The sequence below is a fragment of the Pseudomonas sp. NPDC087697 genome (assembly GCF_044743155.1).
In the GTDB taxonomy this organism is placed as follows: Bacteria; Pseudomonadota; Gammaproteobacteria; order Pseudomonadales; family Pseudomonadaceae; genus Aquipseudomonas.
Genome location: NZ_JBIUVW010000009.1, coordinates 100202 through 155959 on the forward strand (window position 1 = coordinate 100202; position 55758 = coordinate 155959).

Annotated in this window: 52 protein-coding genes and 1 pseudogene (1 of these 53 running past the window's edge); 19 read left to right on the plus strand and 34 right to left on the minus strand. The window is 58.5% G+C overall.

The genetic code is table 11. The annotated features are described in order from the left end of the window. From ACIPIN_RS09615 to ACIPIN_RS09635, 5 genes and pseudogenes are all read right to left on the minus strand, one after another. A protein-coding gene (locus ACIPIN_RS09615) for a DUF4142 domain-containing protein (protein WP_401117824.1) crosses the window boundary here: on the minus strand, positions 1–48 show its 5' portion. It extends 477 nt beyond the left edge of the window; only the first 48 of its 525 coding nucleotides appear in the window; its start codon is at positions 46–48; the stop codon falls past the left edge of the window. A gap of 127 nt (positions 49–175) precedes the next feature. Then, positions 176–1519: a diguanylate cyclase domain-containing protein gene (locus tag ACIPIN_RS09620; protein WP_401117826.1), complete on the minus strand. Its 1344-nt coding sequence runs from the start codon at positions 1517–1519 to the stop codon at positions 176–178. Positions 1520–1625: 106 nt separating this feature from the next. After that, a pseudogene (locus ACIPIN_RS09625) lies at positions 1626–1823 on the minus strand (LysE family translocator); the annotation flags it as partial. A 138-nt stretch (positions 1824–1961) separates the two neighbouring features. Further along, on the minus strand, positions 1962–2375 hold the full coding sequence (gene fos, locus ACIPIN_RS09630) for a fosfomycin resistance glutathione transferase (protein ID WP_401117827.1): 414 nt from the start codon (positions 2373–2375) through the stop codon (positions 1962–1964). Positions 2376–2379: 4 nt separating this feature from the next. Then, positions 2380–3120, minus strand: coding sequence for a hypothetical protein (locus ACIPIN_RS09635; protein ID WP_401117829.1), 741 nt, complete (start codon positions 3118–3120; stop codon positions 2380–2382). Positions 3121–3472: 352 nt separating this feature from the next. Here ACIPIN_RS09635 and ACIPIN_RS09640 point away from each other — a divergent pair, with 352 nt between their 5' ends. After that, on the plus strand, positions 3473–4654 hold the full coding sequence (locus ACIPIN_RS09640; RefSeq protein WP_401117831.1) for a multidrug effflux MFS transporter: 1182 nt from the start codon (positions 3473–3475) through the stop codon (positions 4652–4654). Between the two features lie 9 nt (positions 4655–4663). Here the strand turns inward: ACIPIN_RS09640 and yiaY are convergent, their stop codons facing one another. Then, positions 4664–5812 carry an L-threonine dehydrogenase gene (gene yiaY, locus ACIPIN_RS09645; RefSeq protein WP_401117833.1) on the minus strand — a complete coding sequence of 383 codons (1149 nt, stop codon included), beginning with the start codon at positions 5810–5812 and terminating at the stop codon, positions 4664–4666. Between the two features lie 155 nt (positions 5813–5967). On the opposite strand from yiaY, the gene ACIPIN_RS09650 reads away from it, so the two are divergent. Beyond that, positions 5968–6987, plus strand: coding sequence for a DUF4917 family protein (locus ACIPIN_RS09650; protein ID WP_401117835.1), 1020 nt, complete (start codon positions 5968–5970; stop codon positions 6985–6987). Between the two features lie 110 nt (positions 6988–7097). Here ACIPIN_RS09650 and ACIPIN_RS09655 read toward each other — a convergent pair whose 3' ends face one another. Then, positions 7098–7640, minus strand: coding sequence for a helix-turn-helix domain-containing protein (locus ACIPIN_RS09655; protein WP_401117837.1), 543 nt, complete (start codon positions 7638–7640; stop codon positions 7098–7100). A gap of 159 nt (positions 7641–7799) precedes the next feature. Between ACIPIN_RS09655 and ACIPIN_RS09660 the strand changes: the two genes are divergently transcribed. Both ACIPIN_RS09660 and ACIPIN_RS09665 read left to right on the plus strand, forming a co-directional pair. Continuing rightward, positions 7800–8582, plus strand: a complete 783-nt coding sequence (locus ACIPIN_RS09660; protein ID WP_401117839.1) for an aldolase — start codon at positions 7800–7802, stop codon at positions 8580–8582. A 32-nt stretch (positions 8583–8614) separates the two neighbouring features. Further along, complete coding sequence (locus tag ACIPIN_RS09665; RefSeq protein ID WP_401117841.1) at positions 8615–9502, plus strand: dihydrodipicolinate synthase family protein; 888 nt, start codon at positions 8615–8617, stop codon at positions 9500–9502. 130 nt (positions 9503–9632) lie between these two features. Here ACIPIN_RS09665 and ACIPIN_RS09670 read toward each other — a convergent pair whose 3' ends face one another. The 3 genes from ACIPIN_RS09670 to ACIPIN_RS09680 are packed head-to-tail and all read right to left on the minus strand — an operon-like array spanning position 9633 to position 10936. Then, complete coding sequence (locus tag ACIPIN_RS09670) at positions 9633–9977, minus strand: YegP family protein (protein ID WP_401117843.1); 345 nt, start codon at positions 9975–9977, stop codon at positions 9633–9635. A 57-nt stretch (positions 9978–10034) separates the two neighbouring features. Further along, complete coding sequence (locus ACIPIN_RS09675; RefSeq protein ID WP_401117845.1) at positions 10035–10340, minus strand: ribbon-helix-helix domain-containing protein; 306 nt, start codon at positions 10338–10340, stop codon at positions 10035–10037. Between the two features lie 14 nt (positions 10341–10354). After that, positions 10355–10936: a DJ-1/PfpI family protein gene (locus ACIPIN_RS09680; protein WP_123428182.1), complete on the minus strand. Its 582-nt coding sequence runs from the start codon at positions 10934–10936 to the stop codon at positions 10355–10357. 331 nt (positions 10937–11267) lie between these two features. Between ACIPIN_RS09680 and ACIPIN_RS09685 the strand changes: the two genes are divergently transcribed. Beyond that, complete coding sequence (locus ACIPIN_RS09685) at positions 11268–12158, plus strand: DMT family transporter (protein ID WP_401117847.1); 891 nt, start codon at positions 11268–11270, stop codon at positions 12156–12158. 73 nt (positions 12159–12231) lie between these two features. Here ACIPIN_RS09685 and ACIPIN_RS09690 read toward each other — a convergent pair whose 3' ends face one another. Then, positions 12232–13446 carry a class I SAM-dependent methyltransferase gene (locus ACIPIN_RS09690; RefSeq protein WP_401117849.1) on the minus strand — a complete coding sequence of 405 codons (1215 nt, stop codon included), beginning with the start codon at positions 13444–13446 and terminating at the stop codon, positions 12232–12234. Positions 13447–13554: 108 nt separating this feature from the next. Further along, the gene (locus ACIPIN_RS09695) at positions 13555–14172 is read right to left on the minus strand and encodes a TPM domain-containing protein (protein ID WP_401117851.1); all 618 of its coding nucleotides are present in this window, start codon (positions 14170–14172) and stop codon (positions 13555–13557) included. A gap of 234 nt (positions 14173–14406) precedes the next feature. On the opposite strand from ACIPIN_RS09695, the gene bglX reads away from it, so the two are divergent. After that, positions 14407–16698, plus strand: a complete 2292-nt coding sequence (gene bglX, locus ACIPIN_RS09700; protein ID WP_401117853.1) for a beta-glucosidase BglX — start codon at positions 14407–14409, stop codon at positions 16696–16698. A 143-nt stretch (positions 16699–16841) separates the two neighbouring features. On the opposite strand, the gene ACIPIN_RS09705 is transcribed toward bglX, so the two are convergent. The 5 genes from ACIPIN_RS09705 to ACIPIN_RS09725 all read right to left on the minus strand — a co-directional run bounded on the left by ACIPIN_RS09705 (position 16842) and on the right by ACIPIN_RS09725 (position 21154). Beyond that, the gene (locus ACIPIN_RS09705; RefSeq protein WP_401117855.1) at positions 16842–17999 is read right to left on the minus strand and encodes a phosphatidylserine/phosphatidylglycerophosphate/cardiolipin synthase family protein; all 1158 of its coding nucleotides are present in this window, start codon (positions 17997–17999) and stop codon (positions 16842–16844) included. A 1-nt stretch (position 18000) separates the two neighbouring features. Then, complete coding sequence (locus tag ACIPIN_RS09710; RefSeq protein ID WP_401117857.1) at positions 18001–18591, minus strand: YceI family protein; 591 nt, start codon at positions 18589–18591, stop codon at positions 18001–18003. An 84-nt stretch (positions 18592–18675) separates the two neighbouring features. After that, positions 18676–19002, minus strand: coding sequence for an amidase (locus tag ACIPIN_RS09715; RefSeq protein ID WP_401117859.1), 327 nt, complete (start codon positions 19000–19002; stop codon positions 18676–18678). After that, positions 18999–20093 carry a serine hydrolase domain-containing protein gene (locus ACIPIN_RS09720; protein ID WP_401117861.1) on the minus strand — a complete coding sequence of 365 codons (1095 nt, stop codon included), beginning with the start codon at positions 20091–20093 and terminating at the stop codon, positions 18999–19001. Before ACIPIN_RS09720 ends, ACIPIN_RS09715 begins: the two co-directional genes overlap by 4 nt. Positions 20094–20275: 182 nt before the next feature. Beyond that, complete coding sequence (locus tag ACIPIN_RS09725) at positions 20276–21154, minus strand: acyl-CoA dehydrogenase (RefSeq protein WP_401117863.1); 879 nt, start codon at positions 21152–21154, stop codon at positions 20276–20278. Positions 21155–21294: 140 nt separating this feature from the next. Between ACIPIN_RS09725 and olsB the strand changes: the two genes are divergently transcribed. Both olsB and ACIPIN_RS09735 read left to right on the plus strand, forming a co-directional pair. Next, positions 21295–22050 carry an L-ornithine N(alpha)-acyltransferase gene (gene olsB / locus ACIPIN_RS09730; RefSeq protein ID WP_123428195.1) on the plus strand — a complete coding sequence of 252 codons (756 nt, stop codon included), beginning with the start codon at positions 21295–21297 and terminating at the stop codon, positions 22048–22050. After that, the gene (locus tag ACIPIN_RS09735; protein WP_401117865.1) at positions 22050–22841 is read left to right on the plus strand and encodes a lysophospholipid acyltransferase family protein; all 792 of its coding nucleotides are present in this window, start codon (positions 22050–22052) and stop codon (positions 22839–22841) included. The genes olsB and ACIPIN_RS09735 overlap by 1 nt, the downstream gene beginning before the upstream one ends. A gap of 120 nt (positions 22842–22961) precedes the next feature. On the opposite strand, the gene ACIPIN_RS09740 is transcribed toward ACIPIN_RS09735, so the two are convergent. After that, entirely contained in the window at positions 22962–23546 is a 585-nt protein-coding gene (locus ACIPIN_RS09740) for an ACP phosphodiesterase (protein WP_401117867.1), read from the minus strand. A 154-nt stretch (positions 23547–23700) separates the two neighbouring features. On the opposite strand from ACIPIN_RS09740, the gene ACIPIN_RS09745 reads away from it, so the two are divergent. From ACIPIN_RS09745 to ACIPIN_RS09760, 4 genes are all read left to right on the plus strand, one after another. Continuing rightward, positions 23701–24006: an ArsR/SmtB family transcription factor gene (locus ACIPIN_RS09745; RefSeq protein ID WP_401117869.1), complete on the plus strand. Its 306-nt coding sequence runs from the start codon at positions 23701–23703 to the stop codon at positions 24004–24006. 34 nt (positions 24007–24040) lie between these two features. Beyond that, complete coding sequence (locus ACIPIN_RS09750) at positions 24041–25207, plus strand: MFS transporter (protein WP_401117871.1); 1167 nt, start codon at positions 24041–24043, stop codon at positions 25205–25207. Between the two features lie 22 nt (positions 25208–25229). Then, positions 25230–26279, plus strand: a complete 1050-nt coding sequence (locus tag ACIPIN_RS09755; protein WP_401117872.1) for an alkene reductase — start codon at positions 25230–25232, stop codon at positions 26277–26279. Positions 26280–26564: 285 nt separating this feature from the next. Beyond that, the gene (locus tag ACIPIN_RS09760; protein ID WP_401117874.1) at positions 26565–27665 is read left to right on the plus strand and encodes a hypothetical protein; all 1101 of its coding nucleotides are present in this window, start codon (positions 26565–26567) and stop codon (positions 27663–27665) included. Positions 27666–27955: 290 nt separating this feature from the next. Here ACIPIN_RS09760 and emhR read toward each other — a convergent pair whose 3' ends face one another. After that, positions 27956–28594 carry an efflux system transcriptional repressor EmhR gene (gene emhR, locus ACIPIN_RS09765; RefSeq protein WP_401117876.1) on the minus strand — a complete coding sequence of 213 codons (639 nt, stop codon included), beginning with the start codon at positions 28592–28594 and terminating at the stop codon, positions 27956–27958. Positions 28595–28860: 266 nt separating this feature from the next. Between emhR and emhA the strand changes: the two genes are divergently transcribed. Genes emhA through adeC form a run of 3 tightly spaced genes read left to right on the plus strand, consistent with a single transcriptional unit; the run spans position 28861 to position 34643 of the window. Continuing rightward, entirely contained in the window at positions 28861–30018 is a 1158-nt protein-coding gene (gene emhA, locus ACIPIN_RS09770; protein ID WP_401117878.1) for an efflux RND transporter periplasmic adaptor subunit EmhA, read from the plus strand. A 3-nt stretch (positions 30019–30021) separates the two neighbouring features. Continuing rightward, a complete protein-coding gene (gene emhB / locus ACIPIN_RS09775) occupies positions 30022–33186 on the plus strand; it encodes an efflux RND transporter permease subunit EmhB (protein WP_401117879.1) in 3165 nt (1054 codons plus the stop codon). After that, positions 33183–34643, plus strand: a complete 1461-nt coding sequence (gene adeC / locus ACIPIN_RS09780) for an AdeC/AdeK/OprM family multidrug efflux complex outer membrane factor (protein ID WP_401117881.1) — start codon at positions 33183–33185, stop codon at positions 34641–34643. Before emhB ends, adeC begins: the two co-directional genes overlap by 4 nt. Positions 34644–34729: 86 nt before the next feature. Here the strand turns inward: adeC and ACIPIN_RS09785 are convergent, their stop codons facing one another. From ACIPIN_RS09785 to ACIPIN_RS09800, 4 genes are all read right to left on the minus strand, one after another. Continuing rightward, a complete protein-coding gene (locus tag ACIPIN_RS09785) occupies positions 34730–36703 on the minus strand; it encodes a DUF692 family multinuclear iron-containing protein (protein WP_401117883.1) in 1974 nt (657 codons plus the stop codon). A gap of 16 nt (positions 36704–36719) precedes the next feature. Then, positions 36720–37880, minus strand: coding sequence for an aKG-HExxH-type peptide beta-hydroxylase (locus ACIPIN_RS09790; RefSeq protein ID WP_401117885.1), 1161 nt, complete (start codon positions 37878–37880; stop codon positions 36720–36722). A 14-nt stretch (positions 37881–37894) separates the two neighbouring features. Next, entirely contained in the window at positions 37895–38371 is a 477-nt protein-coding gene (locus ACIPIN_RS09795; RefSeq protein ID WP_401117886.1) for a GNAT family N-acetyltransferase, read from the minus strand. Positions 38372–38484: 113 nt separating this feature from the next. After that, positions 38485–38742 carry an Os1348 family RiPP precursor gene (locus tag ACIPIN_RS09800; RefSeq protein WP_401117888.1) on the minus strand — a complete coding sequence of 86 codons (258 nt, stop codon included), beginning with the start codon at positions 38740–38742 and terminating at the stop codon, positions 38485–38487. 626 nt (positions 38743–39368) lie between these two features. On the opposite strand from ACIPIN_RS09800, the gene ACIPIN_RS09805 reads away from it, so the two are divergent. Both ACIPIN_RS09805 and ACIPIN_RS09810 read left to right on the plus strand, forming a co-directional pair. Beyond that, on the plus strand, positions 39369–40619 hold the full coding sequence (locus tag ACIPIN_RS09805; protein WP_401117890.1) for an OprD family porin: 1251 nt from the start codon (positions 39369–39371) through the stop codon (positions 40617–40619). Between the two features lie 150 nt (positions 40620–40769). Next, complete coding sequence (locus ACIPIN_RS09810) at positions 40770–41669, plus strand: polysaccharide deacetylase family protein (RefSeq protein WP_401117892.1); 900 nt, start codon at positions 40770–40772, stop codon at positions 41667–41669. 73 nt (positions 41670–41742) lie between these two features. Here the strand turns inward: ACIPIN_RS09810 and pcaC are convergent, their stop codons facing one another. The 11 genes from pcaC to pcaR all read right to left on the minus strand — a co-directional run bounded on the left by pcaC (position 41743) and on the right by pcaR (position 52804). Beyond that, the gene (gene pcaC / locus ACIPIN_RS09815) at positions 41743–42135 is read right to left on the minus strand and encodes a 4-carboxymuconolactone decarboxylase (RefSeq protein ID WP_123428240.1); all 393 of its coding nucleotides are present in this window, start codon (positions 42133–42135) and stop codon (positions 41743–41745) included. A 10-nt stretch (positions 42136–42145) separates the two neighbouring features. Then, positions 42146–42946: a 3-oxoadipate enol-lactonase gene (pcaD, locus tag ACIPIN_RS09820; protein ID WP_401117894.1), complete on the minus strand. Its 801-nt coding sequence runs from the start codon at positions 42944–42946 to the stop codon at positions 42146–42148. Positions 42947–42958: 12 nt separating this feature from the next. Continuing rightward, positions 42959–44320 (minus strand): 3-carboxy-cis,cis-muconate cycloisomerase, encoded by a 1362-nt coding sequence (locus ACIPIN_RS09825; RefSeq protein WP_401117895.1) that lies wholly within the window; start codon positions 44318–44320, stop codon positions 42959–42961. A 49-nt stretch (positions 44321–44369) separates the two neighbouring features. Next, positions 44370–45665 (minus strand): MFS family transporter, encoded by a 1296-nt coding sequence (locus ACIPIN_RS09830; RefSeq protein WP_401117897.1) that lies wholly within the window; start codon positions 45663–45665, stop codon positions 44370–44372. A 237-nt stretch (positions 45666–45902) separates the two neighbouring features. After that, positions 45903–46469 (minus strand): protocatechuate 3,4-dioxygenase subunit alpha, encoded by a 567-nt coding sequence (gene pcaG / locus ACIPIN_RS09835; RefSeq protein ID WP_401117899.1) that lies wholly within the window; start codon positions 46467–46469, stop codon positions 45903–45905. A gap of 1 nt (position 46470) precedes the next feature. Continuing rightward, positions 46471–47175: a protocatechuate 3,4-dioxygenase subunit beta gene (gene pcaH, locus ACIPIN_RS09840; RefSeq protein ID WP_401117900.1), complete on the minus strand. Its 705-nt coding sequence runs from the start codon at positions 47173–47175 to the stop codon at positions 46471–46473. A 40-nt stretch (positions 47176–47215) separates the two neighbouring features. Further along, on the minus strand, positions 47216–48421 hold the full coding sequence (pcaF, locus tag ACIPIN_RS09845) for a 3-oxoadipyl-CoA thiolase (RefSeq protein WP_401117912.1): 1206 nt from the start codon (positions 48419–48421) through the stop codon (positions 47216–47218). Further along, positions 48418–49200, minus strand: a complete 783-nt coding sequence (locus tag ACIPIN_RS09850; RefSeq protein ID WP_401117914.1) for a CoA-transferase subunit beta — start codon at positions 49198–49200, stop codon at positions 48418–48420. The genes pcaF and ACIPIN_RS09850 overlap by 4 nt, the downstream gene beginning before the upstream one ends. Beyond that, positions 49197–50054, minus strand: coding sequence for a CoA transferase subunit A (locus tag ACIPIN_RS09855; protein WP_401117902.1), 858 nt, complete (start codon positions 50052–50054; stop codon positions 49197–49199). Before ACIPIN_RS09855 ends, ACIPIN_RS09850 begins: the two co-directional genes overlap by 4 nt. A gap of 271 nt (positions 50055–50325) precedes the next feature. Further along, on the minus strand, positions 50326–51672 hold the full coding sequence (locus tag ACIPIN_RS09860) for an MFS transporter (RefSeq protein WP_401117904.1): 1347 nt from the start codon (positions 51670–51672) through the stop codon (positions 50326–50328). Between the two features lie 289 nt (positions 51673–51961). Then, complete coding sequence (gene pcaR, locus ACIPIN_RS09865; RefSeq protein WP_054596029.1) at positions 51962–52804, minus strand: pca regulon transcriptional regulator PcaR; 843 nt, start codon at positions 52802–52804, stop codon at positions 51962–51964. 723 nt (positions 52805–53527) lie between these two features. On the opposite strand from pcaR, the gene ACIPIN_RS09870 reads away from it, so the two are divergent. Beyond that, positions 53528–53728 carry a hypothetical protein gene (locus ACIPIN_RS09870; RefSeq protein ID WP_071551521.1) on the plus strand — a complete coding sequence of 67 codons (201 nt, stop codon included), beginning with the start codon at positions 53528–53530 and terminating at the stop codon, positions 53726–53728. A gap of 377 nt (positions 53729–54105) precedes the next feature. Next, positions 54106–55581: an inorganic phosphate transporter gene (locus ACIPIN_RS09875; protein ID WP_401117906.1), complete on the plus strand. Its 1476-nt coding sequence runs from the start codon at positions 54106–54108 to the stop codon at positions 55579–55581. The last annotated feature ends 177 nt before the right edge of the window (positions 55582–55758 follow it).

The following is a 55758-nucleotide window of genomic DNA, read 5'->3' on the forward strand; positions in this document are numbered from 1 at the left end:
CAACACGGCAAAACTGATGGTCGGTAACCGGCTGGCCATGCGTTTCATGGTCACGCCCTCCTGAACAGGCAAATGAGTGCAGCGGGCATCCCCGCCTGACGTCTGAAGTTAAAACACCACAAAGGTTTAGAAAAGTTGAGCCTGCCGCGACGAACGGCGCCGCGCCAAAGTCGAATCAGGCGCGGTCCAGGCGCCCGCTCAAGCGCTTGGCAGCGTACATGGCCTCATCTGCGTGCTTGAACAATTGCTTTTCCTCACTGCCATGCTCGGGGTAAAGCGCGATGCCAATGCTCGGCGTGATGTTCAGGCTATGGCTGTCCAGACGCATCGGCTGGCCGAGCACCTGGCGGATTTTGATCGCCACCCGCGCCGCGTCTTCGGCCGCCTGAACACTGTCGAGCAGGACGACAAACTCATCGCCACCAATGCGCGCTACCGTGTCGGACTCACGCACGCAGCCTTGCAGTCGATTAGCCACGGCTTGCAGTAACATGTCGCCGACGCCATGGCCGTAGGTGTCGTTGACCTGTTTGAAATGGTCCAGGTCAACGTATAGCAACGCCATGCGTCCGCACTCTTTTCTGGCTTTACCAAGGGCGGCGGTCATGCGTTCACGCAACAGTTCGCGGTTAGGCAAACGGGTCAATTGATCGTGCTGTGCCATGTATTGCAACCGGGTGTGCAATTGCTTGCGCTCAATGGCCGCCGCGACCTGGGCACAGACGTATTGCAGCAGCTCCTTGTCGCGCTCGGTATAGCGTTCTCCACCGGGTACGCTTTTGACAATCAGCGCACCGATGGTGCCTTTCTGTGAGTTCAGCGGCACGCCCAGCCAGCAGGGTGAATCCTGGCCATTCATGACCTCGCAAAGTCCGGGCATCGCAGCAGGTTGGTCGGGTGTCACCAGCACCGACTGCCCCGTGCGAATGACTTCGGCGCAGAGCTGGCCAGTCACGGTAAACACCGGATCATGCTCGTGATCGTCGACGTGGTACGGGAAATTCAATTGCTTGCAGTGCTCGTCGTAGAGCGCTACCGAGAAGTTCAATGCCGGCAACCATTCGCCGATCAGTTGATGAATGCGTTTGAACAGCGCCAGCAGATCCTCAGCGGCATGGGCAGCTTCGGAGATCGCGTACAGTGCGGCCTGTCGGGACTCGGCCTGTTTGCGCTCGGTGATGTCACGGGCTACGGCGATGCGCAATTGGTCGACTTCAGACCAGCGCGCCGACCAGAGTAGATGCACCACCTGACCATCCTTGCGCAGGTAGCGGTTTTCGAAGTTCGGGTTGGGTTGGCCGCGCATGATTTCCCGGGCAGCGTCCAGGGTCCGTTGGCGATCGGCCGGGTGGACCATCTCGATCATCGGCTGGCCGATCAGCTCGTCCTGGGTGTAACCGAACACTTGCTCGCAGGCGGCGCTGACAAATACGAAGCGGCCCTGGCTATCGACCGCACACACGACGTCGAGCAAAAGATCGATGTAACTTGCCAGCGGCGCGGAATTTCTGGTGGTCATCAAAGATAGATACTGTCCAAAGGTACAGCCGTGAGTATCAATCCCTGGACCCGACCATCGCTAAAAAGGATGTCCCGATGCAGCTGTCGCAGCCTTGCGTGCAGCCTCAAACCTTGTTCGCCAACAACCCCGGCACCGCATACAGCAAGGCGTTGACGGCGAAGCCGACGAACATTACCCCGCAAATCCGGGTAATTGCCAGCTCATGACGCTGATACAGCGTGCGTACCCGACGAGTGCCCACAATGCCGATCAGAATAGCGTACGCGGCGATACCGCCAACGAAGCTCAGAAAGATCAGCCACGTTTGCCAATGCCTGTCAGTTAAGAGCAATGCACAGCACATCGACTTGAACCAGAGGCTTTCGGCGCGTGCAGGCTGCGATCTTTTGGGGGGCAGTCAACGCTTAACTGACTGGCATTAGCCACGTTGGCGCCTTTGTTACGGAGTGAAAAACTTCATCCCTGCATAAGGTTTCCGGCGACACGCATCAAGCCGCGACGTCAGATCCCCGACATGGGCTTCGAGCTTGTGCCCATCTGGATCCAGAAAATAGAACGACGCGCCTTCGCTGCGATTGTCCCGCCACTCTAGAACACCCACGGCTCGCAGTCGTTCAACGAATGCCGGGAAATCATATTCGCCCACGCTGAATGCGTAATGGGTGTAATCAGCCGCCGTTTCAGGCTCACGCATCGGGTCGAGCGACAGACACAACCACAACCCCGGCAATGACAGATAGGCACCGTTGTCCCAAGTGGCGTCGAGGCGCAGTTGCAACAGGCCATGATAGAACGCCACGCTGCGATCCAGATCGGTGACCGCCAGGGTCAGGTGGTTGAGGCCTGAGAGCATCGGTTCAGAGCCCTTTTAACTCTTTCGGAACAACATACTGCCGACCGTCATAGCGCAGCGTCGTCAGTACCGTTTTCTCCACCGTGTCTTTGGATTCGCAATCGCCATTCTTCACCGAGTCTTGCGAGCCGGTGGTCACCGATTTGACGATAAGGTCGGCGAAACCGTGGCTGCTGGTTTTGGCCATGTCCAGGGTGCGTTTGGTGTGCGAGAACTCGCCGGCGCAGTTGGTATCCCATTCACCGCTACCGGACTCGATCACCAGTTGTTCCAGCACCGGGCGCAGTGTGTTGCCTTCGCGAACATACAACGACAGCAAAGCTTGTTCGAACGGATTGGCCCGTGATGAGCCGATGAAACCTGCACGCACACCGAACGCCCGGAGGTCGGAGGTGAGCTTGTAGCGCGCGGTGTCGATGCTCAGCCCATCGAACCGGACAGCATCGGAACTGAACACCGAGGCTTTGGAGTAGCGGGCCAACGGCTTGCCGTCGACATTGGAAACCACGGCCAGTTTCAAGTCGTACATGCCCATGCCGTCAGACTCATCGCTCAAGGTGGGATCCGGCTCAATTTGCGACAGCGCGGTGATGGTCTGAGCGTCGTAGGCCGGCCACTCCTTGCACACCGAATAACCCGGCACACCCTCGGGTAACGGCGGTTTTTCGCATTCGGCATACGCCTGGGTGGCGCCCAGCGCACCACTCATTGCCACACATCCCAACCAGCTGTATTTCAAGGTCATTCCCTGTTCCTTGCGAACGTCATCAATCAATAAAAAATCAGCCGTGCACTATCGCCTGCCCGATCTGTCAATTCAACCCGTTCAATGCCTGATCGCCGCCACGACGCGAGGGCAGCGATGCCAGGTGCATTCATCGAATGACACTGAGCCTTCTGATATTCCGTACTCCTGGAAAAGCTTCAGGTTAAAATCCAGCGCTTTGACAGCCTCATACGGACCGAGCAGCACTGAAGAATTGACCTTTGGTGCGGACATGGAACCCACGCTGATCAGCCGTTTTTGCGAGCTGATCACCGACCTATTACGTGCTCACGGCCGAGACATCGGCCACTGACTCTCCAGGAAACAGTCCTTGAAAAGCAGCACAACGCTAGTCATCACTTGCTCTACGGTTTTTCTCGCGCAGTTGGGCATGAGCATTTATCTCCCGGCCCTGCCGGAGATTGCCCGATACCTGAACAGCGATGCTTCGCAGGTCTCCTGGGGGCTGGCGGTGTACCTGATCGGCATGGCGCTGCCCATGCTGTTCTGGGGCAGCCTGAGCCAGCGCATTGGCCGCAAGCCGGTACTGATCGCGGCGTTAGGCATCTATGGGCTGGGAAATCTGGCCTTGCCCATGGGGACAACCCTAGAGTCATTCCTTGCGCTACGGTTGGTTCAGGGTATTGGCGCCAGTGGGATCTCAGTCATGGCCCGAGTGCTGATTCGCGACAGCTTTCGCGGAGATCTGTTAGCCAAGGCACTCTCCTGGATTTCGATTTCCTTTGTGGTTGCGTTAGGGATCGGACAATACCTGGGTTCACTGATACAGGTTGCACTGGGCTGGTCAGCGATCTTTTATTTGCTGGGCGGCACGAGCCTGTTGATGGGGATAGTGGTGGCACGGGTCACCTTCCCGACATTGGCGGAAGCGAAAAGTCAGTCATCCAGTTGGCCAACTTACTGGCGCATTCTGCGTCATCGGAATTTTCTGCTTCCGGCACTCGCCGGTGGTCTCGGCTACGGAGTAATCGTCGCGTTCAACACCGCCGCACCAGCGATTCTGCAAGGTACGTTCAACTGGTCCGCAGTCGAGTACGGCCTCTTGGGATGGCCAATCAGTGCAGCCTATTTTTTGGGGGCACTGGTGATCAATCGCTACGTCCTGCACACCGGTCAGCGCCGGTTGATGAACGCGGGGGCAGGATTGGTGTTGGTCGGCAGCGCGGTCATGTTACTGGGCAGCCTGCAGGCAACTGCACTGGCGTTACTGCTGTGGTTGCCTTACTGCATTGCGGTGCTCGGCCAATCGTTGATTTATCCCATCAGCCTGTCCCTGGCCAACGATGGCTCGCCGGTCAGTGGTGCTTATGCAATGGCCTTGAGCGGCTTTATCCACCAACTGATGGCCGCCATTATCGGCGGCATCGCCAGCCTGCTGGTCGGTCAGCAGGCTTGGCCGTTGTCATTGTTATGCAGCCTGTTGGCCCTCGGCGCGATGCTCTGCGTAACGCTCTTGCCGCGTCCCGAAATCATCGAACAAAGCGCCCGGTAACTCCGCCATTCAAAACGCGCTACGAAAGATCTCCTCGATCTGCCGCTGATCCGCTGCCCGTGGGTTAGTCAGGCCGCAGGCGTCTTTCAAGGCGTTGGCGGCGAGGATCGGAATGTCCTGCAGCTTGGCGCCGAGGTCGCGCAAACCACCGGGGATCTGCACATCCTTGGCCAACGCGCGGATCGCCACGATGGCCGCTTGGGCACCCTCTTCCGGGCTGACGCCGCGCGTGTCGGCACCCAGAGCGTGCGCCACCACCGCCAGACGTTCGGCGCAAACGGCGGCATTGAAACTCTGCACATGCGGCAGCAGTACTGCGTTGCACACGCCGTGGGGCAAATCGTAGAAGCCACCCAACTGGTGAGCCATGGCATGCACGAAACCCAACGATGCATTGTTGAACGCCATGCCCGCGAGGAACTGCGCGTAGGCCATGTTTTCCCGAGCCATCATGTCGCTGCCGTCGTGTACGGCCAGGCGCAGGTTGCGGCTGATCAGCTCGATGGCTTTCAGCGCGCAGGCGTCGGTGATCGGGTTGGCCGCCGTGGAAACGTAGGCTTCGATGGCGTGGGTCAAAGCGTCCATGCCGGTGGCGGCGGTCAGGCCTTTGGGCATGGCGGCCATCAGCGCTGGGTCGTTGACCGACAGCAGCGGCGTGACGTTGCGGTCGACGATGGCCATTTTCACGTGACGCGATTCGTCGGTGATGATGCAGAAACGGGTCATCTCACTGGCAGTGCCTGCAGTGGTGTTGATCGCGATCAGCGGCAATTGCGGCTTTGTCGATTGATCAACGCCTTCGTAATCGGCGATCTTGCCGCCGTTGGTGGCGCACAGGGCGATGCCTTTGGCGCAGTCGTGAGGCGAGCCGCCGCCCAGGGAAATCACAAAATCACACTGGCTGCGCTGGAGCAGTTCCAGGCCGCTCTCGACGTTGGCGATAGTCGGGTTCGGTTTGGCACCGTCGAAAATTACCGAGTCGATGTCCTGCATCGCCAGTTTTTCAGCGATCAGGGCTGCCACGCCAGCCTTGGCCAATCCTGCGTCCGTCACGATCAAGGCCTTGCGAAAGCCATAGTTGCGAATGGCGTTCATGGCTTCGTCGAGGCAACCGGTGCCCATGATGTTCACGGCGGGAATGAAAAACGTGCTGGTCATGACCGATCCTCTTCGATAGTGCCGAACCGGCAACCCCGATTCAGCGGATACCCAAAGGATCGACCCATCAGTCGCCGCGCATGTTGATCTGGCTCAACACCCGGTCGTGATAAAGTCTGCGCCCTGCACTCCACCTGCTTGAGATGACCGACGCGATGACCGATTTCCAGGAATTTGATGCCCGACTAGAAGACTGGAACGCGTTGCGCGCAACCACCCCGTTCAGCAGCCTGCTGGTGGGCAACGGTGCCAGCCGCGCGGTGTGGGATGACTTCGGTTACGACTCGCTGTTCGAGAACGCCCGCGCGGTCGAAGAAAAACCGTTGAGCCAGTCCGAACTGAGCGTGTTCGAAGCGATGCAGACCCGCAGTTTCGAGCAGGTGCTGAGCGCACTGAAAACCACCAGCAGGGTCAACAAGGCCCTGGCCGTCAGCTCGGCTGCGCCGCGCAATCGTTACTACGCGATCAAGGAAGCACTGATCAACACCGTGCACGCGGTGCACATCCCGTGGCGCCTGGTGCAGGCCCCAAGCCTGGCGGCGATCAATCAGGAATTGAGCACGTATCCAACGGTATTCACCACCAACTACGACCTGCTCAACTACTGGGCGATCCAGCATAAATCCGACGCCATCAGCGACCTGTTTCACGGCACCGAGCCGAGCTTCGACCTGAGCGCCAGCACCGCCGATAAAACCCGCATGCTTTACCTGCACGGAGGCCTGCACCTGGTGCGCAATCAGGATGGCACCGCACGCAAACTGACCTCCACCGAAGGCACATTGCTGGGCAGTTTTGCGATCAACAACACGATCAAAACCCTCGACGACGTGCCGCTGTTCGTCAGCGAAGGCACCTCTGAAGACAAGCTCAAGACCATCCGCAGTTCGGATTACCTGTCGTTCTGCTATGACCAGTTGCTCAAGCAAAGCGACGCGCTGTGCATCTTCGGCCACAGCCTGGGCAAGCAGGACAATCACATCATTCATGCGCTACGCCAGGCGAAACCGAAGACCGTGGCGATCTCGATTTACCCGCGCAGCGCAGCGTTCATTCAGAGCCAGAAGCGGCATTATGCGAAGGTGTTTGAAGGGATCGAAGTGGCGTTGCGTTTTTTTGATTCCAAGACGCATGCGTTGGGTAGCCCAAAGTTATCCGTTCCAGTCGAAGTTTAGCGGCGACTGGGCTGGCGCCTTCGCGAGCAAGCCCGCTCCCACATTGGGTCCGCGGTGAAACACAAATCAAATGTGCGAGCGGGCTTGCTCGCGAAGCTTTTGCTGTCGACTCATTCTTCCGAGCTATGCACCACCACCAGCAACTGCGCCTGCACCTCGCCCACTGAGCGCAGGCGATGGGGTTTTTGCGCGTTAAAGTGCAGCGCGTCGCCACGGTTCAAAATCACCCGTTCGCTCATGAAGTCGACTTCGACCTGGCCTTCATGGACGAACAGAAACTCCTCCCCCATGTGCTCCTTGAAGGTCTTGTCGCTGAACTCTTTGGGCGGATAGAGGATGAATGGCAACAGGCTGCGCTCGCTGACCTGATGGGCCAGTACCGCGTAACCCGGAGCCTGCTCATTGGCCGCCAGTGACTGGCGTTCATCGGCGCGTACCAGGCTGTAGCTGTCGAGGCTGATGGTGTCCTCGGAGAACAATTCCTCGACCTTGACGTTCAGCGCCTTGGCCAGTTTCAGCGCCGCTGCAATTGACGGGGTGTTCAGCCCGCGCTCGACTTTCGACAGATAACTCTTGGTCATGCCGGATTTTTCGGCCAGGGCCTCCAGCGTAACGCCAAGTTTTTTTCGCAGTAATTTCAAACGGATAGACATGTGGAGCGATTAATCCATCAAGGAGGCAACGATTAGTCCTTGCTAATGACACTTTGTGTCATATAGCCTATTAAGTGTCATCCGTGTTCTCCCAACGACTTTGCGAGCAGTGGGAGAAACACATCCGACGTCCATTGAACACTGCAAAGGACACCCGATATGGCCAAGACATTAGCACTACCCAAGGAGCAACTCATCAAGCAGGCGCTTTCGCAGATGCAAAGCACGCTGGCGGATAATACGTGGACCGACCGGCAAAAGCTGGCGCTGACCTGCCGCATTCTGTTCGAGAACGGCCACGACTCCGGCCTGGCCGGACAAATCACCGCCCGTGGCCCTCAGCCCGGCACCTACTACACCCAACAATTGGGTCTGGGATTCGACGAAATCACCGCCAGCAACCTGCTGCTGGTCAACGAAGACCTGGAAGTTCTGGAAGGTCACGGCATGCCCAATCCGGCTAACCGTTTCCACAGCTGGGTGTACCGCGCCAGACCGGATGTGAACTGCATCATTCATACGCACCCGACGCATATTGCGGCGTTGTCGATGCTGGAAGTACCGCTGGAAATCTCACACATGGACCTCTGCCCGCTCTATGAAGACTGCGCCTTTCTCGAAGCCTGGCCAGGCGTACCGGTGGGCAACGAAGAAGGTGAAATCATCGCCGGCGCCTTGGGCGATAAACGGGCGATTCTGCTTTCCCACCACGGTCAGCTATCGACCGGCCGAACCATCGAGGAAGCCTGTGTCATCGCGCAATTGATCGAGCGTGCGGCCAAGCTGCAACTGCTGGCGATGTCGGCCGGTGAACTCAAGCCGATTCTGCCGGCGCTCGGCCGTGAAGCCCATGACTGGATTTCCAAACCCAAACGCCACGGCGCCGCCTTCAACTACTACGCTCGGCAGAACCTGCGTCAACACGCCGATTGCCTGAACTGAATCCATCCATTGCTTAAACGGAGAGAGAGAGCATGTCTACCCCTTCTATTCACGGCATCATCGGCTACACTATCACCCCGTTCACCGCTAACGGCGAAGGCATCGATCTCGACGCACTGGGCCGTTCCATCGACCGTTTGATCGACAGCGGCGTACACGCCATCGCCCCGCTGGGCAGCACCGGTGAAGGTGCCTACCTGAGCGATGCGGAGTGGGACCAGGTCAGCGAGTTCAGCATCAAGCATGTGGCCAAGCGTGTGCCGACCATCGTCAGCGTCTCCGACCTGACCACCGCCAAAGCCGTGCGCCGTGCGCGCTTCGCCGAGGCGCATGGCGCTGATGTAGTGATGGTGCTGCCGGCGTCCTACTGGAAACTCAGCGAAGCCGAGATCCTCGCCCACTACCGCACCATCGGCGAAAGCATCGGCGTGCCGATCATGCTCTACAACAACCCGGCCACCAGCGGCACCGACATGTCGGTGGAACTCATCCTGCGGATTTTCAATGCCGTGGAGAACGTGACCATGGTCAAGGAGAGCACCGGCGATATCCAGCGCATGCACAAGCTGCAATGGCTCGGCGAAGGTCAGGTACCGTTCTACAACGGCAGCAATACGCTGGCGCTGGAGGCCTTCGCCGCAGGCGCCGAAGGCTGGTGCACCGCAGCACCGAACCTGATTCCGCAGCTTAACGGCGCGCTGTATCAAGCCGTATTGGCCAATGATCTGGGCAAGGCTCGGGAGTTGTTCTATCGCCAGTTGCCGCTGCTGGACTTCATCCTCAAGGGCGGTTTGCCCGCGACCATCAAGGCCGGTCTGCGCATGACCGGGCTGGACGTTGGCAATCCACGGCTACCGATGTTCCCGCTGGGTGAAACCGGTCGCAGCCAGCTGCAAGGGTTGTTGAACGCGTTGCGCTGATCTTCAGGCACATACATAACCAATGTGGGAGCGGGCTTGCTCGCGAAGGCGGCTTAACGTTCGACGAAAATGCTGAATGTAAGACCGCTTTCGCGAGCAAGCCCGCTCCCACAATGGATTTTCGGTGTATTCAAAACACCGGCAAGGTTTTGTCCTTGATCACCTTGGTCGGCCCGTTGGCCTTGACGCTGGCGATGCCTTTTTCCCGTGCGGCATCGGAAGGAAAAGCCTCGCTGCTGCCGATGATTTGATGGTCGGCCGCCGTGAGGTTGAAGTAAGGATGGCCATCCTTGGTGGACTTTTTCTCGTAGCGCTCATCCAGTGGGCTATTGATCTGAACCGAGGCGATGCCGCTATCAGCGGCGCTGCGTGTGGTGTACAGCTCGCTGGTGAGAATGGTTTCGGCATTGGCCGCTTTCAGCACAAAGCGGAATTGGCCATTGATGCTTTTGCTCAATTCATACCATCCGGACATGCTCGTTCTCCTTGCCGATTAAGAGATTACGCGCTTCAGAGTAAAGACCAGGCAGCTCTACTTCACCACCGCGCGCACCACCGACAACTCCGGCGCCATCACCCGGCGCTGACTCAGGTAACGCGTGCAGCTGACCCGCAGAAACGAGGCGAAATTCACCACTTCGCCCCGGTAGTCCATCACCTCTTCATAGAGCTTGGCGATCAACTGGTTGGTGGTCATGCCATCGACTTCGGCGATCTCGCTGAGGATGTCCCAGAACTGATTCTCCAGCCGCAGCGTGGTCACCACCCCGCAGATGCGCAGCGAGCGCGAGCGTGACTCGTACAGAATCGGGTCGGCTTTGACGTATAGCTCGCACATGCGCAGGCCTCCGCTTACAAGGTGATTTTGGTGCCCAGCAGACCGAGGAAACCGGCCAGCCAGCTCGGGTGCGCCGGCCAGGCTGGGGCAGTCGCCAGATTGCCCTGAACGTGACCTTCCGTCACCGGAATATCGATAAACGTGCCACCGGCCAAACGCACTTCTGGCGCACAGGCTGGATAAGCGCTGCATTCGCGACCTTCAAGAATCCCCGCCGCCGCCAGCAATTGCGCACCATGGCAGACCGCCGCAATCGGTTTGCCGGCCTTGTCGAAGGCTTGCACCAGTTGCAGAACTTTCTCGTTCAAGCGCAGGTATTCCGGCGCCCGACCACCCGGCACCAGCAACGCGTCGTAGTCCGCCGCATCGACCTTGGCGAAGTCGAAGTTCAGTGCGAACAGGTGACCGGGTTTCTCGCTGTAGGTCTGATCGCCTTCAAAGTCATGGATCGCGGTGCGCACGGTCTGCCCGGCGGTTTTGTCCGGGCACACTGCGTGCACGGTGTGACCGACCATCAGCAGCGCCTGAAACGGCACCATCACTTCATAGTCTTCGACGTAATCGCCGACCAGCATCAGAATTTTTTTCGCAGCCATGGGGATGACTCCTCTGGTAAAGACTTGGGCAGGAAGGAGTATTCAAGGTAGTCCTAATCCGGTGAAACAGGTAATAACCGCCTACTACGCCAGGCTCTTGTAGGAGCTGCCGCAGGCTGCGATCTTTTGATCTTTTGATCTTTTGATCTTTTGATCTTTTGATCTGTGGCGCTGCTGGGATTGCTAAGAGATCGCAGCCTTCGGCAGCTCCTACGTTGGGGGGATTACCCCCAACTGTACGGATAACTTTGCGCCCAGCTGTAAGCGCGTAAATCCGGGGTTTATGGCTAGATGAAAGCTCTCCCGCCACTTTAGAATTCTGGTTACCGTTATGTCCTCGCGCGAAAACACCGGCATGGCTCTGGGCCTGCTCGGCGTCGTCATCTTCAGCCTGACCCTGCCCTTCACCCGGATCGTGGTGCAAGAAGTCCACCCGCTGCTCAATGGTCTGGGCCGAGCATTGTTCGCGGCGATTCCGGCGGCAATGTTGTTGCTCTGGCGACGGGAGAAATGGCCGACGTGGAAGCAGGTCAAAGGCCTGACATTGGTGATTGCCGGGGTGATTCTCGGTTTCCCGGTGCTCTCGGCCTGGGCCATGCAAACCCTGCCGGCGTCCCATGGCGCGCTGGTCAACGGTTTGCAGCCATTGTGCGTGGCGCTGTATGCCGCGTGGCTGTCCCATGAACGACCGTCGAAAGCCTTCTGGGGCTGTGCCGCATTGGGCAGCGCGTTGGTCCTGGGTTACGCCTTGATCAGTGGTGCCGGCAGCATCCAGGCCGGTGATTTGTTGATGCTCGGGGCGATTGCCATCGGTGGTCTGGGCTACGCCGAAGGTGGCCGGTTGGCCAAGGAGATGGGCGGCTGGCAGGTGATCTGCTGGGCGTTGGTGCTGTCGACGCCACTGTTGATCGGCCCGGTGACGTATTTGGCGCTACAGCACCAAGGCGAGATTTCCGCGAAAACCTGGTGGGCCTTCGGTTACGTGTCGCTGTTCTCGCAGTTCATCGGTTTCTTCGCCTGGTACGCCGGGCTGGCGATGGGAGGCATCGCCAGGGTCAGTCAGATCCAGCTGTTGCAGATCTTCTTCACCATCGCCTTCTCGGCGCTGTTCTTTGGCGAACACATCGAACCGATTACCTGGCTGTTTGCGGTCGGGGTGATCGTCACCGTGATGCTCGGGCGCAAGACCAGCGTGCGCCCGGCACGTGTTGCCACCGCATAAACCCGTAGGAGCCAAGCTTGCTCGCGATGGCGATTTTGAGGACGCCATCGCCGGCAAGCCGTGCTCCTACAGATCAGAGGTAGCCATCAGCCCGCAACAGGGTTTCCAGACAATGCTCGGTGATGTGGTAGAACGCCTTGAGCTCCTGGATTTTCACCAACAGCTGGGCCGGGTCCACCGGTTCAGCGCGTTTGACCGCCAAAATCATCTTGTTCTTGTTGGTGTGGTCCAGGGAGATGAACTCGAAGACCTTGGTTTCATAACCGCAGGCTTCGAGGAACAACGCGCGCAGGCTGTCGGTGACCATTTCCGCCTGCTGACCGAGGTGCAAACCGTATTGCAGCATCGGCTTGAGCAGTGCCGGGCTCTGGATTTGCAGGCGAATCTGCTTATGGCAACACGGCGAGCACATGATGATCGCCGCACCGGAGCGAATGCCGGTGTGAATCGCGTAGTCGGTGGCGATGTCACAGGCATGCAGGGCGATCATCACGTCCAGCTCGCTCGGCGCCACACTGCGCACATCACCACATTTGAACACCAGCCCCGGATGCTCCAGGCGCGCGGCAGCGGTGTTGCACAGGGTGACCATGTCTTCACGCAACTCGACGCCGGTGACCACACCTTCAGCGTGCAAAGTGTTGCGCAGGTAATCGTGAATGGCGAAGGTCAGGTAGCCCTTGCCTGAACCGAAGTCCGCCACTCGTACCGGTTTATCCAGCGCCAGCGGTGACGAGGTCAGCGCATGGCTGAAGACTTCGATGAACTTGTTGATCTGCTTCCACTTGCGCGACATCGCCGGGATCAGCTCATGCTGCTTGTTGGTCACGCCCAGGTCCGCGAGGAACGGCCGGGTCAGATCCAGAAAGCGGTTCTTCTCACGGTTGTGCTCGGCGGATGGCACTTCGCGCAGTTGCTGAGGTTTACTCTTGAACAGCGAACTCTTGCCCTTTTTGCTGTATTCAAGCTGGGCTTCATCGGTCAGCGCCAGCAGGTGAGCGTTCTTGAATGCCTGCGGCAACAACGCAGCAATCGTCGCCACGCCCTCTTCGATCGGGAAATTCTTGGTGATGTCGCGCGTCTTGTAGCGATAGACGAAGGACAGGCACGGCTGCTCCTTGACCGTCAGCTGCTTGATGATGATGCGCTGCAAGTCGACTTCAGCGCCGACGTACTTGGCCAGCACCAGTTTGATGAAGGCGTTCTGCGCCAGGCTGGAGCTCAGCAGATCGATGAATTGCGCGTGATGATCCGGCGTGAGGCTGGCGGGAGTTGCGGTAACAGACATGTAAAAAACGCCTCAGGCGGTGCGGATCGGGGAATGGCGGGTATTTTAGGGGGGATGGCGAGTTGGGACACGCAATTATTTACCGAACGGCACAACACCCTCCAAGAATCAGCCCAACACCACCAACCGATTCGGCAACTCATTGCGCACATGCGTCACCGGCACATGCACCTTGAGCAGCTCGCCACAGGCCTCGATGCAGGTGACAAAGCCTTGCAATGTCTGGCCCTGTTTCACCTGTCGGGTAAAGGCCGCGACGATCGGATTCCAGGTTTTGCTGTCCAGCCGCCTGGAAATCCCTTCATCCACCAGAATCTCCACATAGCGTTCCGCCTCGCAGACGAAAATCAGCATGCCGGTGCTCCCGACGGTGTGGTGCAGGTTCTGCTCCAGAAACTGCCGACGCGCCAGGTTCGAGGCGCGCCAGTGGCGCACGGAACGCGGGATAAGGTGCGTGGTGATCGACGGAATCCGGAACACCAGGCACAGCACGATGAAACTCGCCCACTGCACCAGCAGCAAGGTGTGCATGTTCAACCAGCCGGAAACGTACTGCACGATACCCGGCACGATCAGCGCCAGCAGGCTGGCCCAGAGCAAAGGGATATACGCGTAGTCGTCGGCCCGCGCCGCGAGCACGGTGACCAGTTCAGCATCGGTGTCGCGCTCGACACGGGCAATCGCTTCAGCGACCTGACGCTGTTCGTACTCACTCAGTAATGCCATGGTGTTGAATGCTCATTCATTATTGTTATCACCCGCCGTGCCTTCAACTCGAGCGCTTGGGGCATAATCTGCCCCCGCCACTGGATTGCATCGAGCCAATCGGCTAAAAGATGCCCAGCGCGAAAAGAGTTCAGAAGTTTGCTGCATTTGTCCGAACAACAATAGACGCTCCCTAATTTTTGGCTGACCGGCGCGTAACCACGGCGTCCGTTTAGGCTTTTGAGATCACTATTCATGAAGAAGCTGTGTTTGCTGGGCCTTTCCATCGGCCTGGCCAGTCACTCGGTATGGGCCGACACCAAGCCCGCCCCTATTGAGAACAAGGACGCTTTCGTCAGCAATCTGATGAAGCAGATGACCCTGGACGAAAAAATCGGTCAATTGCGTTTGATCAGCATCGGCCCGGAAATGCCCCGCGAGATGATCCGCAAGGAAATCGCCGCCGGCAACATCGGCGGCACGTTCAACTCGATCACTCGCCAGGAAAACCGTCCGATGCAGGACGCGGCCATGCGCAGCCGGTTGAAGATTCCGATGTTCTTCGCCTATGACGTGATCCACGGCCACCGGACCATTTTCCCGATCCCGCTGGCCCTGGCCTCGAGCTGGGACATGGATGCGATTGGCCGCAGCGGGCGCATCGCCGCCAAGGAAGCCGCGGCTGACAGCCTCGACATCACCTTCGCGCCGATGGTCGACATCTCCCGTGACCCGCGTTGGGGCCGCACCTCCGAAGGTTTCGGCGAAGACACTTATCTGGTCTCGCGCATTGCCAAAGTGATGGTCAAGGCCTACCAGGGTGAAACCCCGAGCACAGCCGACAGCATCATGGCCAGCGTCAAGCACTTCGCCCTGTACGGCGCGGTCGAAGGCGGTCGCGACTACAACACCGTCGACATGAGCCCGGTGAAGATGTACCAGGACTACCTGCCACCGTACCGCGCCGCCATTGACGCCGGCGCCGGTGGGGTGATGGTTGCACTGAACTCGATCAACGGCATACCCGCCACTGCCAACCTGTGGCTGATGCAGGACCTGCTGCGCAAAGAGTGGGGCTTCAAGGGCCTGGCAGTCAGTGACCACGGGGCGATCCTCGAGCTGATCAAGCACGGCGTGGCCCGTGACGGTCGCGAAGCGGCGAAGCTGGCGATCAAGGCCGGCATCGACATGAGCATGAACGACACCCTGTACGGCAAGGAATTGCCCGGGCTGCTGAAGTCCGGCGAGATACAACAGAGCGACATCGACAACGCCGTACGCGAGGTGCTGGGCGCCAAGTACGACATGGGCCTGTTCAAAGACCCGTACCTGCGCATCGGCAAGGCTGAGGATGACCCGGCCGACACCTACGCCGACAGCCGTCTGCACCGCGCCGAAGCCCGTGACGTTGCCCGTCGCAGCATGGTGTTGCTGAAGAACCAGAATGAAACCCTGCCACTGAAGAAAACCGCGAAAATCGTCCTGGTCGGCCCGCTGGCCAAGGCGCCGATCGACATGATGGGCAGTTGGGCTGCGGCCGGTAAACCAGAGCAGTCGGTGACGCTACTCGACGGCATGACCCGCGCCCTCGGCGATCAGGCCAAGCTGACCTACGTCCGCGGCGCCAACATCACCGAGGACAAGAAAGTCCTCGATTACCTGAACTTCCTCAACTTCGATGCTCCGGAAGTGGTGAATGATCCACGCTCGGCGCAGGTCATGATCGACGAAGCGGTGAAAGCGGCTCAGCAGTCCGATGTCATCGTGGCGGCGGTAGGCGAGTCGCGTGGCATGTCCCACGAGTCCTCAAGCCGTACCGACCTGAACATCCCGGCCAACCAGCGCGACCTGATCAAGGCCCTGAAAGCCACCGGCAAACCGCTGGTGCTGGTGCTGATGAACGGCCGTCCGCTGACGATTCTCGACGAGAAGGAACAGGCTGACGCGATCCTCGAAACCTGGTTCACCGGCACCGAAGGCGGCAACGCGATTGCCGACGTGCTGTTCGGCGACTACAACCCTTCCGGTAAGCTGCCGATCAGCATCCCGCGTTCGGTAGGGCAGATTCCGACCTACTACAACCACCTGAGCATCGGTCGCCCGTTTACCCCAGGCAAACCGGGCAACTACACCTCGCAGTATTTCGATGACACCACCGGCCCCCTGTATCCGTTCGGCTACGGTCTGAGCTACACCAGCTTCAGCCTGTCGGACATGGCCCTGTCGTCGACCACACTGAACAAGACCGGCAAGATCGACGCCAGCGTGACCGTTAAAAACACCGGCAAGCGCGACGGCGAAACTGTGGTGCAGCTGTACATCCAGGACGTGGCCGGTTCAATGATCCGCCCGATCAAGGAACTGAAAAACTTCCAGAAAGTGATGCTCAAGGCCGGCGAACAGAAAGTCATCCACTTCAACATCGAAGAGGACGAACTGAAGTTCTACAACACCCAGCTCAAATACGCGGCAGAACCTGGCAAGTTCAATGTGCAGATCGGCCTCGATTCCGAGGACGTGACGCAGCAGAGCTTTGAGTTGCTTTAAACCCTCAAGAACACCACGATCAAATGTGGGAGCGGGCTTGCTCGCGAAGGCGGTCTGACATTCAGCATCTGTGTTGAATGTTAATCCGCCTTCGCGAGCAAGCCCGCTCCCACATTAGGTTTCGGGTGCTTAGACGATTGTGTTTAACCCCGCCGATCCAGCAGATTCACCACCAACCGATCCACCCATCCCCACACCCGCTGCTTGACCCGGCGCCATAGCGGCCGGCGTTGCCATTCCTCAAGACTGACCCGATGGCTTAATGCAAAGTCCTTCTCGAAACTCGCCGCCACCGCCAGGGTCAGCGTTGGGTCGAGGGCTTCCAGATTGGCTTCCAGGTTGAAGCGCAGAGTCCAGTGATCGAAATTGCACGAGCCGATGCTCACCCAATCATCGATCAGGACCATTTTCAGGTGCAGGAAACACGGCTGGTATTCGAAGATCTTCACCCCGGCCTTGAGCAGACGAGGGTAATAACGATGCCCGGCGTAGCGCACGGACGGGTGATCGGTGCGCGGCCCGGTCAACAGCAGGCGCACATCAATGCCCCGTGCGGCGGCCTTGCGCAGCGAGCGGCGGACTTTCCAGGTCGGCAGGAAGTAAGGCGTGGCCAGCCAGATTCGCCGCTGACCGCTGTTCAACGCGCGAAACAGTGATTGCAGGATGTCCCGGTGTTGCCTTGCGTCGGCATACGCCACCCGGCCCATCCCTTCGCCCATCGACGGCACCCGTGGCAAGCGCGGCAAACCGAAGTGCGAGGCGGGTTTCCAGGCGCGGCGGTGACGGTTGGCGATCCATTGGCGGTCGAACAACAGCTGCCAGTCGAGCACCAGCGGGCCACTGATTTCCACCATCACTTCATGCCACTCGCTGGTGTCACTGCCGGGTGTCCAGAATTCGTCGGTGACACCCGTGCCACCGACCACCGCCAGCGTCTGATCGACCAACAACAACTTGCGGTGGTCGCGGTAAAGATTGCGCACCCAGCGCCGCCAGCTCAAACGATTGTAGAAACGCAACTCCACGTCTGCTTCGATCAAGCGCCGCCGCAGACTCAGAGTGAAAGCCAGACTGCCGTAGTCATCGAACAGGCAGCGCACGCGCACACCGCGCTCGGCCGCTTGAACCAGCGCCTGAACCATCGCCTCGGCGCAGACGCCCGCCTCCACCAGGTACAGCTCCAGTTCGACCTGTTCTTGCGCCCCGGCAATCGCCGCCAGCATCCGTGGAAAAAACTGTGGCCCGTCGATCAATAGCTCATAGCGATTGCCTTCGCGCCAGGGAAACACTGCACCTTTCATGTCAGCGCGCCGTGAAAATCAGCACCGCACCCACCGGCACCGACAAACTGATAGCCGACAGGCCGGCGACTGTACGCAAGCTTTCCAGCCCTGGCAGCAGATCGAAATCCGCAGCGTTGAGTACCAGCGGTTCCAGGGTCACCACTTGAAAGCGTCGATCATCGAGCCGTGTCGCCAGCAACTCGACGTTGTAATCCTGCTCTTTGCCATGAAGGCTGACGGTGAGTGGCAAGCGCAGTTCGAGTTGCACGCCGGGGGCCAGATCTTTGATCGGCCGCAGATCGATCTGCGTGCTGATCAGCGCTTGCGGGAACGTCTTGATCTCGAACAGCTCCTTGCGCATGCGCTCATCGCGCAGCGCAATTCCACTGTTGACCGACTCCAGTTCGACCTGCACTTGCGCCTGGCCTTTGGCGTCGACCTTGCCATGCAGTACCAGAAAGCGCTGAACTTCGGAGATGTTGGCGTTCTTGGTGGAAATAAACGACAGACGTGAAGACTCACCGTCCAGGTACCAGTCGGCGTGGGCAGGCAAGGCAACGAAAGCTAACGGCAGCAAGGCCAGGGTTGTGCAGCAAAACCGCTTGAACATAAACACTCATGGGCAAGTAAACCTGAGCCGAACCTTAGCCTGAGTGAACGCACTTGCAAACCGCGCAGGGCAAAAGACCACCCACTACGGAGCCAAGCGGCAACCCTGACGGGCACCGAGCCATGCGGCGGTATGGCTGCGTCCCATGCCGCTGGCCGTCACACGCTTGTTGGGGGCGTCATCGAGAAAACCGCTGATGGGCACGTACTGCCTCACATAGCCCTGACAATAGTCCGCCGGGTTGTTCTCGACATAACGACACGAGCAATATTCCTTGGCAGTGTAGGCACTGATGATGTCTGGAAATGCCCACAACGCGATCCGTTCCTGCCAGATCCAGCCAAGCAACACGGCGATCAACAACAGCAACAGGCTGAGCCGTGGTCGACGGCGAATAAAACCGAGATTCATGGCTGCACCTTCTGCGCGAATGCCGCCAGTGCCAGTCGGAGCAATTCGTTGTGCCGGTAACTGCCGTCGCGATCATCGCCATAGCGCACGATCACCAGATTCTCGCTGGGCACCACATACAGCGCCTGTCCCCAATGGCCGAGTGCGGCGAAGGTGTCATCAGGTGCGTCCTCCCAGGGTCTCTCCGCGCCGTCAACCGCACGATTGAGCCACCAATGCCCTCCGGGGACGGCTTCATCCTGATTGGCTTTGAAGCGGGTGAACGGTTGGCGGTTGAACTCGACCCAGTCCTTTGGCAGCAACTGCCGATTACCCCAGCGACCGTCGCGCTGCATCAGCAGGCCAATCCGCGCCAGATCGCGAGCCGTCATATAGGCATAGGACGAGGCAACAAACGTCCCCGCGGCATCGGTTTCCCAAACTGCACTGCGAATGCCCAAGGGACCGAACAATGCGGTCCATGGATAGTCGGCGTAGCGTTGCGCACCGACCATGGCCTTCAGCGATGCGGACAACAGATTGCTGTCACCGCTGGAATAACGAAACGCCTCACCCGCTGCGCTGAACTCGCTATCAGCGGCGGCAAATGCCGCTATGTCCGGGCGGCCATGGGTGTAGAGCATCGCCACCACCGAAGAATTCAGCGGCGCGAATTCATAACTTTCCTGCCAGTCCAGACCCGAGCCCCAGTGCAGCAGATCAGCGATGGAAACATTCGGATGGCTCTGCAAAGGTGGATAAAACTTCGCCGCCGGGTCCTGTAGTTTGAACAAACCTTCGCCATAGGCCACGCCCAGCACCGTGGCCATCAAGCTTTTACTGACGGACCAGGTCAGGTGCGGTGTGTCGGCCGTCGTGGGGCCAGCGTAGCGTTCGTAGATCAACTGCCCGTCACGAATCACCAGCAAGGCATCGGTGCGAACACCTTTGCGGCTGGCGTCGTCGCGCGGCGCAAACGCGTAATCCTCCAAGGCCTGAAGCGCCGGCCCAGTGGTTTTCGGGCCGGGCGACCAGTGCTCGGCAGGCCAGTTTTCTGCCAGAACAGGAAAACTGACCAGCAATATGAACAACACAGGCAGGCGTTTGAACACGGCAGACACTCAGAGGGGCTAACCCTCTGAGCCTAGTCGAGATAAATGACAGTTCGAGAAATGCGCTGTCAGTGAGACCGTCATCGCGAGCAAGCTCGCTCCCACATTGGATTGATGCCATGTCGCAGTTTTGTGTTCTACACAAGCCCCTGTGGGAGCGAGCTTGCTCGCGATGAGGCCCATCAATACACCGCCAATGCCTTGGCCAACCGCTTGGCCCGCGCCCCCGCCGCCAGCTCCAGCACCGCCTGATCGCGTTTCCACAACGCTGCCCACTGCGGCGGTCCGTCGGCAAAGGCTTCATTGAGCGGCGCCTTGAGCCCATCAAACTGCGCAAACAGCCCGCCCAGCAACACGTGTCCGGCGCTGCTGTTCGGCGGTTGGCGGCTGGCTTCCGCACACCCGGCCAACAGCGCCAGTAACTGCAGTTGCAGACTTTGCGGCCACTCGCTGTCCCGACCGACACCGAACAACCAGGCACTCATGGCGCTTAGCACATAGATATCTTCAAGGGTGCGGAACGGTTTGACGTACGCGTCCCAGCCATCTCCGGCGAGCAGCTCACACAGCGCGTTGTCCAGATACAGCCGACCGTGACTGATGTCCGGCATCAACGCGATTGCCGGAAGCTTTTCAATTCGGACGCCGGGTTCACCGGGGTAAACCACCGCCAGACTTAAACGCGGCGATTCGTCCGCCCCTTCACTGCGTGCGGCAATCAGCAACCAATCCGCCGCATCGCCTGCGGTGACAAAATCCTTGCGCCCGCTCAAACGCAGATCCGCGAGGCGGGTTTGCATGTCTGCCGGGCGCAGGCTGCGCTGTTCGGTCGCACACAAGGCACCCAGACTGTGCGGTGCGCTCGGCCACAACATGCGCAACGCAGCCTGGTAACCCACCAGGAAGGCCAGCCCCGGCGTCGCCATCATCCGACCGCCGCGCACCGCCAACTCGAACGGTGTCACTGCGTCCAACACATGCAGCAACGTCGCGTAACCCTCAGCCAGATCAGGGTTTTCGGGCTGACGCTGGTCGCAGTTCAACAGGGCTTGCCAAGGCATAAACGGATCCTCAAGGGCTGTCACACAAGCATCACCAAAGCTTCATGGCGATGACACCGGGGCTACATAGCCTGACTTTGCACAACAAAGTCGATCGACTGCAACCCAAGACGGGTGAGCAGCCCGTACGGAGATTCGCAATGACTCAGATCGCCCGCATCAGCGACACCGGCAATGAACGCCGCCTGCAAGCCGAACGCCTGATCGGTGCGCAGGCTTTGCAGGAAGCCCAGGCCCTGCGCTTCAACGTTTTCAGCGGCGAGTTCAACGCCAAGCTCAAAGGCGCAGAGTTGGGTCTGGACATGGATGACTATGATGTTCACTGCGCACACATTGGCGTGCGTGATTTGAATACCGGACGCCTGGTGGCAACCACGCGTTTGCTCGACCATCAGGCCGCCAGCAGCCTGGGGCGTTTTTACAGTGAAGAAGAGTTCAGCCTGCACGGCCTGGTGCATTTGCAAGGCCCGATCCTGGAAATCGGTCGCACCTGCGTCGACCCGGCCTACCGCAACGGCGGCACCATCGCTGTGCTCTGGGGTGAACTGGCCGAAGTGCTGAATCAGGGCGGCTACAGCTACCTGATGGGTTGCGCGAGCATCCCGATGCAGGACGGCGGGATTCAGGCCCAGGCGATCATGCAGCGCTTGCGTGAACGGTATCTGTGCACCGAACACCTGCGCGCCGAACCGAAGAAGCCGCTGCCGGCCCTCGACATCCCGTCCAACGTGATCGCGGAAATGCCGCCACTGCTCAAGGCCTACATGCGTCTGGGCGCGAAGATCTGTGGCGAACCGTGCTGGGATGAAGATTTCCAGGTCGCCGACGTGTTCATCCTGCTCAAGCGCGACGAGCTGTGCCCGCGTTATGCCAAGCACTTCAAGGCGGCAGTCTGATGAGCCGGCTGCGGGTGTACGCGCGGATCGCGCGAGTGCTGCTGGTGGTCGCGCTGGGCTTGAGCATGGCCAGCGTGTTCGGGCTGTTCGAGCGCATGGGCGTGGCCAACTCGATGGTGCGGCGCCAACGCTGGTCGCGTTTTTTCATGGCGCGCCTGGGCAACGCCTTGCCGTTTCGCGTGACGGTTCACGGTGAGCTGCCGCAACAACCGATGCTCTGGGTCAGCAACCATGTGTCATGGACCGACATCCCGTTGCTGGGCATGCTCACGCCGTTGTCGTTCCTGTCCAAGGCCGAAGTGCGTACCTGGCCGGTGGCTGGCTGGCTGGCGGCCAAGGCTGGCAGCCTGTTCATTCGTCGGGGTTCGGGTGACAGCCAACTGATCCGCAAACAGATGAGCCGTCATCTTGAACAAAACCATCCGCTGCTGATGTTTCCCGAAGGCACCACCACCGATGGTCGTTCGCTGCGCACCTTTCACGGTCGCTTGCTGTCCGCCGCCATTGATGCAGACGTGGCACTGCAGCCGGTGGCGGTTCGTTATCTGCGTGACGGTCAGATCGACCCACTGGCACCGTTCATTGGTGACGACGACCTGCTCTCGCACCTGATGCGCCTGTTCGCCAACAATCAGGGCGACGTCGAAATCCATCTGCTCAAGCCGATTGCCTGCCACGGCCAGGAACGCGCAGCGCTGGCCTTTGCCGCGCAGCAAGCAGTGCAGAAGGCGTTGTTCGGGACAATCCCGGAAACCCAGCAACGCCCTTTGCGTCCAGCCATAGCCGCCTGACGCAAATCCCCTGAAGGAACAAAAGCCCCCTGTGGGAGCGAGCTTGCTCGCGATAGCGCTTCAGCATTCAACGATGATGTTGACTGACACACCGCTATCGCGAGCAAGCTCGCTCCCACATTAGATTTTCGCTATGAGGTGGTCTTGCGCAAACCTCTGCAACTGCGGATAGAACAAGCGGAAATCATCACTCAACGGTTCATACAGCCGCCGCAATTCATCCATCGCCGCGGCCAGTTCTTCAGGCCGCGACAGGCGCCGTGAAATCCCCCGCAGCACCTGGTCCAGCACCGCAAATTCCCGATAAGAACCGAGCCAGTCATTCGCCGCCATGTGTGGGGCGATCTGCGCCAGTCGCCCTGGCAGCATGGGTTCGGCGGCGAGCACCCGGTACACCTCCGAGGTGAAACGCGAAAGTGGCAGGTCGGCATACAACGCCCAGTCCCGCGCCAGGCAATGGTCGAAAAACACATCGAGCACGATCCCGGCATACCGCCGTCGAGTCAGCGTAAATCGCGACAATGCCACATCGACCAACGGATGGCGGTCGGTGAACACGTCGATGCTGCGATGCAACTGAATGGCCGCTTCGATCTCTGGATTGAACTGCCCTTGCAGCCGGCCTTTGACGAAATCGCCATACAAACTGCCGAGCAATTGACCGGGACGCTGGCCACCGAGGTGAAGATGTGCGAGATAGTTCATGCCGCGTAGCTTAGCACTGCGCCATTCATATCGTTATAACTCGATATACCGATTCAGGCTGACCTCAGATCAAAATCATATTTGTATATCGCGAAATGACGATTTAAAGTTCGCCTCATCGCGATATAACGTTTTACCCAACCCGAGCACTGCCATGTCCACCATTGACCTCGACGAAATAATAAAAGCCCTGGCACACCCAGTACGGCGAGACATCCTGCACTGGCTCAAAGACCCGACCGTCGAATTCCCCGACCAGTCCCACAGCAACGAGCACGGTGTCTGCGCCGGGCAGATCGATCAACGTTGCGGCTTGTCGCAGTCCACTGTTTCCGCCCATCTGGCGACCCTGCAACGCGCCGGCCTGATCAGCAGCCGTAAAGTCGGCCAGTGGCATTTTTTCAAACGCAACGAGGAAACCATTCAGGAATTCCTCCGCACATTCAGCAAAGAGCTCTGACCCTTTACGTCAGTACGCCGATAAGGAATCAACAATGCCCCTCTCGCTCCTCATCCTGGCCTTGAGCGCCTTCGCCATCGGTACCACCGAGTTCGTCATCATGGGCTTGCTGCCCGATGTGGCGACCGACCTCGGTGTGTCGATCCCCGGCGCCGGGTGGCTGGTGACCGGCTACGCCCTGGGCGTCGCCGTCGGTGCACCGTTCATGGCAATGGCCACCGCCAAATTGCCACGCAAGGCTGCGCTGGTCGCGTTGATGGGCATTTTCATCGTCGGCAACCTGCTCTGTGCATTGGCCAGTGACTACAACGTGCTGATGTTTGCCCGCGTGGTGACTGCCCTTTGCCACGGTGCATTCTTCGGTATCGGTTCGGTGGTCGCGGCGGGGCTGGTTCCGGCTAACAAGCGCGCTTCGGCCGTGGCGCTGATGTTCACCGGCCTGACCCTGGCCAACGTGCTTGGCGTACCGCTGGGCACTGCGCTGGGTCAGGAAGCCGGCTGGCGTTCGACCTTCTGGGCGGTGACCGTGATCGGCGTGATTGCGCTGATCGGCCTGATCCGCTTCCTGCCCGCCAAACGCGACGAAGAGAAACTCGACATGCGTGCCGAACTCGCGGCCCTCAAAGGCGCCGGGATCTGGTTGTCGCTGAGCATGACCGTACTGTTCTCCGCGTCCATGTTCACCCTCTTCACTTACGTCGCACCGCTGCTGGGCGACGTCACCGGGGTTACGCCCAAAGGCGTGACCTGGACCCTGCTGCTGATCGGCCTCGGTCTGACAGTGGGCAACATCATCGGCGGCAAACTGGCGGACAAGCGCCTGGCCGCGACCTTGATCGGCGTGTTCATTTCCATGGCGGTGGTCTCGACCGCACTGAGCTGGACCAGCGTCGCCGTGATCCCGACCGAAATCACCTTGTTCCTCTGGGCCACCGCTGCCTTCGCCGCCGTACCGGCGCTGCAAGTCAACGTAGTGACCTTCGGCAAAGCCGCGCCAAACCTGGTGTCGACCCTGAACATTGGCGCTTTCAACCTGGGTAACGCCCTGGGTGCCTGGGTCGGCGGCAGCGTCATCACCCACGGTTTCGGCCTGACCAGCGTGCCCCTTGCGGCCGCTGCGCTGGCGATCCTGGCGCTGCTGGTGACCCTGATTACTTTCCGTCAGAGCGGCAATGCCGAGCTGGCTCCCGCTACTAACTGATCACTAACGAGGGTTGTATCTCATGACGACTATTTTCGATCCGATCAAACTTGGCGACCTGCAACTGGCGAACCGCATCATCATGGCGCCACTGACCCGCTGCCGCGCCGACGAAGGCCGTGTACCGAACGCACTGATGGCTGAATACTACGTGCAGCGCGCTTCCGCCGGCCTGATCCTCAGCGAAGCCACTTCGGTCACTCCGATGGGCGTCGGCTACCCCGACACCCCGGGCATCTGGTCCAACGACCAGGTACGTGGCTGGAGTAACGTGACCAAAGCGGTCCACGGTGCCGGCGGCAAGATCGTCCTGCAACTGTGGCACGTTGGCCGGGTTTCGCACCCTTCCTACCTGAATGGCGAAGCGCCGGTTGCGCCTAGCGCCATCCAGCCAAAAGGCCACGTCAGCCTGGTTCGCCCATTAGTCGACTACCCAACACCGCGCGCACTGGAAACCGCTGAAATCGCCGATATCGTCGATGCTTACCGCGTCGGTGCGGAAAACGCCAAAGCCGCCGGTTTCGACGGCGTGGAAATCCACGGCGCCAACGGTTACCTGCTCGACCAGTTCCTGCAAAGCAGCACCAACCAGCGCACCGACAACTACGGCGGCTCCCTGGAAAACCGTGCCCGCCTGTTGCTGGAAGTGACCGACGCAGCGATCGAAGTCTGGGGCGCGGGCCGCGTAGGCGTGCACCTGGCACCACGGGCCGACTCCCATGACATGGGCGACGACAACCTGTCCGAGACCTTCACCTACGTCGCTCGCGAACTGGGCAAACGCGGCATCGCGTTCATTTGCTCCCGCGAGAAAGAAGCCGGCGACAGCCTCGGCCCACAACTGAAAGAAGCCTTCGGCGGCCCGTACATCGCCAACGAGCGCTTCACCAAGGACAGCGCTAATGCCTGGCTCGCCAGCGGCAAGGCTGATGCGGTCGCCTTCGGTGTGCCATTCATTGCCAACCCGGACCTGCCGGCACGTTTGAAAGCCGATGCGCCGCTGAACGAAGCGCGTCCGGAACTGTTCTATGGCAAAGGGCCGATTGGTTATATCGATTATCCGGCGATGTAAGTTTCAACAATTGAAACAAAAAAGCCCCGACTCGAAAGAGCCGGGGCTTTTTTATTACTCGCAGCCACCCAAAAACAAAACAATCACAGACATACAACATCAACCCAGACAAAAAAACCACATCCTCCGCATTTTAAAATATCCAGCAAACAATATCCAACCTGAAAAACTTGCTAGACCACGCACAAAAAATCATTATCCACTCCGTCGACATACTAACTTGTCAACAATAATAAACCCCTCTAACCCTTAACACCAAGCCATCTTCAACAGAGAAAAAAATCAATGAACTACAAACAAGAATCACAACGTATCAAAGAAGAAAAACTTAAAGCCATCTATGAAAAACGCAAAAGCACCGAATGGAAAAAGTTCAACCAAGGCAAAAACACAATAGAACTACTGGTTTACATCCATAACAACACATCTGAAACGATCCAGCTTTCTGAAACAGACTTCGAAATCGAAGACTTGTCCAAATGTGATATCCTGCCCTACTCCACCGCCTCGATGGGCGCACAGAGTAACTTTGACCACAACAGACTCGGAGCATTTAGTCCCGGCGACAAAACCTTTATCAAGAAGTTTTTCAAATATGGTGCAGGTGGCAAGCAATGTCATTTTGATACACGCTTGGTGGTGAAATCCTCGTTCGGCTATGTTGCTCCCACCCGCACGCCGGTTTGGGAGCATCGAGCACGCTCCATAGGCCGAGAACGTCTGGACTGCTCATCTCAATTGAGAGACCGCGATCCCCAAGCGCCCTACAGCTACTGGCTGGATGTCCACATCGGAAAAGAACAGCCCGGAACCCTGCTCGCAAACGCATTACAGACTGACTTGGACAGCATAGAATTGGCAGAGCAGACCTACGTGGACAGTATGGAACCCAGCTTGTCAGCAGGAAAGTTCCCAACGCATTCTCAGTACCCATATAGTTTCAAAGAGTCCATATTTAGCAGCCGGGATGATTCAGATAAAAACACAATCACTGCTGTATTTTTTATTACCAACAATACATCCGAGAGATTTGAACTCATAGACAGCAACATCCATCCAAAGCACTTACACCCAGTAGCAAAATCTCTAAGACCTCATGAACTCACCTACTTCAGCGAAAAAACAGCGTCCAATCTCATCAACCTGAGCACCACCGATCAAAATAACAGAGCGCATGGACATCGATTTTTCACTTACAGCAATGCCGCGGGTGACAAAGTCTTTCAGATCACTACAGACTTTAGACTTGGAATTCCAATTTATAGCAAAACCTGGAATCATAAGGCAGTTTCAATCGGAGCCGCTCACGTGAACTGCACCTCCACGTTGAATTACTCATTGCATCAAGCGCCTTACAGTTATCTGGTCGATATCCAGATCGAATAAACGCTCATTGCGTGGTGCCTCTCCCAGCAGTGTTTTACAACGTTTGCCTGGCATCCACACAACCAGACCGCAAAGACAAATCAGAACGATTCCATTGATCGGCTGCCCCACACCCTCAAAAACGGGGTCGCTCACACTCGTTCACAGACGCGCAACAAATCACCTACAAAATACGTAGCTCACTACCTATCAACCAGACCAGCATCCGTATATAACAGCAGCCTATTACGAGAAGGCGAGCGAAGGGATGAACCTTCGCTCGCCTAAAGTGTTGACACAACCGGACTCAATTACGCATTTTGTCGAAGGCTTGGGCTAAAGCGCAGCATGTCCAACCCGGTCTCGACCCAACGCTCGGCTTCGGTGTGCAGCTGGAAGCTGTCAGGCGCCAACAGCCATTGGTACAGAATACCGTCGATATAGGCATGAACGCTGATCGCCGCGCGGGCCGCGTCAAGCGTGTCCGGGAGCTGGCCCCGTTTCATCGCATTACGCAACGCCAGTTCGATACGCACATTGCAATCCAGGCTGACCGCGCGGCGCTGCTGACGCAGGTCACACATTTCATCAGTGAATTCGCACTTGTGAAACAGAATCTCATTGATGCGTCGGGTCTTCGGGTCCAGGGCAACTTGATGAAACAAATGAATCAGCAGTTTGCGCATGCATCCCAACGGATCCTCTTCGTCTTCGCTTTCGCTCGCCCTGGCCATCTCATCCAGCGGCTCATGCAAGCTGTCGAGCATGGCCTGAACCAGATCCGCCTTGTTGCTGAAATGCCAGTAGATGGCCCCACGCGTAACGCCGGCCAGGGTGGCGATATCCGCCAGCGTCGTGCGCGCCACACCCCGTTCGTAAAAGGCTTTCTCTGCCGCTTCGAGTATCTGGCTTCGGGTTTCTTGAGCTTCCTCTTTGGTGCGACGGACCATGGTAGTAAAACCTCAATCAGGAATGCTTCAGCGATGTCTGCACACCGTCTGAACAAATGTGGGGCGAGCTCTCTGAGGGCTCGTCCCCGGCCTACAATTCATGCCTTGCATCGACTTTTGTAACCGGGTGGGTACTGAGCAAGGCTATTTACAAACAACCATGAACGTAAGTATATTCCTTAGCAAGCTACTTATCCACTCAGCACAGTTTTTTTACCTTTCCACTTTTCTTGTGCGCAATTTGCGCGCCTGACCCGAGGATCTTCATGCAATTCAAGCCAGCTGTTACCGCTCTGGTTACTGCCGTCGCCCTGGCATCGCTGCTCAGCGGATGTAAAAAGGAAGAGGCGGCCCCTGCCGCTCCAGCCCCTCAGGTCGGCGTCGTAACCCTTCAACCTCAAGCCTTTACCCTGACATCCGAGCTGCCGGGCCGCACCACGGCCTACCGCATTGCGGAAGTTCGTCCACAGGTCAACGGCATCATTCTCAAGCGCCTGTTCAAAGAAGGCGGCGAAGTGAAGGAAGGCCAGCAGCTCTATCAGATCGATCCTTCGATCTATGAAGCCACGCTGAACAGTGCGCAAGCCAACCTGCAATCGACCAAGTCGATTTCCGATCGCTACAAACAACTGGTCAACGAGCAAGCCGTAAGCCGTCAGGAATACGACACGGCCGTGGCCAACCGATTGCAATCGGAAGCTGCCCTGAAAAGCGCGCAGATCAACCTGCGTTACACCAAAGTACTGGCGCCGCTGTCCGGGCGCATCGGGCGTTCTTCGGTTACCGAAGGCGCACTGGTCAACAATGGCCAAACCGATGCCATGGCCGTCATCCAGCAACTGGACCCGATCTACGTCGACGTGACCCAGTCCTCGGTCGAGCTGCTGGAGCTGCGCCGCGAACTGGAAAGCGGTCGCCTGCAAAAGGCTGGCGAGAATGCCGCCATGGTCAAGCTGACCCTCGAAGACGGCAGCGAGTACAAGCAACAGGGCAAGCTTGAGTTCTCTGAAGTGTCGGTCGACCAGACCACCGGTTCCGTGACTTTGCGCGCAGTGTTCCCGAACCCTGAGCACACCCTGCTGCCGGGCATGTTCGTTCACGCTCAGTTGCAAGCCGGTGTGAACGCCGCAGCGATTCTCGCGCCGCAACAGGGCGTGACCCGTGACCTCAAAGGTACGCCAACCGCTCTGGTGGTCGGTGCGGACAACAAGGTCGAACTGCGCCAGCTCAAGGCCAGCCGCACGGTTGGCAGCCAATGGCTGATTGAAGACGGCCTCAAGGCCGGCGATCGCTTGATTACCGAAGGTCTGCAATTCGTCAAACCGGGTGTTGTAGTCAAAGTCAGCGACGCGACTAACGTAGCAGCGAAAAACCCGGCCCCTGCGCAGGCAACAAACAAAGTAGCGGGCGGTAAAGGGGAGTAAACCATGTCGAAATTTTTTATCGACCGTCCGATTTTCGCCTGGGTAATTGCCCTGGTGATCATGTTGGTCGGGGCTCTATCGATCCTCAAATTGCCAATCAACCAGTACCCGAGCATCGCCCCACCGGCGATCGCCATTTCCGTCACCTACCCAGGTGCTTCTGCACAGACCGTGCAGGACACCGTGGTGCAGGTGATCGAGCAGCAGCTCAACGGTATCGATAACCTGCGTTATGTGTCCTCGGAAAGTAACTCCGACGGCAGCATGACCATTACCGCGACCTTCGAGCAGGGCACCAGCTCCGACACCGCGCAGGTTCAGGTCCAAAACAAACTGAACCTGGCCACCCCGCTGCTGCCGCAAGAAGTGCAGCAACAGGGTATCCGCGTGACCAAGTCCGTGAAAAACTTCCTGATGGTCATCGGCGTGGTCTCGCGCGACGGCAGCATGACCAAGGACGACCTGTCCAACTACATCGTTTCCAACATGCAGGACCCGATCTCGCGGACTGCCGGTGTCGGTGACTTCCAGGTGTTCGGTGCCCAGTACGCCATGCGTATCTGGCTCGACCCGGCCAAGTTGAACAACTTCAACCTGACCCCGGTCGATGTCAAAACGGCCATCGCCGCACAAAACGTCCAGGTTTCCTCCGGCCAGCTCGGCGGCCTGCCAGCCCTGCCCGGCCAGCAACTGAACGCCACGATCATCGGCAAGACCCGCTTGCAGACGGCCGAGCAGTTCAAGGAAATCCTGCTTCGGGTCAACAAGGACGGCTCGCAGGTTCGCCTGTCTGATGTCGCCGATGTCGGCCTCGGTGGCGAGAACTACAGCATCAGCGCCCAGTTCAACGGCAGCCCGGCTTCCGGTCTGGCGGTGAAACTGGCCAACGGTGCCAACGCCCTCGACACTGCCAAGGCGCTGCGCAAGACCATCAACGACCTCAAACCGTTCTTCCCGGAAGGGATGGAAGTGGTGTTCCCGTACGACACCACTCCGGTGGTGACCGAGTCGATCAAGGGCGTGGTTGAAACCCTGGTCGAAGCGATCGTGCTGGTGTTCCTGGTGATGTTCCTGTTCCTGCAAAACTTCCGCGCCACGGTCATCACTACCATGACCGTCCCTGTGGTTCTGTTGGGTACGTTCGGGATCCTCGCGGCGTTCGGTTTCAGCATCAACACCCTGACCATGTTCGGTATGGTGCTCGCCATCGGCTTGCTGGTGGACGATGCCATCGTCGTGGTGGAAAACGTCGAACGGGTGATGAGCGAAGAAGGACTGTCGCCCAAGGAAGCCACCAAGAAATCCATGGGCCAGATCCAGGGTGCACTGGTCGGTATCGCGCTGGTTCTGTCGGCGGTACTGCTGCCGATGGCGTTTTTCAGCGGCTCGACCGGGGTGATCTACAAGCAGTTCTCGATCACCATCGTTTCGGCCATGGCGTTGTCGGTCATGGTGGCCTTGATCTTCACCCCAGCGCTTTGCGCCACCATGCTCAAGGCCATTCCGAAAGGCGAACACGGCGTCCCGAAACGCGGCTTCTTCGGCTGGTTCAACCGCAACTTCGACCGTAGCGTCAAAAGCTACGAGCGCGGTGTCGGCAACATACTCAAGCACAAGGCGCCGTACCTGCTGGCCTACATCATCATCGTGGTCGGCATGATCTGGCTGTTCGCGCGAATCCCGACAGCGTTCCTCCCGGAAGAAGACCAGGGCGTTCTGTTTGCCCAGGTCCAGACCCCGGCCGGCTCCACCTCCCAGCGCACCCAAGTGGTCGTGGACGAGATGCGTGAATTCCTGCTGCGTCCTGGCAAGGATGGCGGTGAAGGCGATGCGGTGAACTCAGTGTTTACCGTGACCGGCTTCAACTTCGCCGGTCGTGGCCAGAGTTCAGGCATGGCGTTCATCATGCTCAGGCCATGGGACGAACGGAACGCCGACAACAGCGTGTTCAAGGTCGCGGCCCGTGCCCAACAGCACTTCTTCACCTTCCGTGATGCCATGGTGTTTGCGTTCGCGCCACCTGCGGTACTGGAACTGGGTAACGCCACCGGCTTCGACGTGTTCCTGCAGGACCGCGCCGGCATCGGTCACGACAAGTTGATGGCTGCCCGCAACCAGTTCCTCGGCATGGCGGCGCAGAGCAAGGTGTTGTCGCAGGTGCGTCCGAACGGTCTGAACGACGAACCGCAATACCAACTGGAAATCGATGATGAAAAGGCCAGTGCCCTGGGCATCACGATGACCGACATCAACAACACTCTGTCGATTGCGCTGGGCAGTAGCTACGTCAACGACTTCATCGACCGTGGTCGGGTGAAAAAGGTTTACGTACAAGGCCAGCCGGGTGCTCGCATGAGCCCTGAAGACCTGAAGAAATGGTACGTACGCAATAGCAAGGGCACCATGGTTCCGTTCTCCGCATTTGCCAAGGGCGAGTGGATCTACGGCTCGCCGAAGCTGGCGCGTTACAACGGCGTAGAGGCAATGGAAATCCTCGGTGCTCCGGCGCCTGGTTACAGTACCGGTGAGGCCATGGCCGAAGTCGAAGCCCTGGCCCAGAAACTGCCGGCCGGTGTCGGTATTTCCTGGACCGGTCTGTCGTATGAAGAACGTCTGTCTGGCTCGCAAGCACCTGCGCTGTACGCATTGTCATTGCTGATGGTCTTCCTCTGTCTGGCGGCGCTGTACGAAAGCTGGTCGATTCCGATTGCGGTGATGTTGGTTGTACCGCTGGGGATCATCGGTGCCCTGCTCGCTACCAGCCTGCGCGGCCTGTCCAACGACGTGTACTTCCAGGTAGGTCTGTTGACGACCATCGGTCTGGCATCGAAAAACGCCATTCTGATTGTCGAGTTCGCCAAGGCGCTGCATGAACAGGGACACAGCCTGACGGAGGCAGCCATCGAAGCCTGCCGGATGCGTCTGCGACCGATCATCATGACCTCGCTCGCGTTCGTCCTTGGTGTGGTACCACTGGCTATTTCCACGGGTGCAGGTTCGGGTAGCCAGCATGCGATCGGTACCGGGGTAATCGGCGGCATGATCACCGCCACCGTGCTGGCGATCTTCTGGGTCCCACTGTTCTTTGTCACCGTGTCGTCGATGGGTCAACGCAAGACTGCGGATCAGGATGACGCTATTGAAACTCCTAACGAGGCTAGCCAATGAGCAAGTCGCTACTCTCCCTGGCCATCGCCGCGTTCGTGCTCGGTGGCTGCTCGCTGATACCGGATTATCAGCAGCCCGCGGCACCGATTGCGCCGCAATACCCCCAAGGTCCGGCGTACTCGCCGGCCCAGGCCGCGAGCCAGGCCGCCGCAGAACAGGGCTGGAAGCAGTTTTTCCATGACCCGGCGCTGCAACAGCTGATCCAGACCGCTCTGGAGAACAACCGCGACCTGCGTGTCGCGGCGCTGAACATCGACGCCTTTGCGGCCCAATATCGCATCTCGCGCGCCGACCTGTTCCCGGCCGTCTCGGCGACCGGCAGCAGCAGCCGTCAGCGGATTCCTGCACGCTTGTCGCAAACAGGTCAGGAAACCATCACCAGCACCTACTCGGCCACCGTGGGCGTCAGCGCGTATGAACTCGACCTGTTCGGTCGCGTTCGCAGCCTGAACGAACAAGCGCTGCAATCGTACTTCGCCACTGAAGAAGCACGCCGCAGCACCCAGATCAGCCTGGTGGCCAGCGTGGCCAATGCCTACCTGACCTGGCAGGCCGACAAGGAACAGCTGAAACTGTCCCAGGACACCCTCGCCACCTTCGAAGAAAGCTACCGGCTCACCGCCCGAAGCAACGAAGTCGGCGTGGCTTCAGCGCTGGATCTGAGCCAGTCGCGTACGGCCGTGGAGACCGCGCGGGTACAACAGGCGAAATTCACTCGCCTGGTTGCCCAGGATGAAAACAACCTGACGCTGCTGCTCGGCACCGGCCTACCGGCCAACCTGGCAGCCGGCCAACCGCTGTCGGACGACCTACTCAGCGATGTGCCGGCCGGTCTGCCTTCCGACCTGCTGCAACGTCGCCCGGACATCCTTGCAGCCGAACACAAGCTCAAGGCCGCCAACGCCAATATCGGCGCCGCACGGGCAGCGTTCTTCCCGAGCATCAGCCTGACCGCCAATGCCGGCACCCTGAGCCCGGACCTCTCCGGTCTGTTCAAGGGTGGTTCGGGGACCTGGTTGTTCCAGCCGCAAATCAATCTGCCGATCTTCAATGCCGGTAGCCTGAGCGCCAGCCTGGATTACTCGAAAATCCAGAAAGACATCACCATCGCGCAGTACGAGAAGTCGATCCAGACCGCCTTCCAGGAAGTCTCCGACGGCCTCGCCGCACGCCTGACCTTCAACGAACAGTTGCAGGCCCAGCGTGATCTGGTTGCCGCCAACCAGAATTACTACCGCCTGGCCGAGCGTCGCTACCGCATCGGTGTCGACAGCAACCTGACCTTCCTCGACGCCCAGCGTCAGTTGTTCAGCGCGCAGCAATCGCTGATCACCGACCGCCTCTCGCAACTAGTCAGCGAAGTGAACCTGTACAAGGCTCTGGGTGGTGGCTGGAATGCGCAGACCGCGAAGAACGAGCCGGTGAAAGAAGAAGCACCGAAGCTGAAGATGTTCTGATAACAATGTTCTAGCAACACCTGCAAAAACGAAGCCCACCTGACGGTGGGCTTTTTGTTGCCCATGAAAAAGCCAGGGTCTCGGTATCACCCTCCAACCCCATTGACCAGAAACACCGGCTCCTCCAGATAGTTGAGTCCCAGCCGGTTTTCGAACAGTTCATCGCGTAATGCCGCGGTGGTGAAACAACCCAGACCCAAGGCGGTGGCCACCAGTGAAAAGGTCTGACTCAGATGCCCGGCATCCATCAACGCCACTCGCAGTGCGCGGCTGAATTCGTATTTCCAGGCCATCCGCTCGACCCGTGCAGTGGAAACAAACACCGCCGCCGCGCCCTTGATCCACGGCTGTTCGCCACAGGCCTCGCTGATCCAGGCTCGCGGATCTTCCCGAGAAAGCAGCTCAAGCCCGTGGCGGCGGACCGAGTAGTGGTAAAGACCTCGCTCGAAACCTTGAACATTCATCAACACCACATAGACCTCAGTGCCCTGCAGCGAACCGCCGGCCGGTGAGGTTTTCTTCAGGAAATAGTCGCCCATTCGGTTCTGCTCCATGACGGTCGCGCCCCAGGTGTAGTAGAGCAACAGGGACAGTTGCTGCGCGCTCAACGGCTGGTCACTGAAGGTTCGCGACGTGCGGCGATCGCACAGCGAATCGAGTAACGTCGATTCAGCGATCGCGCAGGAAGGCACCAGCAGCGGGTTTTCCAGGGCAATGAACGGATGGGAGAAATAGTCCTTGAACGCCGACGGCTGACGTCGTGCCAAGGCTTTGTGCTCAAGCTGCGTTTCCAGATCGCTGACACTGATGTAGGGCGTGTGCGACCCCGTCCGGGTGCTCAGGTAAAACTCCAGCGCCGCGTCCCAATGGGTCCAAAGGCTGGCCGGATGGTTGCGCTCATCGGACGTGGCAATGTCCGATGGATTCGCGACCGGCAGCAGCACACCGTGGCTGATCAGTTGCCGCAGGAACGCCAGGTTGTCGTCCTGCTCAGGACTCTGCAAAACACCCGGCAGCAACAAGGCGCTGCCCAGCGTCTGAGGCGTCAGAAAATGGCGCAGCAACGGCAGAAACGTTACGCCAAACTCCAGATCCAGGTCCCTCTGCCGATCCCGGATAAAAAACGTCGCCGAGCCGACGCTGAACCAAGTGTTTTCCCTGAGTTTCAACAGGGTTTGCGCGCCCTCCGATAGTGTTTCTTGTGCGCCCTGCTGATCGCGCCCCTGCCAGAACAGCGCCTTGGGTCTCAAGGACTTGATGGCCGTGATCAACGTCAACAGTTCTGCGTCATCGGTTTTGCGGGAAATATCCCATTCAAGGGTGATCGCTTTCACCGGTGAGAAGGCGAACAACTGACGCAAGATGTCCCAATCCCGCCGCGGATGGCCGGTATGTATTTCAATCAGCCGGTCCAGCGGCAACGAACCCAAATAGTCATTCAGGTCGTAACCCAGGGTTCTGGCGGTCGTGATCGCGCTGTCGAGATCCAGCAGAAAGCCCGAGCCGCTGCGTTCCACCACACTGGAGATGAACTCACCTTCGGATTGCTCTTGGGCGTCGCCCAACGAAAACAACCGCGGTGCGTTTTCCAGCACCAGCAGCGTTGCCGTGAGGTCACGCAGTTCAATGGCATTGGCCACCACCGTGTCAGCCACCTCTTGGGCCAGGGTCGGCAAAATGAAATGCTGAGTGTCGCCACCGTGGAACCGCGACCAGGAAATATGCTCGGCCAGCCAGGGCGAGCGGGTTTTCTCGCACAGTCGCCGCGTCATTTGCAGAAACTCGCGGTCCATCGCGATGCCCACGCTGCCCAGGGACAAACTGGAAGAATGCAGCAAGCTCGGTACTCGAGTCCCGAGCTCAATCAGACGAGGCTCCAGAATGCAGTGCGTCGGCTGAAACTCGACGTAATCGAAATACGGCAAACCCTCAGCGAGAATTCTTTCGATGGTCTGGTCGACTCCATCCCCAGACGGGTCATCTATAGGACAGTGCCGTGGCAAATGGTATTCCAGCCCTACTCCTGCCTCGGGAAATTGCGAAGCATCAAACATCGCCATGTTCGCCTCCCTGGCATCAACCGGTCATACCCAGCAAGCGTTCAGACCCCGCCGCAGCCCCCGATATCGCCAACAGCCCGGCGTATTGGCTTTCCAGTGTTCTGACCTCTTTTGCCAGGTTTTCCAGAAGCTGGCGTCCTTGAGGTGTGAAATCAGCACTGGCTTCGAAATCCGGCAAAGCCTTGATCAAGCCTTGCAGGATAAACACCAGCCGTTTTTGCGCCCGTTGCAACTCTTGGGACGAACGTGAGCGAACCCGCCCCAGGTATTTGACCAATGCGACGTACACGAAAAACGCATGGAAATAGCCATAGAAATCACGTTTCTGCCCTGACCACGGCAAGGTGAACAACGCCTCTCGTGAGACCTCTTCGTTGACGACCGGGCACACTTCGACAATGTTATAGAGCAACTGATGAGTGGCCTCATGCACCAGTGACTCTTCCAGGTCGAGTATCGAATCATCCCGGCTCGATACGAGGATGATCCCGGTGAAGCGCGAAGCCGAACAGCTTCGAAATGAGCCATCGGGCAAATAACAAATGGACTTGACCAGTCTTCTAAACTGTTCGCGGCAGGCGGGCCACGTGTGTTCTATGCGCAACAAGGCAATATTCACCACATCGCAAAAAAAATGCACGGAATGACCGTTACGCTCCAATTGTTTGCGGGTCACTTCATCTTCCGGAAACTCATAACTGGGAGGCGCCACCATCGCAACCAGCGGATCGACATCAAACCGATACACGGGGGGACAATAATCGTTCGTGCGAGCACTGTCGGTTGTTTTCACGCGCACTAACATCTGTGGGAACTCGATCAGCATTTTTTCCAATGCATCCGTATCCGCCGCCTTTTTCGTGATGACCAGGTTGGCATAATGAGTGGTCAGTACATTCCACACTTGAAACACCGGATCATTAATAATCAAACGCTGCTCGCGGGTCGGAGGCACGATAAGATTAAACGCCTGATCGAAAAACTCCGCCAACTGCGGAGCATTGGGAAACAGTTGAAAAAGTTCGGAGTACAGCGCAACAAAGCTCGTGTAGCGATTCCGGCTGACACGCTCCAGTAATACTTCAAATCGTGAAAGTTCCGAGTCCGGCAGAAATGTCGTGCCCTGAAATAAATCGTCATCGGATAGCTCACGCAGACCACTGTTCCCGATATCCATTTTTCAACCTTCCCTTAGGTAGGCGGCAACGGCTTCGCCATCGTCAGACTGGCAATGCCATAACCTGATTGTTCATAAAGACGACGCGCCGCATCGTTGCGACCAAAGACATGCAGTCGCACCTCCTCGCATCCCGCCTGGCGTGCCCATGCCTCAAGGGCCAGCAGTGATTGTTTTGCATAACCCTGGCGGCGCTCTCCAGGGTCAATGTAAATATCCAGAATGAAGGCGATCTTGCCGACACCGGTGTGTCGTTCGGCGACCCACAACTCGCCAATACGACGCCCTTGATCCTTGATCACCCAGAGTTGGTTTTTTTCAGTCTGTCGCCCTTGCGGCAACAATTGCTCAAAGACATTGCGCGCCTTTCGCGACGCTTCCTCCTGAGCCCATTCACCCGCGACGACCATACCATCGCCATATTCTGCAACGGCTCTTTCGGCAAACCTGACAAAATCCGCGTTATCCATTGGAGCCAAGGTGACAGACATGAGTCATTCACTCCGCGTTCGATCGCTTTGCCTCATGACACTTCATAAAGCCATTCGGCGTACCTCCGTGAAAGACCCACCTTTCGGGGCACGCCAAATGGCATCACCGGCCTTTAATCCATACGCGCTTGTTGTTGCTGGGTATCAAATACGGCACGTGTCCCCAGATTGCTTCGGATACCGGCAGAGGCAGCCGTCAGTTTTGCAGCATCAATGCCTTTAACCGCCGCAATCTCATCAGCACTTAGATGCACACCAATATTTTTAGCTGCCGTGGCAGGATCATTGTGAAGTGCATCGGCAAAACCCGGATCCAGCACGGCACGTCCAACAACCGTGGCGAGGGTCTGCTGATTGACTTTATTGCTCATGGTACTTCTCCTTGTTATTTCCGCATGACGAAAACGTACCTCCTGACGACGCATGAGACTTTTTTTTGCCCGCCCTGAGGACTTTGAATATAGCAAGGCACCTGTTATTTTCCAGCCACACCCATGGTTACCTTTAAACCGTTTCACGATAATTGATAACACCGATTCTTAAGGTTAACTGGCGATTACCGATAGGCGTTTAATTACCACTAGAACTGTAGGAATCCTCTTACAACCAAAGCAATAAGCACTTTTAATTAATATCCACCAAAAGAACACATGCGTCATTAATAGAACACAACGCCGGTTACCCATTATTGACCCGGATAACTATGGGATTTAATTAACAATGTTTCATACCGCCATGCGACCGGGCAGGTGTCGATTAGTGTTCGTTAATCGCCCAAAACCCCGTTCATCTGATTGAATCCCCTCGTCGATCCCCTGCACCATTCCCCCCGCACCTACAAAAACCAATAACAACAGGTTCGACACCATGACTGCGCACCCCGCCCGCTCCGACTAATTGCGCCGACCACGCCCTTTGCGAATTCATTTTTTTGACTGCAACCCCAAGGTTGCGGCTGCGCCCTGCTTCATCCCTAACAATTAGAGAAACCGAGCACATGAAGCCACTCACTCTGACAACCGCCCTTATTCTACCGAGCCTGCTGACCGCGACTCTGCCCGTCATGGCTCAGGAATCGGGTTTTCTCGAAGACGCCAGCGCCAACCTGAACCTGCGCAACTTCTACTTCAACCGCAACTTCACCAACCCGACCCATGCACAACACACGGCGGCAGAATGGACGCAAAGCTTCATCCTCGATGCCAAATCCGGGTTCACCCAAGGCACCGTCGGTTTCGGAATGGACGTATTGGGCCTGTACTCGTTGAAACTCGATGGCGGACGCGGCACCGGGGGCACGCAGTTACTGCCGCTGGACCACGACGGCCGTCCTGCCGATGACTTCGGGCGTCTGGGTGTGGCCTTCAAGGCGAAGCTGTCCCAGACCGAGTTGAAAGTCGGTGAGTGGATGCCGGTGTTGCCGATTTTGCGCTCCGATGACGGGCGCTCGTTGCCGCAAACGTTTCGCGGTGGCCAGATCACCTCAAAGGAAATCAACGGCCTGACACTCTACGGCGGTCAAATGCGCGGCAACAGCCCGCGTGACGACAGCAGCATGAGTGACATGTCGATGAACGGCAAAGCGGCAGTCACGTCCGACCGTTTCAACTTCCAGGGCGGCGAATACAGCTTCAACGACAAGCGCACGCAAATCGGTGTGTGGAACGCCCAGCTCAAGGACATCTACAGTCAGCAATTTATCAATCTGGTCCACACCCAGCCGTTGGGTGACTGGACCCTCGGTGCCAACCTGGGCTTTTTCTATGGCAAGGAAGACGGCAGCGCACGGGCCGGCGAGCTCGACAACAAGACCTGGTCCGGGCTGTTCTCGGCCAAATATGGCGGCAACACCTTCTATGTCGGCTTGCAAAAACTCACTGGCGACAGCGCCTGGATGCGGGTCAACGGCACCAGCGGCGGGACGCTGGCCAACGACAGCTACAACTCAAGCTACGACAACGCCCAGGAGAAATCCTGGCAACTGCGCCACGACTACAACTTCGCTGCCGCAGGTATTCCCGGCCTGACCCTGATGAACCGCTACATCAGCGGCGACAACGTGCACACCGGGACCGTCACCAACGGCAAGGAATGGGGCCGCGAGACCGAAGTCGGCTACACCGTGCAAAGCGGCAGCCTGAAAAACCTCAACGTCAGGTGGCGCAACTCGACCATGCGTCGGGATTACAGCAACAACGAATTCGACGAAAACCGCCTGATCGTCAGCTATCCGATCAACCTGCTCTGACTCGATAAAAATACAGCGAGTACATGAACCGTTCAGCACCGTTATGCTCCTATGGAGACTTCCATAGGAGCGACGGTTTGGCCGCGTGGTGAATAACTGCGCGCCGACAGTCTGCATTCATCCTGATCTGTCGTAGGCCAAAGCAAAAACATGAAACTGATCGCCGTTGTCTTGTCAGTCCTTGCCGTTACGCTCGGCCTCAGCGGTTGTATCGGCCCACCGATCGAATTGACCCCGAAGACCGCGCAGATTTTGAGTTCGACCCCGCCGATCCGCTTTCTGCTGACCTTCGACGATGGTCCAAGCGCGTCCGGTTTTTTCAATCCAACAAGTGCCGTTCTCGACGTGCTGGCCAACAACCCGATTGAGCCGGGCATCAAGGCCGTGTTCTTCGTGCAGACACAAGCCCCCCGGGCCGGTGGCAGCGAACTGGGTCGCACAATCATGCAGCGTGAACATGCTGAGGGGCACATCCTGGGCTTCCATACCGCTACGCCGGGGCATACCAATCACCGCTCGCTCTCCCCGGAAGTACTCGAACAGTCGCTTACCCAAGGCTCTGCAGACATAGCTTCGATCACCGGCAGCCCGCCAATGCTGTTGCGCCCACCGTTCTGGAATTACGACAAACGCACGTTCGCCGCCTATCAACAACACAGCTTGCAGGTGTTGCTGACCGATCTGAGCGCCAATGACGGCAAAATATGGGGCTTCAATGGCAGCCCACGCCGGCGTGCCAACATGCTGAGGCAAATGTCCGAGGTGCGCGAACGAATTGCGGCCGGAGAACTGCCGACGGTTGATGGCGTCATTCCGGTGGTCGTGACGTTTCACGACCTCAATCGCTACACATCCTGGCATATGGAAGAATACCTACAGATTCTGCTCGACAGCGCACGCGAGACTGGCGTGACCACCGACGCCAAACCTTTTTACGACGAACATATAGCCTTGCGAGATGCGGCTCTGGCCCGCACGGTTCGCGATGCCAACCAACCGGTCCATTTGCCTGGCATTTGGAGTTGGTTCTGGGACAGCAATTCCCATTGAGGGCAGGCCGTGTAAACGGGGAGTCCACGGTAGGGAATGGCGGCCCTGACAGTCGTGTCAGGGCCTCGGGTCATTACTCGCGTGATTCGACGCCCAACTCATCCCACACCGACTCGGCCAGGTGGAAGGTTGCATTGGCCGCCGGGATGCCGCAGTAGATTGCGCTCTGCATCAGCACTTCCTTGATCTCGGCGCGGGTGACGCCGTTGTTCGCCGCGCAACGCAGGTGCATTTTCAGCTCTTCATTGCGGTTCATGCCGATCAGCATGGCGATGGTGATCAGGCTGCGGGTGTGCCGTGGCAAGCCGGGGCGGGTCCAGATGTCACCCCAGGCGTGGCGGGTGATCATTTCCTGAAATTCCGAATTGAACTCGGTCAGGGTTGCCAGGCTACGATCGACATGCGCATCGCCGAGCACTGCACGACGCACTTGCATGCCGTCGGCGTAACGTTGTTTCTCGTCCACAAATCGCTCCTCAGATAGACTTTTCAGCCAATAGAAAACTCAGCACCCGGTCACTGAACGCGCTGCCAGCCTGAACGTTGGACAGGTGCGCAGCATAGAACTCGGCGTACTCGGCGCCCTTCACTTGCTCTTGAATAAAGTGCCCGCCGGAAGGTGGCGTGACCGCGTCTTCGGTGCCGGCGATGACCAGGGTCGGCACGCTGATCAATGACAGTTGTTCACGGAAGTCGGCATCGCGTACCGCTGCGCAATTGGCCGCGTAACCTTGTGGCGAGGTGGCAGCGAGCATGTCGGTGATCTGCTTCGCCACTGCCGGATTGGCCTCGGCGAAGTCCGGGGTAAACCAACGGGCAATCGACGCATCGCGCAGTGCGACCATCGCCGCCGGGCCGTCGCGCAGTACGGTTTCGATACGCGGGTTCCAGCCAGAAGGATCACCGATCTTCGCTGCAGTGTTGCACACCACCAGTTTGCGCAGACGCTCACCGGCATTGATCCCCAACCACTGACCGATCAGCCCGCCCATGGACAGCCCGCAAAAATGTGCGCGTTCGATCTGCAAGGCATCCAGCAGCGCCAGCACGTCATGTCCCAATTGCTCGATGCTGTACGGCCCCGGCGTCACCAGCGAACGACCATGCCCGCGGGTGTCGAAACGCAGCACACGAAAGTGTTCGGCGAACGCCGGAACCTGCACGTCCCACATGTGCAGGTTAGTGCCCAGCGAGTTGGACAGCACCAGCACCGGGGCGCGTTCAGGACCGTCGAGTTGGTAGTTCAGTTCGCCGTCGGCGAGTTGTACGAATCCCACAGAAATTCTCCTTCAGGCAGTCAAGGCAAAATGCTCGGCCAGCGCACGCTCAACCCAGGTTTGAGCCTGGCCAAGGTAATGCGCAGGGTTCATCAATTGATCGAGTTCAGCGCTCGAGAGCTCGGCGGTCACTTGCGGTTCATCGCCGAGAACCGCACGCAAATGTCGCTGCTCGGCCACGGCGCGTTTGCAGCACAGCTCCAGCAGATGGTGCGCGCTGTCGCGACCGATCCGTTGGGCGAGGACGATGCTCACCGCTTCGGCCAGCACCAGACCTTGGGTCAAATCAAGGTTCTTCGCCATGCGCTCGACGTCAACCTCCAGCCCTTCGGTGATCAACAGCGCTTGCTGCAATGCACCGGACACCAGGCAACAAATTTCCGGCAGGGTTTCCCACTCGGCATGCCACAACCCCAGGCTGCGCTCGTGCTCTTGTGGCATGGCGCTGAACAGTGTCGACAGCAAACCGGGAACCCGCGTTGCGGCACCGATCAGCACGGCTGCGCCCACCGGGTTGCGTTTGTGCGGCATGGTCGAGGAACCGCCCTTGCCCGGCGCCGAGGGTTCGAAGACTTCCGCCGCCTCGGTCTGCATCAGCAGGCTGATGTCGCGGCCCAGTTTGCCGAGGCTGCCGGCGATCAGTCCAAGCGCCGCGCCGAACTCCACCAGACGATCACGTTGGGTGTGCCAGGGTTGTTCCGGCAACGTGAGTTGCAGCTCCTGCGCCAGCGCTTCGGCAATTGGCATGGCCTGCTCGCCGAGGGCCGCGAGGGTCCCGCTGGCGCCACCAAATTGCAGCACCAACAGGCGCGGCTTGAGTGCTTGCAGACGTTGCCGACTGCGGGTCACCGCTCCCAGCCAACCGGCGATTTTCATCCCCAGCGTGACCGGCGTCGCATGTTGCAGCCAGGTACGTCCGGCCATTGGCGTGAGCACATGGCGCCGGACCTGGATCGCCAACGCTTCGCCAAGTCGCGCCAGATCGGTCTCGATAAAGTGCAGTGCCTGGCGCAGTTGCAGCACCAGGCCGGTGTCCATCACATCCTGGCTGGTCGCGCCCAGATGCACGTAACGCTCAGCGTCCTGGTCATGCGCGGCGATCTGCTTGCCCAGCGCCTTGACCAGCGGAATCGCCGAGTTACCGGCAATCGCTATCGCCTCGCCAAGGGCAGAAAAGTCATAAAGTTCGGCCCTACAGGCCGCCTCGATCGGTGCAACGGCAGACGCCGGAATCAGTCCAACCCGCGCCTCGGCCCGGGCCAGTGCCGCTTCGAAATCGAGCATGGCCTGAACCCGGCCCTGATCGCTGAACACTTCACGCATATTTCGAGCAGTGAAATAGGCATCGAACAATTGATTGCTCGGTCGTTGCATAGGGGGTTCCTTACGCGGCGCGCGCCCGATTCAGGCGCGCGCCGACAATTCAAAGATCGTTTTCCAGATACGCTGCCCGTTTCGGCAAACGCAGGCTGAACAGGAAGGCGACCGCCATCATCACCGTCACGTACCAGTAGAAATAGTTCTCCACACCTACTGACTTCAGGCTCAACGCCACGTACTCCGCCGAACCGCCAAAGATCGCATTGGCTACCGCGTAGGCCAGGCCCACCCCCAGCGCACGGACTTGCGGCGGGAACATTTCGGCTTTCACCAGACCGCTGATCGAGGTGTAGAAACTGACGATCGCCAGTGCCAGAGTGATCAGCCCAAACGCCAGGAACGGGCTGGTCACGGACTTCAAGGTCAGCAGGATCGGCACGGTGAACAGCGTCCCCAGGGCACCGAACCAGAGCATCGAGTTACGCCGGCCAATCTTGTCCGCCAGCATGCCGAAGAATGGCTGCATGCACATATAAAGGAAGAGTGCGCCGGTCATGATGTAACTGGCGGTCTTGGCGGGCATCCCGGCGGTGTTCACCAGATACTTCTGCATATAGGTGGTGAAGGTGTAGAAAATCAGCGAACCACCGGCGGTGTAGCCAAGCACGGTAATAAAGGCGGCGGTGTGGTTCTTGAACAGCGCGGCCATGCTGCCGGCATCTTTGTCTGCACGCATTTCCTTGCTGGTGGTCTCTTTCAGCGAACGACGCAGGAACAGCGAAATCAATGCCGCGACAGCGCCGACCGCGAACGGAATCCGCCAGCCCCAGGCACGCAGGTCGTCCTCAGTCAGGAACTGTTGCAGGATCACCACCAATGACACCGCCAGCAGTTGGCCGCCGATCAAGGTCACGTACTGGAACGAGGCGAAGAAACCGCGCTGGCCCTTGAGCGCGACTTCACTCATGTAGGTCGCCGTGGTGCCGTATTCACCGCCCACCGACACACCCTGAATCAGGCGGGCCACCAGCAGCAGGATCGGCGCCCAGACGCCGATGTCCTTGTAGGTCGGCAAGCAGGCGATCAACAGTGAGCCGGCGCACATCATCAGCACCGAAATCATCATCGAATTCTTGCGCCCGTGCTTGTCGGCCACCCGGCCGAACAGCCAGCCACCGATGGGGCGCATCAAAAACCCGGCGGCGAACACCCCGGCGGTGTTAACCAGTTGCACCGTGGGGTTGTCGGAAGGGAAAAACGCCGGGGCGAAATAGATTGCGCAGAAGGCGTAAACATAGAAGTCGAACCACTCGACCAGATTGCCGGAAGACGCCCCGACAATCGCAAAGATCCTTTTGCCACGCTCTTCAGCGGTGTAGAGACTGGTTATTGTTGTCATGTTTTTTCACTCAATGGGGACAGTGAGAGTCTAGACATACTTTGCAACAGCCCCGTTTCACAGAAACAACCCCCGAAGGCAGCGGCAAACCTGTGGCGAGGGAGCTTGCTCCCGCTGGTCTGCGTAGCAGACCCAAAACCCGAGAATGCGGTTATTCAGACAGAACTGGTCAGCCGGGTTTACGACCGCTTCGCGGCCGAGCGGGAGCAAGCTCCCTCGCCACAACAGCGTGTTCACTCAATAATCGAAAAACACCGTTTCGGCATCAGTGCCCTGCAGGATCACATTCCACTGCAACGCGCCCGCCCCATTGGCTTTCGCCATCAAGGTTGTGCGGCGCTCTTCAGGTACGCAGGCCAGCAGCGGATCGCTGGTGTTGGCCGGTTCACCGTCGAAGTAGATCCGCGTCAGCAAGTGCTTCACCAGGCCACGGGCAAAAACCAGCACCACCAGATGCGGCGCCTGTGTACTGCCCTTGAGCCCCGGCACTGTCCCCGGTTTGATGGTGGTGAAACGGAACCGCCCTTCTGCGTCGACAGGCACCCGACCAAACCCTTCGAAATTAGGGTCCAGCGGTTTGTCCTGCTGATCTTCTGGATGGTCATACTTGCCAGCGGCGTTGGCCTGCCAGACTTCCAGCATCGCGTCGTTGACGAAGTCGCCGTTGCCATCGACCACCTGCCCGGTGATCGTCACACGTTCGCCAAGGGTTTCTTCGATGGTCAGATTTTCGCGGTTCAACCAGGTCAGACCAATGTGGTAATACGGCCCGACGGTGTGGGAAGTAGTCGCGTTCAGCGTCATCTTATTTCTCCATCGGCGTGGCATCACGGCCGCGCAAAACGATATCCCAGCGATAACCGAGGGCGTAGGACGGGATGGTTTTTTCCAGGTCGAAACTGGCGATCAAGCGCTCTTTCGCGCTGGTGTCGGGTACGCAGTTGTAAATCGGGTCGTAGGCCAGCAACGGATCACCGGGGAAGTACATCTGCGTGACCAGGCGCGTCAGAATACTCGGCCCGAACAGTGAGAAATGGATATGCGCCGGGCGCCAGGCATTGTGGTGGTTGCCCCACGGGTAGGCGCCGGGCTTGATGGTCTGGAACTGGTACCAGCCATCGGCGTCGGTCACGGTGCGGCCGGTGCCAGTAAAGTTCGGGTCCAGCGGCGCGTCATGCAGGTCACGGTCGTGGTTGTAGCGGCCGGCGGCGTTGGCCTGCCAGATCTCCAACAGAATCCCCGGCACCGGCAAGCCGTTCTCATCCAGCACGCGGCCGTGAATGATGATCCGCTCACCCAATGGCTCGCCCTGATGCTGGGCCGTCAGGTCGTTGTCCTGCTCTTGCAGGTACTCGGCGCCGATGGTCGGACCGGTGATTTCCGACAATGAGTGAGGCAAAAACACCAACGGTTTGGACGGCGAACGACGGTTGGTCGATTGATAGGCCGGGTGCAAATATTCCGGCTGAGTGCCCGCTTGCGGGCGACGGTAACCAGGCTTGTCAGTCATGAAACTGTCCTCTTTTCTTGTTCGGTAGCGCGGGTGCGCGTCAGACCCGTTCGATTGCCAATGCCAGACCTTGGCCAACGCCAACGCACATGGTCGCCAGTGCTTTCTTGCCGCCAGTCTTTTCCAACTGATGCAACGCTGTCAGCACCAGCCGTGCACCGCTCATGCCCAGTGGATGCCCCAATGCGATGGCACCACCGTTCGGGTTGACCTGCGCCGCGTCGTCGGCCAGACCGAGTTCACGCAACACCGCAAGACCCTGGCTGGCAAAGGCTTCATTGAGTTCGATCACATCGAAATCGCTGACCGCCACGCCCAGGCGTTCGGTCAACTTGCGCACCGCCGGCACCGGGCCGATGCCCATCACCCGTGGCGCGACACCAGCACTGGACATGCCCAGCACCCGAGCGCGGGCAGTCAGACCGTGTTTTTTTACTGCTTCGGCCGAGGCCAGAATCAGTGCCGCCGCACCGTCGTTCACGCCTGAGGCATTGCCAGCGGTGACGGTCTTGTCCGGGCCATTGACCGGTTTGAGTTTGCTCAGTGTTTCCAGGGTTGTGTCAGCGCGTGGATGCTCGTCCTGCTCGACCACGCTTTCACCCTTCTTGTGGGCAATGCGCACCGGGACGATTTCTTCGGCGAAAAAGCCTGCAGCTTGCGCGGCCGCCGTCCGTTGCTGACTGCGCAGTGCGAAAGCATCCTGATCAGCGCGGGAAACCGCGTAATCGTCGGCCACATTGTCGCCGGTCTGCGGCATCGCATCGACGCCGTACTGAGCCTTCATCAAGGGGTTGATGAAGCGCCAGCCGATGGTGGTGTCTTCCAGTTTCATGTTGCGCGAGAACGCCGCATCGGCCTTGCCCATCACGAACGGCGCGCGGGACATCGACTCGACGCCGCCGGCAATCGCCAGTTCCATCTCACCGCTGGCAATCGCCCGGAACGCCGTGCCAATGGCATCCATGCCCGAGGCGCACAGGCGATTGAGAGTCACGCCGGGAATGCTTTCCGGCAGCCCGGCCAGCAGCAATGCCATGCGCGCCACGTTGCGGTTGTCCTCGCCGGCCTGGTTGGCGCAGCCGAGGAACACCTCGTCCACCGCGCTCCAATCGACGCTCGGGTTGCGTTCCATCAGGGCCTTGATCGGCACGGCGGCCAGATCGTCAGCGCGAACCATCGACAAACCACCGCCAAAACGGCCGATGGGGGTGCGAATCGCATCGCAGATATAAACCTCGCGCATCAGGCTTCTCCCGGTGCTTGGCCATGGGCGGCGGCGGTACGCGCTTCAAGATCACGCAGCGCGGCCAACTCGACGTCGGTCGGTTCGGCGGTGTGCTCCACCTGCTCGGCAAAGCGGATTGCCCAACCGGTGGCGGCAACAACCTGCTCGCGGGTCACGCCTGGGTGCAGCGCGGTGACCACGAATTCGTTGCTGCCGACTTCCGGTTCCATGATGCACAGGTCGGTGATGATCCCCACGGGGCCAGCACCCGGCAGGCCAAGACGCTTGCGCGAGTCGCCGCCTTCGCCATGGCCGACCGAGGTAATGAAATCAAGCTTGTCGACAAACGAACGGGCCGATTGCTTGAGGATGATCAACACGCTTTTCGCCGAGCCTGCGATCTCCGGCGCACCGCCGGCACCCGGCAGACGGACTTTCGGATGATGGTAATCGCCGACCACGGTGGTGTTGATGTTGCCAAAACGGTCGACCTGAGCGGCACCGAGAAAGCCGACGTCAATGCGCCCGCCTTGCAGCCAATAGCGAAAAATCTCACCGGTCGGGACGACGGTGTCGGCGGTTTCCGCCAGTTCACCGTCACCGATCGACAATGGCAATACTGTCGGCTTGGCACCAATCGGACCCGATTCGTAGATCAGGACCACATCCGGCGAAGACGTCAGGCGTGCCAGGTTGGCCGCTTTCGACGGCAGGCCGATGCCGACGAAGCACACCGAGCCATTCTTCAGTCGGCGAGCGGCGGCGACAGTCATCATTTCATTGGTGGAGTAAGCCATTATTGAGCCTCCGACACTTTGGCCAACTTGGCCTGGAATTCACTGAAGTCAGCGCTGCCGTGGATGTATTCGTTGATCCACGCGGTGAAGGTTTCACGGTCGCGGGCAATCGGATCCCAGGCCTGGTAGAAGCGGTTGTCGCGTTCGGTATAACCGTGGGCGTAGGACGGATGCGCACCGCCGGGAACATGGCAAACCGCGCTCAAGGCCCAGGTCGGCAATACGCAGGCATTCATCGGCGCGTTCAGGTCGTCGACGATTTCTTCAACCGTGACGATGCAGCGCTTGGCGGCCAATGCGGCTTCCTTCTGCACCCCAAGAATGCCCCAGAGCAAGACATTGCCCTTGCGATCAGCTTTCTGCGCGTGGATCACCGTAACGTCTGGACGCACCGATGGCACCGCCGCCAGCACTTCGCCGGTGAACGGGCAGGTCACGCTTTTGATCAGCGGGTTGACCTTCGGCAAGTCGGAACCGGCATAGGCCCGCAGCACAGCGAACGGTAGTCCGGAGGCACCCGCGACGTAGGCATTAGCCAGATCGGCGTGGCTGTGTTCTTCGATTTCCAGAGCGTGTGGCCACTGTTTCTCGACGGCATCGCGCAGACGGTGCAGCGAGCCCACGCCCGGGTTTCCGCCCCAGGAAAAAATCAGCTTGCGAGCGCAACCGGCACCGATCAATTGGTCGTAGACCAGATCAGGAGTCATGCGCACCAACGTCAGGTCTTTCTTGCCCTGACGAATGATTTCATGACCCGCTGCGTTAGGAATCAAGTGAGTGAAGCCTTCGAGCGCGACGGTATCGCCGTCGTTGACGAATTGCTTCACCGCGTCGTGCAGCGAAAGGATTTCAGCCATGGGGTTGGACTCCCGATTCTCAGTAAACCGATGTGGAGGACAAGGCGCGATAAGCAGCGCCGGAATGACTGAAGGTTAAGCCGCCGAAAAACCCCAAACAATCCGATAATCGACTAAGTGTTCGTTTATCGAACGGATTGTTGCCTCCCTACTGATCGAATCAAAAGCTTCGCCAGCAAGCCCGCTCCCACAGGGATCACCCATCACCCTGTGGGAGCGGGCTTGCTCGCGAAAAGGCCATCAAACTCGCTAAAAAATCTGAATCCTGCCTTCAGGTCGCATCCGCATGGCTGACCATGCCTTTGATCACCACCGCCGTGGTGGCCAATGCCGCCGGAATCACCAAAGCCGTCAGCACCTGTTCGAAGTTCCAGCCCAGACCCAGTAACGTAGCGCCCATCCAGGCGCCGAGAATCGCACCGAAACGGCCAATCCCAAGCATCCACGACACGCCAGTCGCCCGGCCTTGAGTCGGATAGAAGCGCGCCGCCAGCGACGGCATCGCCGATTGCGCGCCGTTGACGCACATCCCGGCGACCAGCACCAACGTTGCCAGCAGTGTGATGTTGCCCAGGCTCTGCCCTACAGCGTAGGCAAACACCCCAGCCAACAAGTAGAAAATGCCGATCACCTTGTGCGGATTGAACCGGTCCATCGCCCAACCCACCGCCACCGCACTCAACACGCCACCAAACTGAAACAGCGCACCAATGAACGCCGCCTGTTCCATGCTCGCGCCGCTGTCACGCATCAGGGTCGGCAACCAGCTGGTCAGCAGATAGACGATGACCAGCCCCATGAAATAGGTCAGCCACAGCAGCAACGTGCCAGTGCTGTAAGTGCCGGAGAAAATCACCGCAAACACGTTGCGGGCTTTCACGGTTGTCTGTTCAGGCACGCTGAAACTCGATGCCTGAGCGACAACCGTCGGATCAATCGGCGCCAGCGCCTTGCGCACCTTGTCGGTTCCGCGATTGCGCACCACCAGGTAACGCGCCGACTCCGGCAACCACAGCAACAGCACCACCCCGAGAATCAACGGCAGAATCCCGCCAATCAGCAACAGGCTGTGCCAACCGAACGCAGGGATCAGCTTGGCTGAAATGAAACCGCCGCCAGCCATGCCTAGGTTGAATCCACAGAACATGCTGGTCACCAGCAGGGATTTTTTGCGCTCCGGGGTGTATTCCGACAACAGCGTGGTGGCATTCGGCATGCCAGCACCAAGGCCGAGCCCGGTCAGGAACCGCAGCACCAGCAACTGATCGACGTTAGTGCTGTAAGCCGAGGCCAGACTGAAAGCGCCGAACAACAACACTGCGCCGACCAGTACGACTTTTCGCCCAAAACGGTCAGCCAACGGTCCAGAGCCCAGTGCGCCGAAGACCATGCCGATCAGCGCCGCACTCATTACCGGGCCGAGGCTGGCGCGGTCGATCCCCCAATCCTGAGACAGCGCCGGAGCAATAAAATCCATGGCTGCAGTATCCAGACCATCGAGAAACACAATCAGGAAACACAGGATCACCACCCGCCATTGATAGCGCGACAGCGGTTGGGCATTGATAAAGGACTGCACATCGAGGCAGTTCCCGACAGCGGATTGAGGCTGGTTCATTATTTTTATTCCAGGCAAGAAACGCAGGCGAACACGTGCTGGCAATCGCCAGCCGTATCACAAAAAGGCTAATACCGGGATCAGTCGATCCGGTTTCGATGGCTGACTCGGGCGGGACAGCGACCGGCAGAGAACATGTGCATGGGGGGTGCCTCTTCATTATTATTGGGTCGTCATCCGGTGCTGGGCTGAGAGGCCAACAGCACTGGATGACGCTGCCGCGACATTAATGAGGCAAAGGAAACAGCGTCAATTCACCAAACGCGACTCTGTGCGTTTATCGAACAGCTTACGCAAACAGCTGAGCACTCAATTCACGACTGGCACTCAACAACCCGGGCAAAAAACGCTGCTCCAGTTCGTTGCGACTGACGCGCCCGGCATGCGTGCTGACATTCAGCGCAGCCAGCACCTGACCGGATGCGTCGTACACCGGAACGGCAATCGAGCGCAGCCCTTGCTCGAGTTCCTGGTCGACAATGCACCAGCCTTGCTGCCGAACTTCCTGAAGGCATTCGAGCAACGACTCGCGCGTATGCAGGGTGCGGCTGGTCTTGGCCTGCAACTCGGCATGTTCGAGATAGTCGTGCAGCGAAGCATCATCCAGTGCTGCCAGAAGGATCCGACCCATGGAGGTGCAATAAGCCGGCAAACGCCCACCCACCGACAAGTCGACGGAGATCAGTCGCTGGGTCGTTGCCGAACGGGCGATGTACAAGATGTCATCACCTTCCAGCGTGGCCATGTTGCAAGCCTCGTGCAGTTGCTCGCTCATGCGGTCCAGGTACGGCTGGGCCGATACCGCCAGCGGCGTCGAGGACAGATAGGCATGGCCGAGGGTCAGGACTTTGGGCAACAGCGAATAGGTTCGACCGTCGGTGGTCGCGTAGCCGAGTTTGATCAGCGTATGCAGGCAACGGCGTACGGCGGCGCGGGGAATTTCCGTGCGATGGCTGATCTGCGCGATGGTCAAATGCCGCTTGCGCTCCTGGAAGGCTTGCACCACCGCCAGGCCACGGGCCAGGGAAGTCATGAAGTCCGGATCGCCGGTGAACGCCTGAATTCGCTTGGCTGGCGAGGCAACGATCGGCGGCGCCACTGAAGCAAAGGAATTACGCAATTGATCGTTCATTTCAGGTCATTCCGCAGAGTTCGACAGCTATTACAAGCTGCTCTGGATCGCAAGCACAAGCATGAGCAGCCAAGGTTGGGCGATTATCGAACCATTAATCGATAATCGCAATCAACTGACTGGAGGGCTATATAGGATGAGGGCTACGGGCGACCGCGTGTACGTTTCCTATAAAGCTCGGAATCTTTCATTACAGGTTTTCACACTTTTGCTGACACTGAATAACAGCCGTTTTTTAATCCACTCAATGTGGACGACTTAATGGCGCCAGGAAACGGGTCTGTAAAGACATTGCCAAAAAGTGAACTTGCGCACAAAACTTGCGCGGAACAAAACAAATTCACAGGACGAAGCACTTTTAAGTTATTCGAGATAGTGTTCTGCCAATCGGCCGCTATAATGCACTTCAGTGATGACCGCGTTTTTTTGCAACTACGGGATCCAATCACTCAGGCAGTGCGAGGTTTCAACCCCGCTTCCTGCTGGCAAGCGCTTGACGCTCATTTCGAATGCCCGGCCAATGCGTTTGCAAAAAAACAAGAAAACTGATGCTACGTCAGTGGTTCTGCTCTGGTGCCGTGGCCGCCTGCTAGAAGGAAGCTGTCAAGCACAACGCTGTCAGAATGGGTGTCTTGCCGGACACTCTGCTCGAGACGCTTGTGATCGACGCAACGAATGCAGTGCGTATCACCAGAATTTATCTCAACTCAATTAGGTAACACTGTGACGAAAGACGAACTGCGCGCGGAACTTGAGCGCCAGGAACAACGTTACAAGGAAGTTTACGGCGGGGAAGTCACCACCTACGCCGCTCAACCTGACCCGGAACGTAAACCTTGGCGTAAACGCGCCAGCATCCTCGATCAGGCCTTTACCCAGGAACTGCAGAAGATGGAAAAAGAACTCAAAGCCGAAGAGCCATAATCGCTCCGGTTTGAGATCTTCCGGGCCTGCGTCACCTTCAGTCACACGCTGAATGGATTGACGCTCCATATCGCGCCCGCTAAAAGCGGGCGACTGCCACCTCAATCCCACCGATTGAGGTAAATGGCGCTTGGCTGGCCCTCCTTACAGATATTTCACACACCCATTTCAGTTTCCCGTCGAAGCAACTGAAATGTCGACATGTGCCACAACCACCAATGAAATCAAGGGCTTGAAAAACCTACGACAACACTGGGGTTTAGGGCCTTGTTACACACTAAATCGTTGAAGAATGTAACCGATGAGCAGCAAGTGCATTGATTTGCAGGGTTTTCTGGCATAATCGCGCCCCCTTATGACCGGGTCAGAAAACCTTCATGATCGATTTATTCAGCGGACTGGATGCTTGGGTGCTTGTGAGCCTCTTCCTCGCCCTGGCCTTTGTCCTCGCCTTCGAGTTCATCAACGGCTTTCATGACACCGCTAACGCGGTTGCCACTGTTATCTACACCAAAGCCATGCCGCCTCATCTGGCAGTGTTTTTTTCCGGTGTATTCAACTTCCTCGGCGTGTTGCTGGGCGGCGTTGGCGTGGCCTATGCCATCGTCCACCTGCTGCCGGTAGAGTTGCTGATCAATGTGAATACCGGCCACGGGCTGGCAATGGTGTTCTCCTTGCTCGCTGCGGCCATCACCTGGAACCTGGGGACCTGGTACTTCGGTATCCCGGCCTCCAGCTCTCATACCCTGATCGGTTCGATCCTGGGTGTAGGTCTGGCAAACGCCCTGATCAACGACATTCCATTGGCTGACGGTGTTAACTGGCAGAAAGCGATCGATATCGGCGCATCCTTGGTGTTCTCGCCAATAGCCGGTTTCCTGGTGGCCGCGTTGGTGCTGATTGGCCTGAAATGGTGGCGTCCTCTGTCCAAGATGCACAAGACACCGGACCAGCGCCGCAAGCTCGATGACAAGAAACACCCGCCGTTCTGGAACCGTCTGGTTCTGGTGATCTCGGCGATGGCTGTCAGCTTTGTTCACGGCTCCAACGATGGCCAGAAAGGCATCGGCCTGATCATGCTGGTATTGATCGGTATCGTGCCGGCGCAGTTCGTTCTCGACCTGAGCAGCAGCACCTACCAGATCGAACGGACTCGCGATGCGACCCTGCACTTGAGCCAGTTCTACAAGCGCAATGCCGATACTCTGGGCGAGTTCCTGGCCCTGGGCAAAAGCCTGGACGGTGATTTGCCGGAGAAATTCCGCTGCAACCCGCAACAGACCGAACCGACCATTTCCGCCCTGCTCGGCACCCTCAAAGGTGTAGCGGACTACCACTCGCTGTCGCAGGAAAGCCGCATCGAAGTTCGTCGCTACCTGCTCTGCCTGGACGACACGGCGAAAAAAGTCGGCAAATTGCCTGGCCTCGAAGCCCGCGAAAAGGCTGACCTGGACAAACTGCGTAAGGACCTGACCACCACCACTGAATACGCCCCGTTCTGGGTGATTCTGGCAGTCGCCCTGGCACTCGGCCTGGGCACCATGGTTGGCTGGAAACGCGTGGTACTGACCATCGGCGAGAAGATCGGCAAGCAAGGCATGACCTACGCCCAGGGCATGTCGGCACAAATCACCACTGCGGGCATGATCGGTCTGGCAAACATCTTCAGCCTGCCGGTATCGACCACCCACGTACTGTCTTCGGGTGTGGCCGGGACCATGATCGCCAACAAAAGCGGCCTGCAAGGCGGCACCGTGAAAACCATCCTGCTGGCCTGGGTCCTGACCCTGCCTGCAACGATGGCCCTGTCGGCCGGCCTGTTCTGGCTGGCATCGAAGGCACTTGGTAGCTGATTCATAGCCGTACAAAAAAAAGCGCGCCCTCCCGGAGGTCGCGCTTTTTTTATGCCCATGTGTCCCAAAAGATCGCAGCCTGCGGCAGCTCCTTGTATCTCGACTATCGCTCCGTCAGGAGCGATAGTTCTCGACTGATCATCGAGGGAGGGACCTGGAAGCCGCGCAGCTCCTTAG

What these genes read in the sequence shown, in the direction of transcription:
- ACIPIN_RS09685 (WP_401117847.1), top strand. Translation starts at nt 11,268, where the DNA reads ATGTCCTCGCGCGAAAACACCGGCATGGCTCTGGGCCTGCTCGGCGTC.
- ACIPIN_RS09805 (WP_401117890.1), top strand. Translation starts at nt 39,369, where the DNA reads ATGAAGCCACTCACTCTGACAACCGCCCTTATTCTACCGAGCCTGCTG.
- ACIPIN_RS09830 (WP_401117897.1), bottom strand. Translation starts at nt 45,665, where the DNA reads ATGACAACAATAACCAGTCTCTACACCGCTGAAGAGCGTGGCAAAAGG.
- ACIPIN_RS09620 (WP_401117826.1), bottom strand. Translation starts at nt 1,519, where the DNA reads ATGACCACCAGAAATTCCGCGCCGCTGGCAAGTTACATCGATCTTTTG.
- ACIPIN_RS09670 (WP_401117843.1), bottom strand. Translation starts at nt 9,977, where the DNA reads ATGTCCGGATGGTATGAATTGAGCAAAAGCATCAATGGCCAATTCCGC.
- ACIPIN_RS09715 (WP_401117859.1), bottom strand. Translation starts at nt 19,002, where the DNA reads ATGAATCTCGGTTTTATTCGCCGTCGACCACGGCTCAGCCTGTTGCTG.
- ACIPIN_RS09655 (WP_401117837.1), bottom strand. Translation starts at nt 7,640, where the DNA reads ATGTCTATCCGTTTGAAATTACTGCGAAAAAAACTTGGCGTTACGCTG.
- adeC (WP_401117881.1), top strand. Translation starts at nt 33,183, where the DNA reads ATGAGCAAGTCGCTACTCTCCCTGGCCATCGCCGCGTTCGTGCTCGGT.
- fos (WP_401117827.1), bottom strand. Translation starts at nt 2,375, where the DNA reads ATGCTCTCAGGCCTCAACCACCTGACCCTGGCGGTCACCGATCTGGAT.
- ACIPIN_RS09660 (WP_401117839.1), top strand. Translation starts at nt 7,800, where the DNA reads ATGGCCAAGACATTAGCACTACCCAAGGAGCAACTCATCAAGCAGGCG.
- bglX (WP_401117853.1), top strand. Translation starts at nt 14,407, where the DNA reads ATGAAGAAGCTGTGTTTGCTGGGCCTTTCCATCGGCCTGGCCAGTCAC.
- ACIPIN_RS09790 (WP_401117885.1), bottom strand. Translation starts at nt 37,880, where the DNA reads ATGGATATCGGGAACAGTGGTCTGCGTGAGCTATCCGATGACGATTTA.
- emhB (WP_401117879.1), top strand. Translation starts at nt 30,022, where the DNA reads ATGTCGAAATTTTTTATCGACCGTCCGATTTTCGCCTGGGTAATTGCC.
- ACIPIN_RS09740 (WP_401117867.1), bottom strand. Translation starts at nt 23,546, where the DNA reads ATGAACTATCTCGCACATCTTCACCTCGGTGGCCAGCGTCCCGGTCAA.
- pcaH (WP_401117900.1), bottom strand. Translation starts at nt 47,175, where the DNA reads ATGACTGACAAGCCTGGTTACCGTCGCCCGCAAGCGGGCACTCAGCCG.
- ACIPIN_RS09760 (WP_401117874.1), top strand. Translation starts at nt 26,565, where the DNA reads ATGAACTACAAACAAGAATCACAACGTATCAAAGAAGAAAAACTTAAA.
- yiaY (WP_401117833.1), bottom strand. Translation starts at nt 5,812, where the DNA reads ATGACCAGCACGTTTTTCATTCCCGCCGTGAACATCATGGGCACCGGT.
- ACIPIN_RS09785 (WP_401117883.1), bottom strand. Translation starts at nt 36,703, where the DNA reads ATGGCGATGTTTGATGCTTCGCAATTTCCCGAGGCAGGAGTAGGGCTG.
- ACIPIN_RS09665 (WP_401117841.1), top strand. Translation starts at nt 8,615, where the DNA reads ATGTCTACCCCTTCTATTCACGGCATCATCGGCTACACTATCACCCCG.
- ACIPIN_RS09855 (WP_401117902.1), bottom strand. Translation starts at nt 50,054, where the DNA reads ATGGCTGAAATCCTTTCGCTGCACGACGCGGTGAAGCAATTCGTCAAC.
- ACIPIN_RS09650 (WP_401117835.1), top strand. Translation starts at nt 5,968, where the DNA reads ATGACCGATTTCCAGGAATTTGATGCCCGACTAGAAGACTGGAACGCG.
- ACIPIN_RS09680 (WP_123428182.1), bottom strand. Translation starts at nt 10,936, where the DNA reads ATGGCTGCGAAAAAAATTCTGATGCTGGTCGGCGATTACGTCGAAGAC.
- ACIPIN_RS09810 (WP_401117892.1), top strand. Translation starts at nt 40,770, where the DNA reads ATGAAACTGATCGCCGTTGTCTTGTCAGTCCTTGCCGTTACGCTCGGC.
- emhA (WP_401117878.1), top strand. Translation starts at nt 28,861, where the DNA reads ATGCAATTCAAGCCAGCTGTTACCGCTCTGGTTACTGCCGTCGCCCTG.
- ACIPIN_RS09705 (WP_401117855.1), bottom strand. Translation starts at nt 17,999, where the DNA reads ATGAAAGGTGCAGTGTTTCCCTGGCGCGAAGGCAATCGCTATGAGCTA.
- ACIPIN_RS09860 (WP_401117904.1), bottom strand. Translation starts at nt 51,672, where the DNA reads ATGAACCAGCCTCAATCCGCTGTCGGGAACTGCCTCGATGTGCAGTCC.
- ACIPIN_RS09795 (WP_401117886.1), bottom strand. Translation starts at nt 38,371, where the DNA reads ATGTCTGTCACCTTGGCTCCAATGGATAACGCGGATTTTGTCAGGTTT.
- ACIPIN_RS09690 (WP_401117849.1), bottom strand. Translation starts at nt 13,446, where the DNA reads ATGTCTGTTACCGCAACTCCCGCCAGCCTCACGCCGGATCATCACGCG.
- ACIPIN_RS09745 (WP_401117869.1), top strand. Translation starts at nt 23,701, where the DNA reads ATGTCCACCATTGACCTCGACGAAATAATAAAAGCCCTGGCACACCCA.
- pcaG (WP_401117899.1), bottom strand. Translation starts at nt 46,469, where the DNA reads ATGACGCTGAACGCGACTACTTCCCACACCGTCGGGCCGTATTACCAC.
- ACIPIN_RS09635 (WP_401117829.1), bottom strand. Translation starts at nt 3,120, where the DNA reads ATGACCTTGAAATACAGCTGGTTGGGATGTGTGGCAATGAGTGGTGCG.
- ACIPIN_RS09800 (WP_401117888.1), bottom strand. Translation starts at nt 38,742, where the DNA reads ATGAGCAATAAAGTCAATCAGCAGACCCTCGCCACGGTTGTTGGACGT.
- ACIPIN_RS09750 (WP_401117871.1), top strand. Translation starts at nt 24,041, where the DNA reads ATGCCCCTCTCGCTCCTCATCCTGGCCTTGAGCGCCTTCGCCATCGGT.
- ACIPIN_RS09755 (WP_401117872.1), top strand. Translation starts at nt 25,230, where the DNA reads ATGACGACTATTTTCGATCCGATCAAACTTGGCGACCTGCAACTGGCG.
- ACIPIN_RS09675 (WP_401117845.1), bottom strand. Translation starts at nt 10,340, where the DNA reads ATGTGCGAGCTATACGTCAAAGCCGACCCGATTCTGTACGAGTCACGC.
- ACIPIN_RS09735 (WP_401117865.1), top strand. Translation starts at nt 22,050, where the DNA reads ATGAGCCGGCTGCGGGTGTACGCGCGGATCGCGCGAGTGCTGCTGGTG.
- olsB (WP_123428195.1), top strand. Translation starts at nt 21,295, where the DNA reads ATGACTCAGATCGCCCGCATCAGCGACACCGGCAATGAACGCCGCCTG.
- ACIPIN_RS09695 (WP_401117851.1), bottom strand. Translation starts at nt 14,172, where the DNA reads ATGGCATTACTGAGTGAGTACGAACAGCGTCAGGTCGCTGAAGCGATT.
- ACIPIN_RS09725 (WP_401117863.1), bottom strand. Translation starts at nt 21,154, where the DNA reads ATGCCTTGGCAAGCCCTGTTGAACTGCGACCAGCGTCAGCCCGAAAAC.
- ACIPIN_RS09875 (WP_401117906.1), top strand. Translation starts at nt 54,106, where the DNA reads ATGATCGATTTATTCAGCGGACTGGATGCTTGGGTGCTTGTGAGCCTC.
- ACIPIN_RS09710 (WP_401117857.1), bottom strand. Translation starts at nt 18,591, where the DNA reads ATGTTCAAGCGGTTTTGCTGCACAACCCTGGCCTTGCTGCCGTTAGCT.
- pcaR (WP_054596029.1), bottom strand. Translation starts at nt 52,804, where the DNA reads ATGAACGATCAATTGCGTAATTCCTTTGCTTCAGTGGCGCCGCCGATC.
- ACIPIN_RS09825 (WP_401117895.1), bottom strand. Translation starts at nt 44,320, where the DNA reads ATGCAACGACCGAGCAATCAATTGTTCGATGCCTATTTCACTGCTCGA.
- emhR (WP_401117876.1), bottom strand. Translation starts at nt 28,594, where the DNA reads ATGGTCCGTCGCACCAAAGAGGAAGCTCAAGAAACCCGAAGCCAGATA.